This window comes from Rhodococcus sp. NPDC056960, assembly GCF_042674125.1.
GTDB lineage: Bacteria > Actinomycetota > Actinomycetes > Mycobacteriales > Mycobacteriaceae > Rhodococcus_F.
In genome coordinates this window covers 1-48,514 of sequence record NZ_JBHURF010000043.1, presented here as the reverse complement: position 1 = coordinate 48,514, position 48,514 = coordinate 1, and the positions used below count along the sequence as shown (strand labels likewise).

General features: G+C 67.8%; 47 protein-coding genes. 34 read left to right on the top strand and 13 right to left on the bottom strand.

All coding sequences use genetic code 11. The features are described from left to right. Positions 1 to 127 precede the first annotated feature (127 nt). On the bottom strand, positions 128 to 1,825 hold the full coding sequence (locus ACFTWF_RS41335) for a fumarate hydratase (protein ID WP_378466864.1): 1,698 nt from the start codon (positions 1,823 to 1,825) through the stop codon (positions 128 to 130). A gap of 166 nt (positions 1,826 to 1,991) precedes the next feature. On the opposite strand from ACFTWF_RS41335, the gene ACFTWF_RS41330 reads away from it, so the two are divergent. Then, entirely contained in the window at positions 1,992 to 2,762 is a 771-nt protein-coding gene (locus tag ACFTWF_RS41330; protein ID WP_378466863.1) for a CPBP family intramembrane glutamic endopeptidase, read from the top strand. 55 nt (positions 2,763 to 2,817) lie between these two features. Here ACFTWF_RS41330 and ACFTWF_RS41325 read toward each other — a convergent pair whose 3' ends face one another. After that, entirely contained in the window at positions 2,818 to 4,062 is a 1,245-nt protein-coding gene (locus tag ACFTWF_RS41325) for an esterase/lipase family protein (protein WP_378466862.1), read from the bottom strand. A gap of 322 nt (positions 4,063 to 4,384) precedes the next feature. Continuing rightward, positions 4,385 to 4,522, bottom strand: a complete 138-nt coding sequence (locus tag ACFTWF_RS41320) for a hypothetical protein (protein ID WP_378466861.1) — start codon at positions 4,520 to 4,522, stop codon at positions 4,385 to 4,387. Between the two features lie 300 nt (positions 4,523 to 4,822). Between ACFTWF_RS41320 and ACFTWF_RS41315 the strand changes: the two genes are divergently transcribed. Beyond that, a complete protein-coding gene (locus ACFTWF_RS41315) occupies positions 4,823 to 5,347 on the top strand; it encodes an OmpA family protein (protein ID WP_378466860.1) in 525 nt (174 codons plus the stop codon). A gap of 9 nt (positions 5,348 to 5,356) precedes the next feature. Here the strand turns inward: ACFTWF_RS41315 and ACFTWF_RS41310 are convergent, their stop codons facing one another. After that, positions 5,357 to 6,487: an NADH:flavin oxidoreductase gene (locus tag ACFTWF_RS41310; RefSeq protein ID WP_378466859.1), complete on the bottom strand. Its 1,131-nt coding sequence runs from the start codon at positions 6,485 to 6,487 to the stop codon at positions 5,357 to 5,359. A 138-nt stretch (positions 6,488 to 6,625) separates the two neighbouring features. Here ACFTWF_RS41310 and ACFTWF_RS41305 point away from each other — a divergent pair, with 138 nt between their 5' ends. From ACFTWF_RS41305 to ACFTWF_RS41210, 20 genes are all read left to right on the top strand, one after another. Then, complete coding sequence (locus tag ACFTWF_RS41305) at positions 6,626 to 8,257, top strand: amidohydrolase (protein WP_378466858.1); 1,632 nt, start codon at positions 6,626 to 6,628, stop codon at positions 8,255 to 8,257. Beyond that, positions 8,254 to 9,666: a chloride channel protein gene (locus tag ACFTWF_RS41300; RefSeq protein WP_378466857.1), complete on the top strand. Its 1,413-nt coding sequence runs from the start codon at positions 8,254 to 8,256 to the stop codon at positions 9,664 to 9,666. The genes ACFTWF_RS41305 and ACFTWF_RS41300 overlap by 4 nt, the downstream gene beginning before the upstream one ends. A gap of 72 nt (positions 9,667 to 9,738) precedes the next feature. Further along, a complete protein-coding gene (locus ACFTWF_RS41295; RefSeq protein WP_378466856.1) occupies positions 9,739 to 10,638 on the top strand; it encodes a restriction endonuclease in 900 nt (299 codons plus the stop codon). 165 nt (positions 10,639 to 10,803) lie between these two features. Continuing rightward, entirely contained in the window at positions 10,804 to 12,012 is a 1,209-nt protein-coding gene (locus ACFTWF_RS41290) for a serine hydrolase domain-containing protein (protein ID WP_378466855.1), read from the top strand. Between the two features lie 108 nt (positions 12,013 to 12,120). Next, a complete protein-coding gene (locus ACFTWF_RS41285; protein WP_378466854.1) occupies positions 12,121 to 12,543 on the top strand; it encodes a hypothetical protein in 423 nt (140 codons plus the stop codon). Positions 12,544 to 12,761: 218 nt separating this feature from the next. Then, positions 12,762 to 13,121 (top strand): NADH-quinone oxidoreductase subunit A, encoded by a 360-nt coding sequence (locus tag ACFTWF_RS41280; RefSeq protein WP_073363447.1) that lies wholly within the window; start codon positions 12,762 to 12,764, stop codon positions 13,119 to 13,121. A gap of 49 nt (positions 13,122 to 13,170) precedes the next feature. Beyond that, the gene (locus ACFTWF_RS41275; RefSeq protein WP_185728646.1) at positions 13,171 to 13,725 is read left to right on the top strand and encodes an NADH-quinone oxidoreductase subunit B family protein; all 555 of its coding nucleotides are present in this window, start codon (positions 13,171 to 13,173) and stop codon (positions 13,723 to 13,725) included. Positions 13,726 to 13,871: 146 nt separating this feature from the next. Beyond that, positions 13,872 to 14,585, top strand: coding sequence for an NADH-quinone oxidoreductase subunit C (locus tag ACFTWF_RS41270; protein ID WP_378466853.1), 714 nt, complete (start codon positions 13,872 to 13,874; stop codon positions 14,583 to 14,585). Then, positions 14,585 to 15,901, top strand: a complete 1,317-nt coding sequence (gene nuoD / locus ACFTWF_RS41265) for an NADH dehydrogenase (quinone) subunit D (RefSeq protein ID WP_378466852.1) — start codon at positions 14,585 to 14,587, stop codon at positions 15,899 to 15,901. Before ACFTWF_RS41270 ends, nuoD begins: the two co-directional genes overlap by 1 nt. Then, on the top strand, positions 15,898 to 16,800 hold the full coding sequence (gene nuoE / locus ACFTWF_RS41260; RefSeq protein WP_378466851.1) for an NADH-quinone oxidoreductase subunit NuoE: 903 nt from the start codon (positions 15,898 to 15,900) through the stop codon (positions 16,798 to 16,800). Before nuoD ends, nuoE begins: the two co-directional genes overlap by 4 nt. Before the next feature lies 1 nt (position 16,801). Continuing rightward, positions 16,802 to 18,100: an NADH-quinone oxidoreductase subunit NuoF gene (nuoF, locus tag ACFTWF_RS41255; protein ID WP_378466850.1), complete on the top strand. Its 1,299-nt coding sequence runs from the start codon at positions 16,802 to 16,804 to the stop codon at positions 18,098 to 18,100. 98 nt (positions 18,101 to 18,198) lie between these two features. Beyond that, positions 18,199 to 20,631, top strand: coding sequence for an NADH-quinone oxidoreductase subunit G (locus ACFTWF_RS41250; protein WP_378466866.1), 2,433 nt, complete (start codon positions 18,199 to 18,201; stop codon positions 20,629 to 20,631). Then, a complete protein-coding gene (gene nuoH / locus ACFTWF_RS41245; protein ID WP_378466849.1) occupies positions 20,628 to 21,977 on the top strand; it encodes an NADH-quinone oxidoreductase subunit NuoH in 1,350 nt (449 codons plus the stop codon). Before ACFTWF_RS41250 ends, nuoH begins: the two co-directional genes overlap by 4 nt. Continuing rightward, a complete protein-coding gene (nuoI, locus tag ACFTWF_RS41240) occupies positions 21,970 to 22,536 on the top strand; it encodes an NADH-quinone oxidoreductase subunit NuoI (protein ID WP_378466848.1) in 567 nt (188 codons plus the stop codon). Before nuoH ends, nuoI begins: the two co-directional genes overlap by 8 nt. Before the next feature lie 31 nt (positions 22,537 to 22,567). Beyond that, positions 22,568 to 23,377 (top strand): NADH-quinone oxidoreductase subunit J, encoded by an 810-nt coding sequence (locus ACFTWF_RS41235; protein ID WP_378466865.1) that lies wholly within the window; start codon positions 22,568 to 22,570, stop codon positions 23,375 to 23,377. Continuing rightward, the gene (gene nuoK / locus ACFTWF_RS41230) at positions 23,374 to 23,673 is read left to right on the top strand and encodes an NADH-quinone oxidoreductase subunit NuoK (protein ID WP_005239116.1); all 300 of its coding nucleotides are present in this window, start codon (positions 23,374 to 23,376) and stop codon (positions 23,671 to 23,673) included. Before ACFTWF_RS41235 ends, nuoK begins: the two co-directional genes overlap by 4 nt. A 72-nt stretch (positions 23,674 to 23,745) precedes the next feature. After that, positions 23,746 to 25,638, top strand: coding sequence for an NADH-quinone oxidoreductase subunit L (gene nuoL / locus ACFTWF_RS41225; RefSeq protein WP_378466847.1), 1,893 nt, complete (start codon positions 23,746 to 23,748; stop codon positions 25,636 to 25,638). Then, the gene (locus ACFTWF_RS41220) at positions 25,635 to 27,206 is read left to right on the top strand and encodes an NADH-quinone oxidoreductase subunit M (RefSeq protein WP_378466846.1); all 1,572 of its coding nucleotides are present in this window, start codon (positions 25,635 to 25,637) and stop codon (positions 27,204 to 27,206) included. The genes nuoL and ACFTWF_RS41220 overlap by 4 nt, the downstream gene beginning before the upstream one ends. Then, on the top strand, positions 27,203 to 28,825 hold the full coding sequence (gene nuoN / locus ACFTWF_RS41215) for an NADH-quinone oxidoreductase subunit NuoN (protein ID WP_378466845.1): 1,623 nt from the start codon (positions 27,203 to 27,205) through the stop codon (positions 28,823 to 28,825). The genes ACFTWF_RS41220 and nuoN overlap by 4 nt, the downstream gene beginning before the upstream one ends. Before the next feature lie 155 nt (positions 28,826 to 28,980). Next, positions 28,981 to 29,715, top strand: coding sequence for a DUF1906 domain-containing protein (locus ACFTWF_RS41210; protein ID WP_378466844.1), 735 nt, complete (start codon positions 28,981 to 28,983; stop codon positions 29,713 to 29,715). 4 nt (positions 29,716 to 29,719) lie between these two features. Here the strand turns inward: ACFTWF_RS41210 and ACFTWF_RS41205 are convergent, their stop codons facing one another. Beyond that, entirely contained in the window at positions 29,720 to 30,223 is a 504-nt protein-coding gene (locus tag ACFTWF_RS41205) for a nuclear transport factor 2 family protein (RefSeq protein ID WP_378466843.1), read from the bottom strand. A 337-nt stretch (positions 30,224 to 30,560) separates the two neighbouring features. Between ACFTWF_RS41205 and ACFTWF_RS41200 the strand changes: the two genes are divergently transcribed. Next, the gene (locus ACFTWF_RS41200) at positions 30,561 to 31,028 is read left to right on the top strand and encodes a MarR family winged helix-turn-helix transcriptional regulator (protein ID WP_378466842.1); all 468 of its coding nucleotides are present in this window, start codon (positions 30,561 to 30,563) and stop codon (positions 31,026 to 31,028) included. A gap of 10 nt (positions 31,029 to 31,038) precedes the next feature. Here ACFTWF_RS41200 and ACFTWF_RS41195 read toward each other — a convergent pair whose 3' ends face one another. Both ACFTWF_RS41195 and ACFTWF_RS41190 read right to left on the bottom strand, forming a co-directional pair. Beyond that, on the bottom strand, positions 31,039 to 31,389 hold the full coding sequence (locus ACFTWF_RS41195) for a hypothetical protein (protein ID WP_378466841.1): 351 nt from the start codon (positions 31,387 to 31,389) through the stop codon (positions 31,039 to 31,041). Between the two features lie 105 nt (positions 31,390 to 31,494). Then, the gene (locus ACFTWF_RS41190) at positions 31,495 to 32,277 is read right to left on the bottom strand and encodes a hypothetical protein (protein WP_378466840.1); all 783 of its coding nucleotides are present in this window, start codon (positions 32,275 to 32,277) and stop codon (positions 31,495 to 31,497) included. A 315-nt stretch (positions 32,278 to 32,592) separates the two neighbouring features. On the opposite strand from ACFTWF_RS41190, the gene ACFTWF_RS41185 reads away from it, so the two are divergent. Continuing rightward, a complete protein-coding gene (locus ACFTWF_RS41185) occupies positions 32,593 to 33,939 on the top strand; it encodes a mannosyltransferase (protein WP_378466839.1) in 1,347 nt (448 codons plus the stop codon). Here the strand turns inward: ACFTWF_RS41185 and ACFTWF_RS41180 are convergent. Next, positions 33,887 to 34,171 carry a 4a-hydroxytetrahydrobiopterin dehydratase gene (locus ACFTWF_RS41180; protein ID WP_005239148.1) on the bottom strand — a complete coding sequence of 95 codons (285 nt, stop codon included), beginning with the start codon at positions 34,169 to 34,171 and terminating at the stop codon, positions 33,887 to 33,889. The two genes, ACFTWF_RS41185 and ACFTWF_RS41180, sit on opposite strands and share 53 nt — an antisense overlap. Positions 34,172 to 34,187: 16 nt before the next feature. On the opposite strand from ACFTWF_RS41180, the gene ACFTWF_RS41175 reads away from it, so the two are divergent. Beyond that, positions 34,188 to 34,610 (top strand): (deoxy)nucleoside triphosphate pyrophosphohydrolase, encoded by a 423-nt coding sequence (locus tag ACFTWF_RS41175; RefSeq protein WP_378466838.1) that lies wholly within the window; start codon positions 34,188 to 34,190, stop codon positions 34,608 to 34,610. A gap of 2 nt (positions 34,611 to 34,612) precedes the next feature. On the opposite strand, the gene ACFTWF_RS41170 is transcribed toward ACFTWF_RS41175, so the two are convergent. Then, the gene (locus ACFTWF_RS41170; protein WP_005253649.1) at positions 34,613 to 34,789 is read right to left on the bottom strand and encodes a hypothetical protein; all 177 of its coding nucleotides are present in this window, start codon (positions 34,787 to 34,789) and stop codon (positions 34,613 to 34,615) included. Between the two features lie 334 nt (positions 34,790 to 35,123). Between ACFTWF_RS41170 and typA the strand changes: the two genes are divergently transcribed. The 6 genes from typA (at position 35,124) to ACFTWF_RS41140 (ending at position 42,093) form a co-directional block, all read left to right on the top strand. Continuing rightward, entirely contained in the window at positions 35,124 to 37,031 is a 1,908-nt protein-coding gene (gene typA / locus ACFTWF_RS41165; protein ID WP_378466837.1) for a translational GTPase TypA, read from the top strand. Between the two features lie 122 nt (positions 37,032 to 37,153). Continuing rightward, positions 37,154 to 38,968 (top strand): ABC transporter family substrate-binding protein, encoded by a 1,815-nt coding sequence (locus tag ACFTWF_RS41160; RefSeq protein ID WP_378466836.1) that lies wholly within the window; start codon positions 37,154 to 37,156, stop codon positions 38,966 to 38,968. Next, the gene (gene mshB, locus ACFTWF_RS41155) at positions 38,965 to 39,843 is read left to right on the top strand and encodes an N-acetyl-1-D-myo-inositol-2-amino-2-deoxy-alpha-D-glucopyranoside deacetylase (protein WP_378466835.1); all 879 of its coding nucleotides are present in this window, start codon (positions 38,965 to 38,967) and stop codon (positions 39,841 to 39,843) included. The genes ACFTWF_RS41160 and mshB overlap by 4 nt, the downstream gene beginning before the upstream one ends. A gap of 100 nt (positions 39,844 to 39,943) precedes the next feature. Then, on the top strand, positions 39,944 to 40,102 hold the full coding sequence (locus tag ACFTWF_RS41150) for a hypothetical protein (RefSeq protein ID WP_167344029.1): 159 nt from the start codon (positions 39,944 to 39,946) through the stop codon (positions 40,100 to 40,102). Between the two features lie 14 nt (positions 40,103 to 40,116). After that, positions 40,117 to 40,545 (top strand): hypothetical protein, encoded by a 429-nt coding sequence (locus ACFTWF_RS41145; RefSeq protein WP_378466834.1) that lies wholly within the window; start codon positions 40,117 to 40,119, stop codon positions 40,543 to 40,545. Positions 40,546 to 40,575: 30 nt separating this feature from the next. Next, positions 40,576 to 42,093: a catalase gene (locus tag ACFTWF_RS41140; RefSeq protein ID WP_378466833.1), complete on the top strand. Its 1,518-nt coding sequence runs from the start codon at positions 40,576 to 40,578 to the stop codon at positions 42,091 to 42,093. A gap of 3 nt (positions 42,094 to 42,096) precedes the next feature. Here ACFTWF_RS41140 and ACFTWF_RS41135 read toward each other — a convergent pair whose 3' ends face one another. Beyond that, positions 42,097 to 42,474: a VOC family protein gene (locus ACFTWF_RS41135; protein WP_378466832.1), complete on the bottom strand. Its 378-nt coding sequence runs from the start codon at positions 42,472 to 42,474 to the stop codon at positions 42,097 to 42,099. 39 nt (positions 42,475 to 42,513) lie between these two features. Between ACFTWF_RS41135 and ACFTWF_RS41130 the strand changes: the two genes are divergently transcribed. Next, positions 42,514 to 43,350 carry a uroporphyrinogen-III synthase gene (locus ACFTWF_RS41130; protein ID WP_378466831.1) on the top strand — a complete coding sequence of 279 codons (837 nt, stop codon included), beginning with the start codon at positions 42,514 to 42,516 and terminating at the stop codon, positions 43,348 to 43,350. A 107-nt stretch (positions 43,351 to 43,457) separates the two neighbouring features. Here ACFTWF_RS41130 and ACFTWF_RS41125 read toward each other — a convergent pair whose 3' ends face one another. From ACFTWF_RS41125 to ACFTWF_RS41115, 3 genes are read right to left on the bottom strand one after another with little or no spacing between them, the layout of a single operon-like run. Beyond that, a complete protein-coding gene (locus ACFTWF_RS41125) occupies positions 43,458 to 44,198 on the bottom strand; it encodes a uracil-DNA glycosylase (RefSeq protein WP_378466830.1) in 741 nt (246 codons plus the stop codon). After that, complete coding sequence (locus ACFTWF_RS41120) at positions 44,183 to 45,724, bottom strand: PH domain-containing protein (RefSeq protein ID WP_378466829.1); 1,542 nt, start codon at positions 45,722 to 45,724, stop codon at positions 44,183 to 44,185. The genes ACFTWF_RS41125 and ACFTWF_RS41120 overlap by 16 nt, the downstream gene beginning before the upstream one ends. After that, positions 45,721 to 46,221, bottom strand: coding sequence for a PH domain-containing protein (locus ACFTWF_RS41115; RefSeq protein ID WP_378466828.1), 501 nt, complete (start codon positions 46,219 to 46,221; stop codon positions 45,721 to 45,723). The genes ACFTWF_RS41120 and ACFTWF_RS41115 overlap by 4 nt, the downstream gene beginning before the upstream one ends. Before the next feature lie 83 nt (positions 46,222 to 46,304). Between ACFTWF_RS41115 and ACFTWF_RS41110 the strand changes: the two genes are divergently transcribed. Then, positions 46,305 to 46,490 carry a hypothetical protein gene (locus ACFTWF_RS41110; RefSeq protein WP_378466827.1) on the top strand — a complete coding sequence of 62 codons (186 nt, stop codon included), beginning with the start codon at positions 46,305 to 46,307 and terminating at the stop codon, positions 46,488 to 46,490. A 45-nt stretch (positions 46,491 to 46,535) separates the two neighbouring features. After that, on the top strand, positions 46,536 to 48,514 hold a 1,979-nt coding region (locus ACFTWF_RS41105), incomplete at its 3' end, for a bifunctional FO biosynthesis protein CofGH (protein WP_378466826.1).

The following is a 48,514-nucleotide window of genomic DNA, read 5'->3' as shown; positions in this document are numbered from 1 at the left end:
AGCCGCGCCTGCTCCGAAGCCGGCGGCCGACCGATCATCACCATCTCAAACACCCCTCATCATCAGGGATGTTGCAACGACCGGTTGAACCCGCCCAACCACAAAGGCGCACGGGCGGCGGAGCCGCCTACAGCCCGGGACGCTTGCCGATGGTGAGGGTGGGCGTGGAGACGCCGGCGAAGAAGTCCTCACCCTTGTCGTCGACGACGATGAATGCGGGGAAGTCCTCGACCTCGATCTTCCAGACCGCTTCCATGCCGAGCTCTTCGTACTCGACGATCTCGACCTTCTTGATGCAGTCGAGGGCGAGACGCGCCGCGGGACCGCCGATGGACCCGAGGTAGAAGCCGCCGTAGGACTTGCAGGCGTCGGTGACCTGCTTGGAGCGGTTGCCCTTCGCGAGCATCACCATGGAGCCGCCAGCGGCCTGGAACTGCTCGACGTAGGAGTCCATGCGACCGGCGGTGGTGGGACCGAAGGAACCGGACGCCATGCCGTCGGGGGTCTTGGCCGGCCCGGCGTAGTAAACCGGGTGGTCCTTGAGGTATTGCGGCATCTCCTCGCCGGCGTCGAGCCGTTCCTTGATCTTGGCGTGGGCGATGTCGCGGGCGACGACGAGCGGGCCGGTGAGCGACAGCCGCGTCTTCACCGGGTGCTTCGACAGCTCGGCGAGGATCTCGGGCATCGGCTTGGTGAGGTCGATCTTCACGGCCGCACCCTTGCCGGTGCCGGAGACGCCGTCGGTCTCGGCGTCGAGCTGGGCGTCGGTGACCTCGGGGAGGAATCGGCCCGGGTTGAATTCGAGCTGCTCGAGGAAGACGCCCTCGGGGGTGATCTTCGCCTTGGCCTGGCGGTCGGCCGAGCAGGACACGGCGAGCGCGACGGGCAGCGACGCGCCGTGGCGGGGGAGGCGGATGACGCGGACGTCGTGGCAGAAGTACTTGCCGCCGAACTGGGCGCCGATGCCGATCTGACGGGTCAGCTCGAGCACCTTCTCCTCGAGGTCGAGGTCGCGGAACCCGCGGCCGGTGACGGCACCCTCGTTGGGAAGTTCGTCGAGGTAGTGCGCCGACGCGTACTTCGCCGTCTTGAGGGCGAACTCCGCGGACGTGCCGCCGACGACGATCGCGAGGTGGTACGGCGGGCAGGCTGCGGTGCCGAGGGCGCGGATCTTCTCTTCGAGGAACCGCATCATGCCGTCGGGGTTCAGGATCGCCTTGGTCTCCTGGAACAGGTACGACTTGTTGGCGCTGCCGCCGCCCTTGGCCATGTACAGGAACTTGTAGGCGTTCTCGTGGCCGGCCGCCGTGTCGGCGTACAGCTCGATCTGGGCGGGGAGGTTGCTGCCGGTGTTCTTCTCGTCCCACATCGTGATCGGCGCGTTCTGCGAGTACCGCAGGTTGAGCCGCGTGTAGGCGTCGTAGACGCCCCGCGCGATGGCCTTCTCGTCGTCGCCGGGGGTGAGGACGTGCTGGCCGCGCTTGCCCATCACGATCGCGGTGCCGGTGTCCTGGCACATCGGCAGTACACCTGCCGCGGAGATGTTGGCGTTCTTGAGGAGATCCAGCGCCACGAACTTGTCGTTGTTCGAGGCTTCCGGATCGTCGAGGATGCTCGCGAGCTGCGTCAGATGATCGCTGCGCAGGTAGTGCGAGATGTCGTGCAGCGCGGTCTCGGTGAGCAGGCGCAGCGCCTCGGGCTCGACGGACAGGAAGGTGCGGCCGCCGGGTCCTTCGACAGTCGACACCCCCTCGGTGGTCAGCAGCCGATATTCGGTGGGGTCCGCACCGATCGGCAGCAAGTCCTCGTAGAGGAAGTCGGCCATTCTATCTCCTGGACAGCGGGTTGTGTGAAGTTCGTATTCAGGCTAGACGCGGCTGCGTGAGGCGGCAGAGGCCGGGGGCCGTGTTGTGGCGGCAGTCACAGGGTTTTCACAAACAAATCCGTACACTTGACTGGATGCGCGAACACGAACGAGATCGGCCGGCCGAATGACCCTCGAAGTCCAGTACGCCGGAACCGTCGACGACGAGAAGCCCGGTGCACGCGCCCAGCGGCCCGTGCTGCACGCCTACCTCGACGTCGCAATCGTGGTGGTGGTCCTCGCGGCCACGAATCTTATTGCGCACTTCACCACGGCGTGGGCCAGCATCGCGACCGTTCCCATTGCGGCCGTCGTGCTGCTCGTGCTCACGCGTCGCCGCGGTCTCGGGTGGACCGAGCTGGGCCTCTCGCCCCGGCACTGGCGACGGGGTTCGCTGTACGCCCTCGCGGCGATGGGTCTCGTCATCGGCGTCGTGGCTATCGGCGCAGCCCTGCCGATCACCCGTCCCTTCTTCATGGCCGATCGCTACGCGACCCTGTCCGGCGCGCTCATCGCGTCGATGATCGTCATCCCGTTGCAGACCGTCATCCCCGAGGAACTCGCGTTCCGCGGCGTGCTGCACGGCACCCTGGACCGCGTGTACGGCGCACGCGGCGTCTTCGCAGCCGGATCGCTGATGTTCGGTCTGTGGCACATCGCGTCCTCGCTGGGACTGACCTCGGGCAACAAGGGGTTGTCCAGCTTCCTGGGTGGCGGCGTGCTCGGGCAGGTTCTCGGCATCGTGGCGGCCGTGATCGCCACTGCGGCCGCGGGCGTCGTGTTCACGTGGCTGCGCCGGCGCAGCGGGAGCCTGATCGCCCCCATCGCGCTGCACTGGTCGCTGAACGGCGCGGGTGCACTCGCCGCAGCCCTCGTCTGGCACGCGACCATGGCCTGAGTGTCGCCCGCGACCGTGGCCTGAGTGTCGCCCGCGACCGTGGCCTGAATGCGGATCAGCCGACCTCCGGCGCACCGAACCATTCGAGCAGCTTCTCGTACACCGACTCGTGGTTGAGCATCGTGAAATGGTTCGCGGGCGCGAGGTGCATGCCGTCCTCGTCGCGGAAGCCGATCATCCGCGTCTTGTTGCGCCCCGAGGCGCTCGGGACGAGCACCATGCCGTCGCCGAACATACGACCCAGTGGGTGCTTCGGGCTTCGCGTGATGGTCGCGGAGACGAAGCAGTAGGTCACCCCGTCGAGTAGTGGGACCTCGCTGCACGCTGTGGCGCGCAGGGCATCCGGATCGCGGCCGCGCCAGTCCTCGTCGACCAGCGACCCCTGATTCAGATCCCGGATGCCCGCGCTTCTCCGGCGGAGCAGCGCGGAGATCGCCCGCGTCTCCGGCAACGCCGCCAGGCCTGCGCTCGCGTAGTGCACGGCCTGTTCGAGTGGGGCTCCGAGGTGCGGGGAGCCGAGGCTCACCACCTGCCGCACGCGTCCGACCCACGGGCGATCGTCGAGAAATGCCACCCGGCATCCGCTGCGGGCGACGAGGCCACCCATGGAATGCCCGACGAGTGCGATCGACTCCACCTCGACCGGCCAGTGCTCGGTGACCGTGTCCAGAAGGTCGGACAGGCTTTTGCCGTTGTCCGAGATGTGACGGCCGGAGTTGTAGCGGATCTGCAGCGCCGTGTATCCGAGGTCCGTTCCGAGCCGTTCACCGTAGGTGGCTCGGCCACCCAGTGCCCAGGCGCTCTCGGTCTCGACGAGTCCGTGCAGGAAGACGACGATGCGGCCGCCGGCATGCGGGAACGCCTCTGCGAGCGTTGCCGCATCCGGCGTGAGCGCGACCCCGTTCACCCGGATCGCCATGGGCTCGGCGAGCGGTGACCCCTGGGATTCCAGAACGTCGCCGATCAGCCCCTGAATCGCGGCGATGGCCTGAGCGCCGCGCCGCGTCTGCGAGGGTACGACGTTCTCGGACGACGGAAGGTCGAGAAACCGTCCCGCGAGGGAACCGCCGAGGCGCGCGGTGTCGGAGACCAGCGCGTACACGGCCCCCGAGATGCCGTCGTGGAGGGCCTTGACAGGGAGCGTGCGGGTGCCGAGTCCGAGTCGTGCGCCGGCGAAGACGCGGTCGGAGATCGCGCGGTGGATGCTGCCGATTCCGCCTGCCGCGCCCCCGATTTCCTCGAGCGCGAGTTGCGCGAGTGCCCGCACTTCCGAGCGGCGTCTGATCTGCGGGTCCGTCACGGGATTTGAGTGTACGCATGTGCACTGAGATGCGCGCGCGATACGAAAAGTAGAGGGGCGCGGGCTGTTTCCGATTATTTCGGCAATTAATTACCGATGAACGGAGGGGGTGGTCCTCCGCAAATTAGTGGAATTGGTCGATCGACCAGTCCGGAGAAAGTGCTGGTGGGGAGATAATGAACATGTTCATTTAATTAGTTATCACATTGTGATAGTCGCAGCATTGGTGCTCGCGATGGTGCAGACAAGGCCGCGACGGGGCTCGCGCGCCTGAGCGCGCGAACCCCGTCGCGGGTGTTCAAGTCTTGTACCAGCGGAAATGCTAGCCAAGCGTGGCTGCGGCCGCGGTTGCGGCGTCTGCGCCACCGCCCACTGCGTCGGCGGAACCCGAGAAGAAGTCCAGGGCGCCGGCGAGGTCAGCGAAGGCGGAGAAGAAATCGGACAGGAAGGCGAGATCCATGCTTTTAACTCCTTGCTCGGTTGTGGGCATTTGCGTTTGGCGCTGAGCGGGCGCCGGATTCATTCCTACCGTTATTGAAATGAGATCGCAATCCGAGGGATTAACTGAAATGAAACGCGGCGCGAATTGCCGGGTTCATGCCAGGTGAGAAGCCTGTGTCCGGCTTCACATCCGTCCCGCCGGATCTCACGATGTGGGAGTGCGGCAGTGCTCGAATACCGCCGTCGAGGGGTGCCGACGGGGCTATCCTCGTCCCACGACGTGTAGCGCCTTCCGGACATCCGACGTTTAGGGGAATCCATGATTCGCAAGACGATCGTCAGCAGCCTCGCGGTCGCGGCCATCGCGGTGCTCGGCGTGGCCGGCTGCTCCGACGACAGCTCGAACGAGGCTCCGATCGCGACCACGACCACCTCCTCCGCATCGGAGCGGGTGGAAGGCGCGATCAGCAGTGTTCAGGCCACGGCGTCGTCGGCCGTGAACACCGCGCGCGAGGCCACACAGAATGCGATCAACTCGGCCATCGCGGCGGTCCCGATCGGATTCGAGTCGGGCACCGCCGAGCTCAACGCCGTCTCGGACGTGACCGTCAAGGCGGTCGCCGCCGCGATGAAGGCAGGCGACAGCAAGATCAACATCGAGGCGTACGCCACCAACACGGACGAGGCGGCCGCCGAACTGCTGGCCGACCAGCGCGCCCAGGCCGTCGCGAACGCACTCGAGGCGCAGGGCGTCGACAAGAGTCGCATCTCCGTCGAAGGAACCGCGAACCCGCCCGAAGGCGTGAACGCGGATCAGGTGGAGATCACCGTCGAAGACAGCTGACCGGCACGGTCAGTGCAGGACCGACCGGTGCTCGTTGCTGTAGGGGACGTGCTCGGCGGTTCTGCCGTCGCGGAGCTTGTTCACCCACTCGGGATCGGACAGCAGCGCACGCCCGACCGCGACGAGGTCGAACTCGCCGTTCTCGTACTGCTGGAGCAGGCGGTCGATACCGGCGGTGTTCGACGCGCCGTCGGACGTGAAGGCCGTCGTGAACACCTCGTCGAGACCCACCGAGCCGACGGTGATGGTCGGAAGTCCGGTGAGCTTCTTCGTCCACCCGGCCAGACCCAGATCTCCGTCGTCGCTGGCGAGTTCGGGGAACGCCGGTTCCCAGTGCCTGCGGGTGGACGGGTGCAGGACGTCGACACCGGCGGCGAGCAACGGTGAGAGCACCGCCGCCAGGTCGTCGGGCGTCTGCGCGATACGTGAGTCGTAATGGTTCGACTTCCACTGGGAGAACCGGAACACGATGGCGAAGTCCTCGCCCACGGCCTCGCGGATCGCGGTGACCACCTCGGCGGGGAACCGGGTGCGGGCCTGCGCCGATCCGCCGTAACCGTCGGTGCGGACGTTGGTGCGGTCCCACAGGAACTGGTCGAGCAGGTAGCCGTGCGCGCCGTGCAGTTCGATGCCGTCGAAGCCCACGTCGCGTGCGTTCACGGCGGCCGCGACCCAGGCCTCGCGGAGTGCGTCGAGATCGGATTCGGTGAAAGCGCGTCCCAGTGGGGTGCCGTCGAGGGCGATTCCGGACGGGCTGGCGGTGGTCACTTCGGGATGGAGACGGGGTTGCGGGCCGCGTTCGACGCCGAGATGCCACAGCTGCGGGATGATCTGGCCACCCTCCTCGTGGACGGCGTCGACGACCGATTTCCAGCCCGCGAGACTGTCCTGTCCGTACAGGAGCGGCACCCGGGTGTGTGATCCGGCGGCCGGGTCGGGAATGTATGTGCCCTCGGTGATGACCAGACCGACCCCACCCGCCGCACGCCGGCGGTAGTACGCCGCCACATCGTCGCCGGGGACGCCGTCTGGGGAGAAAGCCCTGGTCATGGGGGCCATCGCGAAGCGATTCCGGAGCTCGAGTGATTTGACGGCAAACGGCTCGAAGAGGCCGTCGACGGGCAGCGGTGTTTCGGTCATGCCTGTCTGGAACTCGTCCGGCTTCCGCACTATTCCTGCATATGACCTGCTCTGTAGTTGTAATGTGAAGTCACAGTCGACACTCGCTGCCGGCGCATGGGCCCTCGCCCGCGCCCGGTCTGACGGGAGGGTGCACTGATGGGCACGAACGACGCACAACCTGCCGATCTGGTGCTGTTCGGTGACGTGGTCACCATGAACGACGCCGCCCCACGCGCTCGGGCCGTCGCGGTGCGTGACGGTCGCATCGCCGCCGTCGGCAACGACGCCGAGGTGTTTCCGCTGATCGGACCGGCCACGATCACGGTCGACGTGCACCGCGCCTGCATACTTCCGGGATTCATCGAGGCGCACGGTCACCCGCTGAACTCCGCGGTGCTGCTCGGCGAACCGGTCGTGGACATCAGGCCGGTCACCGTCGCCGACGCGGCGGACGTGGTCGCCGCCGTCCGCCGGGCGGTCGACGAACACCCTGACGGCGCCGTGCTCAACGGGTGGGACCCCCTGCTCCAGAAGGGGTTGCCCGAACCGACCCGGGAATGGCTCAATTCGGTCGCTCCAGATACGTCCCTGGTCATCCTCCACAACACCGGGCACGTCGCGTATTTCAACGACGTCGCCGCGCGAGAGTCCGGGCTGACGAAGGACACACCGGACCCCGAGGGCGGCAGCTTCGGCCGCGACAAGTCGGGGGAACTGGACGGTTCGGCATTCGAGGCACCGGCCGTGATGGCGGTGGCCGCAGGCATCCTCGCCGGTGCCACCGAACGGTTGCCCGAACTCCTCGCCGCCGAGTGCGCCCGGATGAACGCCGCCGGCATCACGACCGCCAGCGAGATGGCGTTCGACCCCCGGTTCCGGGGTGCCCTCACCGCGATCGCCCGATCCGGTGTGCTGACCGCCCGGCTGCGGTTGTACGAGATGTCGAACCCGCAGCGCGCCTCGGAGGTCTCGCCCGGGGTCGGGAACGACCTGCTCCGCCAGGTGGGCATCAAGATCTGGTCGGACGGCTCGCCGTGGGTGGGCAACGCGGCCACCAGTTTTCCGTACCTCGACACGGAGGTGACGCGGTCACTCGGTCTCGCGGGCACCCGCGGCAAGGCCAACTACACGGAGGACGAGGTCCTCGAGATCAGCAGGCCGTACTTCGAGAACGGCTGGCAGATCTCCTGCCACGCCAACGGTGACGCGGCGGTCACCCTGGTCCTCGACGCGTGGGCGCGAATGCTCGCCGACACCCCGCGGGAAGATCACCGACTCCGGCTCGAGCACGTCGGCGCGATGACCCCGGACCAGTTCCGTCGAGCGACGGAACTCGGTGTCACGTGCAGCTTGTTCGTCGATCACCTCTACTACTGGGGAGACGTGCTCGTCGACGACCTGTTCGGCCCCGAACGCGGAGCACGATGGGCGGCTGCCGCGTCCGCGATCGCAGCGGGGCAGCGGATCTCGTTCCACAACGACGGGCCGGTCACCCCGACCAACCCGCTGCGCAACATCGCCGACGCCGTCACCCGCCGCACGCGATCGGGACGCGTCCTCGCACCCGAGGAACGCATCTCCGTCCCGGATGCGTTGCGCGCCGAGACGATCAACTCGGCGTGGCACCTGCAGAGCGAGGATGCCATCGGGGCGATCGTCCCCGGCATGCATGCCGATCTCGTGGTGCTGTCGGCGAATCCGCTTCTGGTGGACCCCGAGGACATCGCGGACCTGGAGGTGCTCGCCACGATCCTGGAGGGTCGAACGGTCTTCGGAAAGCTGGAGTGATCCGGGTGGCGCCCGGGTCCCGGGCCCTGCGCTCGATCGGGGCGTCGGCGGGAACCTGGATTCGCAACGCGGGCTACACCCGCAAATGGCTGGTTCTCGGCGTCGTGATCGGCCTCGTCGCCGGACTCGGCGCGGTCGTGTTCTACGTCGCCCTGTCGGAGGCGACGCAACTGCTGATCGTCGACATCGGTGGCTACCACCCGCCGACCGCGGCGGGCGACGGCGGGGCGGCAGGCAGCCGCGAGTTCACGAGACCGTGGGCGATTCCCCTCGTGGTGTGCCTCGGTGGTCTGGTGTCGGGGATCATCGTGTTCACCCTGGCGCCCGAGGCGGAGGGGCACGGCACCGATGCGGCGATCGAGGCCGTTCACCGAGATCCGCGCATGATCCGCGTCCGCGTCGTCCTCGTGAAGCTGGTCGCGTCTGCGATCACCATCGGGTCCGGCGGGTCGGGCGGCCGCGAGGGACCGACCGCGCAGATCTCGGCGGGTTTCGGTTCGCTCCTCGCCCGCAGACTCGACCTGTCGCCGCGGGACGGCCGAATCGCCGTGGCGATCGGCATCGGTTCCGGCATCGGTGCGATCTTCGGTGCCCCGCTCGGCGGCGCGGTGCTGTGCTGCACCATTCCGTACAAGGAGGACTTCGATTTCGAGATCCTGGTGCCGGCGCTGGTCACGTCGATCGTCAGCTACACCGTGTTCGGCAGCTTCCTCGGGTTCGGTCCGCTGTTCGGATACGCCGCGCAGGATTACGTCTTCGACGATCCGGTCCAGTTGGTGTGGTTCGCGCTCATCGGTGTGCTGGCCGGCGTGATCGGACTGCTGTACAGCGGAACGTTCTACACCGCCGTCGATCTCACCCACCGTCTCCCCGGCAGCCGGATCGTCAAACCGGCGGTCGGCGGGCTGCTCGTGGGACTGATGGCGCTCGTGTTGCCGGAGGTGCTGGGCAGCGGGTACGGCTGGATTCAGCAATCGATGGCCCGCGGCGCCCTCACGGACATCCCGTTGTGGGTGGTGCTGCTGTTGCCGTTCGCGAAGATCCTCGCGACGTCGCTGTCCATCGGCTCGGGCGGGTCCGGCGGCATCTTCGGACCGGGGATGGTGATCGGGGCGTTCACCGGAGCCGCGGTGTGGCGTGTGCTGGAACCGATCGCTCCGGCCGTTCCCGACAATCCGGCGCCCTTCGTCATCGTCGGAATGATGGCCTGTTTCGGCAGCATCGCGCGCGCTCCCCTCGCGGTCATGCTGATGGTCGCGGAGATGACGGGAAGCGTCGGCGTCCTCGTGCCGGGAATGATCGCGGTCGGGCTCGCGTATCTCATCGTGCGCCGATCGGGGAAGACGATCTACCGCGCGCAGCTCGAGAACCGTGCGGCGGCGCGGCTCGCCCACGGTTCCCCGGGATGATCGGATCGGGGTCCATGTGTGGGTGCCCGGTGGAATCCGGGTCCCTGTGTAGAGCGCCTGGCGGATTCCGGCATGCTTGTGGCCATGACTGTTCACGTTCCTCAGTACGTCGACCTACTCTGGCCAGCGCTTCAGGCTGCCATTGCTCTCGGTGGTTCGGCGTCCAACGAGGAGCTCGACAGCGCCGTCGTTGAGCGCGAAGGGCTTTCGTCCGACGTTCAGGGTGTGCTGCACGGAGACGGCCCCAGCACGGAGATCGAGTACCGGTTGGCGTGGGCGCGCACCTACCTCAAGGGGATGGGTCTGCTCACGAACAGCCGGCGCGGGGTGTGGAGTGTGACGGAGAAAGGCCGCGAGGTCGGCGAGAGCGAGATCCGCCCTCTGCACGCCGAATTCTCCGCCGAGAATCGCAAGAAGAATGCGGCCCGCAAGTCGGCGAAGGCGGCGTCCCGCCGGACGGACGAGCCCGACGCGAACATCGCCGAGGCGGAGAACGACGCGGACTGGAAGGACCTCCTGCTCGACACGGTCCTGAAGATGTCGCCCCCGGCGTTCGAGCGCCTGACCCAGCGGCTGCTGCGGGAGGCCGGCTTCTCCAGCGCGTCCGTCACCGGGCGCGGCGGCGACGGAGACATCGAGGGCCTGGGGGTGTACCAGCTGTCGCTGCTCAGTTTCCCGGTGTTCTTCCAATGCAAGCGGTACAGCGGCAGCGTCGGCGCCGGCGCGGTGCGTGACTTCCGCGGGGCGATGGCGGGCCGCGGCGAGAAGGGTCTGCTCATCACCACCGGAACGTTCACCGGTGACGCCCGCTCGGAGTCCAAGCGGGACGGGGCGCCGCCGATCGACCTCATCGACGGCGACCGGCTCTGCGACCTGCTGAAGGAGCATTCGCTGGGTGTCCAGACCACGACACGACTCGTCGAGGACGTCGAGGTCCGGTCGGACTATTTCCACTCCCTGGAACCGAAATGATCAGCATCGAGTAACCCACCACCGCCGGGACACTCTTTCCCGTTGCGGTATGGCCACGAAGCGATCACACCGACTCTGAAGCGATGCCGCCGGCGTCCTGCCATGTGTAAAGAGGAAGTTAAATGCACATGTCATTGATGTGAAAGACGACCGAGGGAAGTCGATATGACGACCACGACGCCGTGGCCGTTGATGGGCCGCACGGTCCGGCCGCCGGCGGGAATGCTGGTGGACCGGCGGTTCGGGATGCTCGTCGACCAGTTCTTCGGACTCTTCCACGACGCCAGCCAGGGCGGCGGTGCGCTGGCCGTCTATCTGCACGGCGAACCCGTCGTCGACGTGTGGGCGGGATGGTCGAGCCGCGACACCTTCTGGCAGGCCGACACCGTCACCCTCACGTTCTCCACCGGCAAAGGCGTCGCATCCACCGTTCTGCACCGACTCGCCGGTCGCGGGATCATCGAGTACGACGAGCCGGTGGCGCGGTACTGGCCCGAGTTCGCCGCCGAGGGCAAGGACGCGATCACGGTCCGTGAGCTGTTGTCGCACCGTGCCGGGCTGCACCGGGTTCGCGGGCTCGTGCCCGGTCCGCTGAGCCTGATGGACCATTCGCTGGTCAGTGCCGCGCTGGCCGCCGCGACCCCCGACCGGCGCAGGCTGAAGGTCCCCGGCTACCACGCGGTGACGTTCGGCTCGCTCGTCGCCGAACTGACGTCCCGCGCGGCCGGCGCATCGTTCACGGACCTCGTACGGACCGAGGTCGCCGAGCCGCTCGGGGTGAAGGAGTTCTGGTACGAGGTACCGCTGACCGAACGCGACCGGATCGCCAGGACCTTCCCGCACATCAACCCGTTCGGCGTTCCGTGGGGTGCGACGTCGTTCGCGATGTCGCGGCTGCCCGGGCTCCGCAACGTGGCCGACGCCGGCATGCCCGCCGGGTTCGACGCCCTGGTTCGCAACCCCGCGATCCACGACAGCGTGATGCCGGGGTGGAACGGCGTGTTCAGTGCCCGGGCGCTCGCGCGGATGTACGGGGCGCTGGCGAACGGCGGGACCGTCGGCGGTGCGAAGTTCCTGCAGCCGGAGGTCGTCGCGCAGCTCAGCGAGGTGCAGACGACGGCCCGCGACTACGTTCTGGGTATTCCGATGAACTGGCGGCTCGGCTACCACGCGGGGATGGTGGCGCGGCGCAGGCAGCCGTCGAATACCTTCGGCCACTACGGTTTGGGTGGGTCCGGTGCGTTCGCCGACGCGGAGACCGGGCTGTCGATCGCGTTCGTCACCAATCGGCTCGGCAACATGCTGACCCCCATCGCCGATCTCCGCCTGCCGAAGCTAGGTTCGACGGCGCTGGCCCTGGCCGGGCGGCTGTAGCCGAACACGACCGGCGGCGGGCCGGACCAATTCGAGGTCGACGCGCCGCTTTTCGATCGGCCGCGTGCCGCCGGTTCCGGACGGCGGGCGACCGGTAGCATCGTGTCCGTGACCGACGCGACCGCCCACACCAGCCGTCCTGATCGGTTGCGTGTCCTCGTCTACAGCGACGACGCGAGTACCCGACAGAAGGTCGTTCAGGCCCTGGGGACGCGTCCGCACCCCGATCTGCCGGAGTTGGAATACCTCGAGGTGGCTACGGCTCCGGTCGTGTTCACGAACATGGATGCCGGCGGTATCGACCTGGCGGTTCTGGACGGGGAAGCGGTGCCCGCGGGCGGGATGGGCATCGCCAAGCAACTGAAGGACGAGGTCGACGGCTGCCCGCCGATCCTCGTCCTGACCGGACGTGCCGACGATGCCTGGCTGGCCTCCTGGTCGCGGGCCGAGGCTGCGGTGCCGCATCCGCTCGACCCGATCCGGTTGTCCGATGCGGTCATAGCGCTGCTGCGCACCCGACTCTCCGCTTAGGGTCTCCTGACTTCCTTCCCCGCTGCCCGCACGCGCATCGAGCGCCTGTGCCGCAGGGGTTTTCCGTCGTTCGAGATCGCCCGGAACTGACTCGGTCAAATCGACCGGGCCCGACGACTTCCCTTGTACGCTGTGGCATAACTCACAAGAGCGTAGCTTCGGAAACGACCGTCCGGGATTCGGGCGGGCAGGCTCGGGAAGAGGGGAGCTGAGACGGCATGAATGTCTATGTGCCGATCCTCGTGCTCGGGGCGATTGCTGTCGCGTTCGCGGTGTTCTCCGTGATCGTGGCGAGGATCGTCGGTCCGAGGCGTTACAACCGTGCGAAGCTCGACGCCTACGAGTGCGGCATCGAGCCGACACCGTCGCCTCTGGGCGCGGGACGCATCCCGGTGAAGTACTACCTGACGGCCATGCTGTTCATCATCTTCGACATCGAGATCGTGTTCCTCTATCCGTGGGCGGTGCATTTCGATGCCCTCGGCTTCTTCGGTCTCGGGGCCATGGCCCTGTTCATCTTCAACGTCTCCGTCGCCTATGCGTACGAGTGGCGGCGTGGCGGTCTCAGTTGGGACTGATCTGCCCTGTGAGCGATCCAAAAGCTAAGTCGGAAGAGAAGAGTCGGATATGGGCATCGAGGAGAAGCTGCCGAGCGGCTTCCTGCTGACCACGGTCGAAGGGCTCGCGGGGTACGTCCGCAAGGGCTCACTGTGGCCGGCGAGTTTCGGGCTCGCGTGCTGTGCGATCGAGATGATGGCCACCGCCGGCGGACGCTTCGACATTGCCCGCTTCGGTATGGAGGCGTTCCGCGCCTCACCTCGGCAGGCGGATCTGATGATCGTCGCGGGCCGGGTGAGTCAGAAGATGGCTCCGGTGCTGCGGCAGATCTACGACCAGATGGTGGAGCCGAAGTGGGTGCTGGCGATGGGCGTGTGCGCGTCGTCGGGGGGCATGTTCAACAACTACGCGATCGTGCAGGGCGTCGACCACATCGTCCCGGTCGACATCTATCTGCCCGGTTGCCCGCCGCGGCCGGAGATGTTGCTGAACGCGATCCTGACGTTGCACGAGAAGATCCAGCAGATGCCGCTCGGCGCCCACCGGGAGGAGGTGGCGCGTGCGGCGGAGCAGGCCGCCCTGGCCGCCACCCCCACCATCCAGATGAAGGGGCTCCTGCGATGAGCGCCGCGCGAACGAGGGAGCGGAGCGAACCGAGCAGTTGGCGCCGGGGCCGTGTGGTCTGGACTGAGGAACGAGGGAGCGAAGCGAGCCGAGCAGTTGGTGCCGGGGCCGTGTGGTCTGGACTGAGGAACGAGGGAGCGTAGCGAGTGAGTGACGAGGGAAGACCACACGACCAAGCCCCGGCACCCGCGAGCGAAGCGAGCCATGTGATAGCCGTACGCCGGGGGTTGTTCGGGGTGCGGGGCACGGGGGATACGTCGGGGTATGGGCGGTTGGTGCGTCCGGTGTTGTTGCCGGGGAGTACGCCGCGGCCGTATGGGGGGTATTTCGATGAGGTGGCCGATGGGCTGGCGGAGGCGTTGGGGGAGTCGGGGGTGGGTTTCGAGGCGGCGTTGGAATCGGTGGTGGTGTTCCGGGGTGAGGCGACGTTCGGAGTGCGGCGGGAGTTCTTGCCGTTGGTGGCGCGGGTGTTGCGGGATGAGCCGGATTTGCGGTTCGAGATGTGTCTGGGTGTGAGTGGGGTGCATTTTCCGCAGGATGTGGGCCGCGAGTTGCATGCGGTGTATCCGTTGTTGTCGGTTACGCACAATCGGCGGATCCGGTTGGAGGTGGCGGTGCCGGATGCGGATCCGCACGTTCCGTCGCTGTACGACGTGTATCCGACGAATGATTGGCACGAGCGGGAGACGTACGACTTCTTCGGGATCGTGTTCGACGGTCATCCGTCGTTGACGCGGATCGAGATGCCGGACGATTGGCCGGGTCATCCGCAGCGTAAGGACTATCCGCTCGGCGGCATTCCCGTCGAGTACAAGGGTGCGGAGATCGCGCCTCCCGATGAGCGGCGGGGGTACAACTGATGAGCGAGGACACGGTATTCACGGTTGCCGGTCAGGATTGGGACGAGGTTGTCGACGCGGTGAAGGCGTCGTCGGAGGGTGCGCGCTCGGAGGGTCGCGAGGAGCGGATCGTCGTCAACATGGGTCCGCAGCATCCGTCGACGCACGGGGTGTTGCGGCTCATCCTGGAGATCGAGGGTGAGACGGTGACGGAGGCCCGGTGCGGCATCGGGTATCTGCACACGGGGATCGAGAAAAACCTCGAGTACCGCAGCTGGACGCAGGGCGTGACGTTCGTGACCCGGATGGATTATCTGTCGCCGTTTTTCAACGAGACTGCGTATTGCCTGGGTGTGGAGAAGTTGCTCGACATCACGGAGCACGTTCCGGAGCGGGCCAGTGTCGTCCGGGTGATGTTGATGGAGCTCAATCGCATCTCGTCGCATCTGGTGGCTCTGGCCACGGGCGGTATGGAGTTGGGGGCCGTCACGGCGATGCTGTTCGGGTTCCGGGAGCGTGAGCTGGTTCTCGACGTGTTCGAGATGATCACGGGGCTGCGCATGAATCATGCGTACATCCGGCCGGGCGGGTTGTCGCAGGATCTTCCGCCCGGTGCGGTGGAGAAGGTGCGCGAGTTGCTGACGCTACTTCCGGAACGGTTGCGGGACATGGAGAATCTGCTGAACGACAACCGGATCTGGAAGGGGCGCACCGAGGGCATCGGGTATCTCGATCTGACGGGGTGCATGGCGCTCGGGATCACCGGTCCGATGCTGCGCGCGACGGGCCTGCCGCACGATTTGCGGAAGTCGCAGCCGTATTGCGGGTACGAGAACTACGAGTTCGAGGTGAGCACCGCCACCGGGTGTGATGCGTACGGCCGCTATCTGATTCGGGTCGACGAGATGAAGGAGTCGCTGAAGATCGTCGAGCAGTGCCTCGACAAGCTGCGGCCGGGACCGATCATGGTGGAGGACAAGAAGATCGCGTGGCCCGCCGATCTGACGCTGGGCCCGGACGGTTTGGGTAACTCGCCCGGCCATGTTCGGGAGATCATGGACTCGTCGATGGAGTCGCTGATTCACCACTTCAAGTTGGTGACGGAGGGTTTCCGGGTGCCGCCGGGGCAGGTGTACGTGGCGGTGGAGTCGCCGCGGGGCGAGCTCGGTGTGCACATGGTGAGCGACGGTGGCACGCGCCCGTACCGTGTGCACTTCCGCGATCCGTCGTTCACCAATTTGCAGTCGGTGGCCGCGACCTGTGAGGGCGGGATGGTCGCGGACGTCATTGCGGCGGTCGCGAGCATCGATCCCGTGATGGGGGGAGTGGACCGATGACCGAGCGAACAGCACCCGTCTTCATCGAGTTCGGACCGAGGCCGGAGGAGAACGGGCTGCTGGTGCGGCCGGGTGCGCGTGAGGCGTATCCGCCGGAGGTCCGGGCGAGGCTCGACGCCGATGCCGACGCCGTCATCGGGCGGTACCCGAGTGCGCGCTCGGCGCTGCTGCCGCTACTGCATCTGGTGCAGGCGGAGGACGGATGCATCACGCCGGCGGGAATCGAATTCTGTGCCGGCAGGCTCGGGTTGACCGGAGCCGAGGTGGCCGCGGTCGCGACGTTCTATTCGATGTACCGGCGCGATCCGACGGGCGACTACTACGTCGGGGTGTGTACCAACACGTTGTGCGCGATCATGGGCGGCGACGCGATCCTGGCCGCGCTGGAGGAGCACCTCGACCTTCCCCACGGTGGTACCTCTGCGGACGGCAAGATCACCCTGGAGCACATCGAATGCAACGCGGCGTGTGATTACGCCCCGGTGGTCATGGTCAATTGGGAGTTCTTCGACAACCAGACTCCGGAGTCGGCCCGTTCGCTCGTCGATGCGCTGCGATCGGGGGAGCAGGTGACGCCGAGCCGGGGTGCGAGGTTGTGCACGTTCCGGGAGACGGCGCGTGTTCTCGCGGGTTTCCCCGATGATCGCCCCGGTGTGTCGGGCGCCGGCGCGGGCGCCGCCACACTGGCCGGCCTGCGCGTCGCACGCGAATTGGGTATGACGGCACCGGATCCCGCGGAGACGTCGCTGATCCCGGAGCAGTCGGCGAACACCGAGTCGGTGGCGGCGGAGTCCGCCAAGGACGAGCCGGCACCAGCGCCGTCCGCGACGGTGCCTCCGGACCGCGCCACGTCCGAGACGGATCCGGCTGCCACCGACCCCGGACGAAAGGGAGACTGACATGCCGTTGACCCCGGTCCTCAGCCGCTACTGGGACGAGCCCGAGTCCTGGACCCTCGACACCTACCGGCGTCATGACGGGTACGAGGGTCTGCAGAAGGCGCTGCGCACCGACCCGGACGCCGTCATCTCGACGATCAAGGAGGCCGGACTGCGCGGGCGCGGCGGTGCCGGATTCCCGACGGGCATGAAGTGGTCGTTCATCCCGCAGGGCGACGACAAGCCGCACTACCTCGTGGTCAACGCCGACGAGTCGGAGCCGGGCACGTGCAAGGACATGCCGCTCCTGCTGGCCACGCCGCACGCGCTCGTCGAGGGCGTCATCATCGCGGCGTACGCGATCCGCGCCGGACACGCGTTCATCTACGTCCGCGGTGAGGTGGTGCCGGTTCTGCGCCGGCTGCAGGCCGCGGTCGCGGAGGCGTACGCGGCGGGCTATCTCGGGAAGAACATCCTGGGCACCGGGTTCGACCTGGAACTGGTGGTCCACGCGGGTGCCGGCGCGTACATCTGCGGGGAGGAGACGGCGCTGCTCGACTCGCTGGAGGGGCGCCGCGGTCAGCCCAGGTTGCGTCCGCCGTTCCCCGCGGTGGCGGGTCTCTACGCGTCACCGACCGTCGTCAACAACGTCGAGTCGATCGCGAGTGTTCCGCCGATCATCGTGAACGGCATCGAGTGGTTCCGGTCGATGGGCAGCGAGAAGTCGCCCGGTTTCACCCTCTACTCGCTGTCCGGGCACGTGACCACACCCGGGCAGTACGAGGCGCCGCTCGGGATCACCCTGCGGGAGCTGCTCGAGTACGCGGGAGGAGTGCGCGCCGGGCACCGGTTGAAGTTCTGGACCCCGGGTGGCTCGTCGACGCCGATCTTCACCGACGAGCACCTCGACGTCGCTCTCGACTACGAAGGTGTCGGCGCCGCCGGATCGATGCTGGGCACCAAGGCGCTGCAGATCTTCGACGAGACGACATGCGTGGTGCGAGCGGTGCTCCGCTGGACCGAGTTCTACGCGCACGAGTCGTGTGGCAAGTGCACGCCGTGCCGGGAGGGCACCTATTGGCTGGTGCAGATCCTGGAGCGCCTCGAGCGTGGGGAGGGGACCGACGCCGATCTGGAGAAGCTCCTCGACATCGCCGACAACATTCTCGGCAAGTCGTTCTGCGCTCTCGGTGACGGAGCGGCGAGCCCGATCATGTCCTCCATCAAGTACTTCCGCGACGAGTATCTCGCGCACTTCGAGCAGGGCGGCTGCCCGTTCGACCCGCACGAGTCCACGCTGATGGCGGGGGTGCACGCATGATGCTTGCCATGACCCGGCGCGGGGCCGCGCGTTCTGGACCGAGGAGCGAGGGAGCGTAGCGAGTGAGTGACGAGGGAAGGGCGGGCGTCAAAGCCCCGGTGCCCGCGAGCGAAGTGAGCCGTGAAACAACAGTGAGCGTCGTCATCGACGGTGTCGAGGTGAGTGTTCCCAAGGGCACGTTGGTGATTCGCGCGGCGGAGATGATCGGCATTCAGATCCCGCGGTTCTGTGACCACCCGTTGCTCGATCCGGTCGGCGCGTGTCGTCAGTGCCTCGTCGATGTGGAGGGTCAGCGCAAGCCGCTGGCGTCGTGCACGACGACGGTCACGGACGGCATGGTGGTGCACACGCAGCTCACGTCACCGGTCGCCGACAAGGCGCAGAAGGGTGTGATGGAGTTGTTGTTGATCAACCATCCGCTGGACTGCCCGGTGTGTGACAAGGGCGGCGAGTGCCCGCTGCAGAATCAGGCGATGTCGAACGGGCGTGCGGAGTCGCGGTTCGGGGAGGTCAAGCGCACGTTCCCGAAGCCGATTCCGTTGTCGACGGAGGTTCTGCTGGACCGTGAGCGGTGTGTGCTGTGCGCGCGGTGCACCCGGTTCTCCCAGCAGGTTGCTGGTGACCCGTTCGTCGAACTCATGGAGCGGGGTGCGCTGCAGCAGGTCGGGATCTACGCGAAGGAACCGTTCGAGTCGTACTTCTCCGGCAACACGGTCCAGATCTGCCCGGTGGGTGCGCTGACCGGCACGGCGTATCGGTTCCGTGCCCGGCCGTTCGACCTGATCTCCAGCCCCAGTGTGTGCGAGCACTGCGCCAGCGGTTGTGCGCAGCGCACCGATCATCGCCGGGGCACTGTGCTGCGCCGGTTGGCGGGCGACGACCCCGAGGTCAACGAGGAATGGAACTGCGACAAGGGCCGGTGGGCGTTCGCGTACGCCACGCAGCGTGACCGGATCGGCACACCACTGGTCCGCGGCGCCGACGGCCGACTGGCACCCGCCTCCTGGTCGGAGGCGCTGGCCGCTGCGGCGCGGGGGCTGACAGCCGCACGGGGCAGTGTGGGTGTTCTCGTCGGGGGTCGGTCCACGTGGGAGGACGCCTACGCCTACGCGAAGTTCGCGCGAACGGCGCTCGGCACCAACGACATCGACTTCCGCGCTCGTGCGCATTCCGCGGAGGAAGCCGAATTCCTGGCCGCCCGGGTGGCGGGGCAGCGTCTTGCCGTCACCTACGAAGATCTGGATGCCGCACCGGTCGTCCTCCTCGTCGGATTCGAGCCGGAGGAGGAGTCGCCGATCGTGTTCCTGCGGCTGCGCAAGGCCGCCCGCGCGAAGTCCGTTCCGGTGTACTCGGTGGCCCCGTACGCGTCCCGTGGCCTGGCGAAGATGACGGGCACGCTGCTCCGCGCCGCACCGAATGCGGAGCCGGAGGTCCTCGATGGACTCCGTACCGGTGATCGGGAGTCGGCCGTCACCGCACTCCTGCGTCGACCGGGCGCGGTGATCATGGTCGGCGAGAGGCTCGCCGCGGTGCCGGGGGCGCTGTCCGCGGCGGTCCGGCTGGCCGACGACACCGGGGCCCGCCTGGCCTGGGTGCCGCGGCGGGCCGGTGAACGCGCTGCACTGGAGGCGGGTGCGCTGCCCGGACTGCTGGCGGGTGGCCGCCCGGTCGGCGATCCTGTGGCACGGCGGCAGGTCGCGTCCGTGTGGAACGTCGCGGATCTGCCGGACACCGTGGGTCGCGACACCGCGGGCATTCTCGCGGCGGCCGCAGCGAAAACGCTCGGTGCGCTGCTGATCGGCGGGGTGGAGGCCGACGACCTTCCCGACCCGGAGGCGGCATTGGCCGCCGTCGACGCGGCCGGATTCGTGGTCAGCCTGGAACTGCGTCACAGTGCGATCACCGACCGTGCGGACGTGGTGTTTCCCGTTGCGCCCGTCATGGAGAAGCCCGGTGCGTTTCTCGACTGGGAGGGCCGCATTCGCGATTTCGACACCGCGCTCCGCAACACCGGTGCGATGCCCGACCAGCGGGTGCTGCACGCCATCGCCGGAGAAATGGGTGCCCCGCTCGCACTTCCCGATGCCGCGACCGCACGTCGTGAACTCGAGCGGCTCGGCGCCTGGGACGGTGACTTCCCCGCTCCGCCGGACCACCGGCAACCGCCGCGACCGGAACCCGGGCCGGGGGAGGCAGTGCTGGCGACCTGGCGGATGCTGCTCGACTCGGGACGGCTGCAGGACGGGGAACCGCACCTGGCGGGCACGGCCCGCACCCCGGTGGTGAGGATGTCCGCCGCCACGGCGGCCGAAACCGGTGCCGGTGACGGAGATCCGATTACGGTGTCGACGGAACGGGGCGCCGTCACCCTGCCGCTGACGATCACCGACATGCCGGACCGGGTGGTGTGGTTGCCGCTGAACTCGCCCGGCTCCGCGGTCTACCGGCAACTGGCCGCGGTCGCGGGGAGCGTCGTCCACGTCCGCCGTGCGGCCGACACCGACGGCGCCGTCCCGGGAGGTGCGCTGTGACGATCGACGCCGTCTACCCCGACCCGGCGCTCTTCGGTCACGACCCGTGGTGGCTGGTGGTCGGCAAGGCCCTGGCGATCTTCGTGTTCCTCGTCCTCACACCGCTTCTGACGATCCTCGCCGAACGCAAGGTGATGGCCTGGATGCAGATGCGCGTCGGCCCGAACCGCGTGGGCCCGCGGGGCATGCTGCAGAGCCTCGCCGACGGCATCAAGCTCGCCCTGAAGGAGGGGATCGTCCCCAAGGGTGTCGACAAGCCGATCTACATCCTCGCCCCGATCATCGCCGCGGTGCCAGCGTTCATGGCGTTCGCCGTGATCCCGTTCGGACCCGAGGTCTCGATCTTCGGGCACCACACGGCCCTGCAACTGACCGACCTCCCGGTGGCCGTCCTCTACGTTCTCGCGGCCACGTCGATCGGCGTCTACGGCATCGTGCTCGCCGGTTGGGCGTCCGGCTCCACGTACCCGTTGCTGGGCGGTCTGCGCTCGACGGCGCAGGTGATCTCGTACGAGATCGCGATGGCACTGTCGTTCGCGGCCGTCTTCCTGGACGCCGGAACCATGTCCACGTCCGGCATCGTCGCCGCCCAGGAAAGCACCTGGTACGTCTTCCTGCTGCTGCCGTCGTTCCTCATCTACGTCACGTCGATGGTCGGTGAGACCAACCGCGCGCCGTTCGACCTGCCCGAGGCCGAGGGTGAACTGGTCGGCGGCTTCCACACCGAGTACTCCTCGCTGAGCTTCGCGATGTTCATGCTCGCCGAGTACGTCAACATGGTGACGGTGTCGGCCCTCGCCACCACGTTGTTCCTCGGCGGCTGGCACGCACCGTTCCCGATCAGCCTGTGGGACGGCGCGAACTCCGGCTGGTGGCCGGTGCTGTGGTTCACACTCAAGGTCTGGTGCTTCCTGTTCGTCTTCGTCTGGTTGCGCGCCACCCTGCCCCGGCTGCGGTACGACCAGTTCATGGGTCTCGGCTGGAAGATCCTGATCCCGATCTCGCTGGTGTGGGTCATGATCGTCGCCACCGTCCGCGCGTTCCGCAACGACGGACACGACGTCCGAACGATCGCCCTCGCCGTCGCGGGCCTGGTGGTGGCAGTGGTCGTGGTGGCGCTGCTGTGGAACCGCCTGCGTCCGGGCCGCGTCCGTGCACCCGAGGAACCGCCGGCACGGGGACGCGCCGAGCTCTCCCCGGAGACGCTCGAACCGTTCGACCCCATGGCCGGTGGGTACCCGGTGCCGCCCATGCCGGGGCAGACGCTGCCTGCGTTCCGGCGCACGCCCGTCTCCGTCACCGGCGCGCAGTCCAGCGGATCGACCCAGGAGAACAGTGATGACTAAATTCCTCGGCCCCATAGCCGGATTCGGCGTGACCTTCTCGACGATGTTCAAGAAATCGAACACCGAGTTCTACCCCGAGGAGAAGACGCCGACGGCGCCCCGCTATCACGGCAGGCACCAGCTCAACCGGTACGCGGACGGGCTGGAGAAGTGCATCGGGTGCGAACTGTGCGCCTGGGCGTGCCCCGCCGACGCCATCTTCGTGGAGGGCGCCGACAACACCGACGAGGAACGCTTCTCGCCGGGTGAACGGTACGGCCGCGTCTACCAGATCAACTACCTGCGGTGCATCGGGTGCGGGCTGTGCATCGAGGCGTGCCCGACGCGGGCGCTGACCATGACCAACGAATACGAGATGGCCGACGACAACCGGGCCGGCCTGATCTACGAGAAGGACCGGCTGCTGGCGCCGCTCGAACCCGGCATGGCAGATTCGCCGCATCCGATGGCCCCAGGCACCACGGCCGAGGACTACTACCGCGGCACGGTGACCGGGGGAGCGGCGGCTGCGTCGCAGGATGCGTCCGCGGCCGACGACGAGGCGGGGGACAGGCCGTGATCGAGGGAGGAGAGCCGACGTGGTGAACACGATGCCGTCCGCGGTCCACTTGGTCGCGGAACCCTTCACCCAGACCTCGACGGGTGAGGGGGTGCAGTTCTGGATCCTCGGGACCCTGGCCGTGATCGGTGCGCTGGGAGTGGTCAGCGCAACCAAAGCCGTCTACTCGGCGATCTTCCTCGCCACCACGATGATCATCCTGGCCGTCTTCTACATCGCGCAGGGCGCGCTGTTCCTCGGCGTCGTGCAGATCGTCGTCTACACCGGTGCGGTCATGATGCTGTTCCTGTTCGTGCTCATGCTCATCGGCGTCGACTCCTCCGAATCCCTCGTCGAGAACCTGCGCGGTCAGCGGGTGGCCGCGATCGTCGCGGGACTGGGCTTCGGACTGCTCCTGATCGGTGGCCTCGGGAGTGCGTCCGTGTCCGCGTTCACCGGTCTCGACGAGGCCAACGCGGCGGGCAACGTCGAGGGCCTGGCGGAGCTCGTGTTCGTCCGGTACGTGTGGGCGTTCGAACTCACCGGTGCGTTGCTGATCACCGCGACAATCGGCGCCATGGTGCTCGCCCACCGCGAACGTTTCGAGCGCCGGAAGGACCAGCGTGAGCTGTCCCAGGACCGTGTCCGGGAGGGCGCCCGAGTCACACCGTTGCCCAGCCCGGGCGTCTACGCGCGGCACAACGCGGTCGACATACCGGCGTTGCTTCCCGACGGCACGTTCTCCGAGCTGTCCGTGAGCCGGTCGCTCGAACGGCGGGCGAGCCTGCCTGCGCGGGCACTGGGCACCGCGGACGTCGCGACCCCCGAACCCGGTGGGTCCGAGGAAGGGGGCCGGCGATGAACCCGGAGAACTACCTCTACCTGTCCGCGCTGCTGTTCACGATCGGCGCGGCGGGAGTGCTGATCCGGCGCAACGCGATCATCGTGTTCATGTGCATCGAACTGATGCTCAACGCCTCGAACCTGGCGTTCGTGACGTTCGCCCGCATGCACGGCAACCTCGACGGTCAGGTCTTCGCGTTCTTCACCATGGTCGTCGCGGCCGCCGAGGTGGTCGTCGGTCTGGCGATCATCATGACCATCTTCCGTTCCCGCCGTTCGGCTTCCGTCGACGACGCCAACCTCCTCAAGAACTGACGGGTCCACGATGACGCACATCCTCGAGAAGGTGACTTTGCCCGACGACGACACCCCGATCGGCGGTGCGGCATGAGCGGAACGCTCTCGTCGGCCGTGTGGCTCCTCCCGGTTCTGCCGCTCCTCGGTGCCGCCGTGCTCCTGCTGACCGGCAGGCACAGCGATTCGTGGGGTCACCTCCTCGGCTGTGTGACGGCGCTGGCCTCCTTCGCGCTCGGCGTCGCGTTCTTCGTTGACATGCTGGGCCGGGACACGGCCGACCGCACGGTGCACCAGGTTCTGTTCAGCTGGGTGCCGGTCGGCGCACTGCAGGTGGACTTCGGACTCCAACTCGACCAGCTGTCCATGTGTTTCGTGCTGCTGATCACCGGCGTCGGTTCGCTGATCCACATCTACTCGGTCGGGTACATGGCGCACGACCCGGAGCGCCGGAAGTTCTTCGCCTATCTGAACCTGTTCCTCGCCGCGATGCTGCTGCTGGTCCTCGCCGACAACTTTCTGGGCCTGTACGTCGGTTGGGAGGGTGTGGGTCTCGCCTCGTACCTGCTCATCGGCTTCTGGCAGTACAAGCCGACCGCGGCGGCGGCCGCGAAGAAGGCGTTCGTGGTCAACCGCGTCGGCGACATGGGCCTTGTCTTCGCCATGATGATGATGTTCTCGACGTTCGGTTCGGTCGAATTCGCCGACGTGTTCACGGGCGCCGAGGCCGCGAGCGAGGGGATACTCACCGCGATCGGGCTGGCGCTTCTGCTCGCCGCCTGCGGCAAATCGGCGCAGGTTCCGTTGCAGTCCTGGCTCGGTGACGCGATGGAGGGCCCCACACCGGTGTCGGCGCTCATCCACGCCGCGACCATGGTGACCGCGGGTGTCTACCTCATCGTCCGTTCGGGCGCGATCTTCGACCTGGCCCCGAATGCCCAACTGGCCGTGGTGATCGTCGGCGCGGTGACGCTGCTGTTCGGCGCGATCATCGGCTGCGCGAAGGACGACATCAAGAAGGCACTGGCGGCGTCGACGATGAGTCAGATCGGGTACATGGTGCTCGCGGCCGGCCTGGGACCGGCGGGGTATGCGTTCGCGATCATGCTCCTGCTGACCCACGGCTTCTTCAAGGCCGGTCTGTTCCTCGGTGCCGGCTCGGTGATGCACGGGATGAACGACGAGGTGAATATGCGGCACTACGGCGGACTACGGACCTTCATGCCGATCACGTTCGTCACGTTCGGGCTGGGATACCTGGCGATCATCGGGATTCCGCCCTTCTCCGGTTTCTTCTCCAAGGACAAGATCATCGAAGCGGCGTTCGCCGCCGAGGGCGCCGAGGGCATCGTCCTCGGAACCGTGACGCTGCTCGGTGCGGGACTCACCGCCTTCTACATGACCAGGGTGATGCTGATGACCTTCTTCGGACAACGGCGCTGGGAACCCGAGGCCGACCCCCACGAGTCGCCGGGGGTGATGACGGTGCCGATGATTCTGCTCGCGGTCGGCTCGGTGGCCGCGGGTGCGCTGCTCGCCGTCGGTTCCTCGCTGCAGCACTGGCTGGAACCTGTCGTCGGGGCCCATCACGGCGAGCCCGCGCTCCCGGTCTGGGCGATCACGGGTCTCACCCTGGTGGTGGTGCTCGCCGGGGTGGCGGTGGCCTACCGGCAGTACGCCCGGCAGCCGGTCCCCGACGTCGCGCCGGCGAAGGTCACCGCGCTCACCGTCGCGGCCCGGAGGGATCTGTACGGCGACGCGTTCAACGAAGCGGTGTTGATGCGGCCCGGGCAGGAGTTGACGCGAACGCTGGTGACCGTCGACGACCAGGGGGTCGACGGGGCCGTCAACGGGTTCGCCGCGCTGGTCGGCGGGACGTCGATGCGGTTCCGGCGCCTGCAGACCGGGTTCGTCCGGTCGTACGCCCTGTTCATGTTCGCGGGCGCGGCGCTTCTCGTCGCCACGATGCTGGTGAGGCTGTGGTGAGCGGGTTCCCGTGGCTGACCGCCCTGTGGGTGCTGCCACTCGTCGGCGCCGGTGTCGTCCTCGCCCTGCCCGTCGACCGGCGCGCGCTCGCGAAGTCGACAGCGGTGGGCGTGTCCGTGGTGGTGCTGTGCCTGGCGGTCGTGCTCGCGATCCGATTCGATCCGACCGGCGAGCAGTACCAGTTCGTCGAATCGCACGCCTGGATCCCGGCGTTCGGCACCCGGTACATCCTCGGCCTGGACGGCATCGCGCTCGTCCTCGTGCTCCTCACCGCCGTTCTCGTGCCACTGCTGTTGCTGGCGGGGTGGAACGACGGTGACTCCGCTCCGGACTACACGCGGCGGCGGATGGCCCACACGTACGTGGCGCTGACGCTGGTGGTCGAGGCGATGGTGATGGTGTCGTTCACCGCCCTCGACGTCCTGCTCTTCTACATCTTCTTCGAGGCGATGCTCATCCCGATGTACTTCCTGATCGGTGGATTCGGTGGGGTGGGGAAGTCGTACGCCGCGGTGAAGTTCTTGCTCTACAACCTGTTCGGCGGCCTCATCATGCTCGCGGCGGTCATCGGGGTGTATGTGGTGACGGCCCGTCAGGACGCCTTCGGGGGCGGTACGTTCGACTTCCGGGTGATCGTCGCCGAAGGGCTGGACGCGGACCCCGGCGTGCTGAAGGCGCTGTTCCTCGGATTCATGTTCGCGTTCGCCGTCAAGGCGCCGCTGTGGCCGTTCCACACCTGGCTGCCGGGCGCCGCGGTGGAGGCCACGCCGGCCAGCGCGGTGCTCATGATGGCCGTCGTCGACAAGGTCGGCACATTCGGCATGCTGCGCTTCTGCCTGCAGATGTTCCCGGACGCATCCGCGTACTTCGCGCCGTTCGTCACGGTGCTGGCGGTGATCGGCATCATCTACGGCGCGGTCCTGGCGATCGGGCAGACCGACGTGATGCGGCTGATCGCGTACACGTCGATCTCCCACTTCGGGTTCATCATCCTCGGCATCTTCGTCATGACGAGCCAGGGGCAGGCCGGGTCGACGCTCTACATGGTCAATCACGGCATCTCGACTGCGGCCCTGTTCCTGATCGCGGGATTCCTGGTGTCGCGGCGCGGCACGCGCGTCATCGCCGACTACGGCGGCGTGCAGAAGGTCGCCCCGGTGATGGCCGGGACGTTCCTCGTGGCGGGTCTCGCCACGCTGTCGCTGCCGGGGCTGGCGCCCTTCGTCAGTGAGTTCCTCGTCCTGATCGGCACGTTCTCTCGCTACCAGATCGCCGCCGTGGTGGCGACTTTCGCGCTCGTCCTCGCCGCGATCTACGTGCTGTGGCTCTACCAGCGGATGATGACCGGGCCGGTGAAGGAGGGCAACGAGTCGGTACGCGACCTCGTGCGCCGCGAGATCGCAGTGGTGGCGCCGCTGATCGCGCTGCTGCTCGTCCTCGGCGTCTACCCGAAACCCGTACTCGACGTCATCACGCCCGCGGTGAGCCACGTCCTCGTCACCGTCGGTGAGCACGATCCCGCACCCACCGTCGCCGAGCAGGACCCCCAGGGAGGTACGCACCGATGAGTCCCTCCGAACTCGTCCTCGCCCAGTCCGCGATGCTGCCGGCGCCGGACATCGAATACAGCCGGCTGGCGCCCATGCTGATCGTGTTCGGAGTGGCTGTCGCGGGTGTACTCGTCGAGGCGTTCCTGCCGCGGCGTGTCCGCTACTCGAGCCACCTCGTTCTCGGACTCGGAGGTCTCACCGCCGCATTCGTGGCCGTCGTCCTGCTCGCCGGGACCCGCGCCTCGGTGGTCGTGGGCGCGGTGGCCGTCGACGGCCCGACGTTGTTCCTGCAGGGCACCATCCTGCTCATCTCGATCCCCGCGATCCTGCTCATCGCGGAGCGCGGGGTCGACAGCGGGGTCGCGGCGGCGACCGCGGAGGTCACCGCGACGGCGGGGGCGGAGTCGGAAGGGGGAACCGATGCCTTCACCCCGCAGGCGTTCGCCGTCCCCGGCAGTGTCGCCGAACGGGAGGCCACCCGGTCCGCCCCGGGGCATACCGAGGTCTTCCCGCTCACGCTGTTCGCGGTCGGCGGGATGCTCCTGTTTCCGGCGTCCAACGACCTTCTCACCATGTTCGTCGCCCTGGAGGTGCTCTCGCTGCCGCTGTACCTGTTGTGCGGGCTGGCGCGGCGTCGCCGCCTCCTGTCGCAGGAGGCGGCCCTCAAATACTTTCTGCTGGGTGCGTTCTCGTCCGCGTTCTTCCTGTTCGGTGTCGCATTGCTGTACGGCTACGCGGGCACGGTCGAGTTGCCCCGGATCGCGGACGCGCTGGCTCGCGGCACCGACGACAAGGCGCTGGCACTGATCGGTACCGCGCTCCTGTCGGTGGGTCTGCTGTTCAAGATCGGCGCCGTGCCGTTCCACTCCTGGATTCCGGACGTCTACCAGGGCGCGCCGACGCCGATCACCGCCTTCATGGCCGCGGCCACCAAGGTCGCCGCGGTCGGTGCGATGCTGCGCATCTTCTACGTGGCACTACCGGACCTGCGCGCCGACTGGCGGCCCGTGATGTGGGGAGTCGCCATCCTGACCATGGTGGTCGGCGCCGTCCTGGCGGTCACGCAGAGCGACGTCAAACGCATGCTCGCCTACTCGTCCGTCGCGCACGCCGGGTTCATCCTCACCGGTCTGATCGCGGCCAACCGGGCGGGTCTGTCGTCCACGATGTTCTATCTGCTGGCCTACGGATTCAGCACGCTCGGCGCGTTCGCGGTCGTCACCCTGGTGCGCGACAGCCGGGGTGAGGCAACGGACCTGTCCCGCTGGGCGGGGCTGGGGCGGCGGTCGCCGCTCGTGGGCGGGGTCTTCGCCCTGTTCCTGCTCGCGTTCGCCGGAATCCCGTTGACGAGTGGGTTCGTCAGCAAGTTCGCGGTCTTCCAGGCTGCCGTCGAGGGCGGCGCCGCTCCGCTCGTTCTCGTCGGTGTCGTCAGCAGCGCGATCGCGGCGTTCTTCTATGTCCGTGTCATCGTGCTGATGTTCTTCTCGGAACCGCAGAGCGACGCCCCGACGATCGTGGTGCCCAGCATGTTCACCGCCGCCGCCATCGCCGTCGGAGTGGTGGTGACCGTGGTGCTCGGAATCCTGCCGCAGGGCGCCCTGGATCTGGCGGACCAGGCCGCGGTGTTCTTCCGCTGACCTGAGGGTGCCTGCGGGTCGCGAGTGCCCGATGTGACGGATGTAGTGCAAGTGGCTGGCGGGACCGGTGTGAGTGTGGTGGAATGCAAACCGGACAAGATACCGACTGCACGAGAGTGAGTGTCGGAGACACGCCGGAGCGCGACCGATCGGATATGGGGGCCACAGTGCAGATTTCTCGACGAGACCTGTTCCGGTACGCGGCGGCGGGATCTGCCGTGGCCGGAATCGCGGCGCTCACGTCCACCACGTCCTCGGTCGCCGTCGCGAAGGCGGACGGTCTGGGCACCCTGATCGACTACGCGGGTGGCGTCCCCTCGGCGGACGCCATTCTCGAGGCGGGGTACGACGGCGCCATCCGCTACGTGTCCGATCGGCGTCCCGGCGCCGAGTGGATGGAGGGTAAGCCGATGCTCGCCGACGAGGCGCAGGCGCTGCTCGATGCCGGACTGTCGGTCGTGTCGTGCTACCAGTTCGGCAAGGGGCCGACGGCCGACTGGCGCGGCGGGCTCGAGGCGGGTAAGCGCCACGCCGAACGCGGCCTCGAATTGCACCTCGCCGCAGGCGGTTCCGAGGACCGGCCCATCTATGCGTCCATCGACGACAATCCCTCGCCCACCGATTTCCTCACCATGATCGGCCCGTACCTCGCGGGGTGGGAGTCGGTCGTCGGCAAGGGCAATACCGGCATCTACGCCAACTCGAAGACGCTGGATCTGGCGATCCTCGCCGGGTTCGGTTCGTTCTACTGGCAGCACGATTGGGGCACGCCGGAGGGGTACGTCCACCCGTCGGCGCACCTGCACCAGTACGAGATCGATGCGAGCAACGTCGACGGGGTCGGCATCGATCTCAACGACATCCTGAAGCCCGACTACGGGCAGTGGTGACTGGTCACGCGGCCGGTTGTCCGCCGATTCTCGTCAGCCACTCCCGGGCGTCGTCGGGCAGGTTCCCGGCGGCTTCCGCTGCGCGACACCACTTCTTGGCCGTCGCGAGAAAGTTCATCGGGTTGTACGCGTCCTCCTCGCGCGACCACAGGTTGTCGCCGGCGTAGTGCAGGATGGTGATGTTGGCGGTCGCGTGCTCCGAACCGTCTCCGGGATCCTCCATCGGGTTGTCGATCTCGCAGATCACCCATCCCCGGTCTTCGTCGATCACGTACCAGTTGGCCGGGAACTCGGTCATCCGGCTTCCGGGGAACGCCGACATGGTGCGGGTGACCCAGCGGCGAATGGCTTCGCGTCCGTCGAATTGTCCGAAGGCGTGCTCGACATACGTGGCGTCCTCCGTGAAGAGGTCGGCGAAGCCGTTCCAGTCGCCGAGTTCGACGCAGCGACCGACGCTTCGCTGATAGTGGGCGAATGCGTCTTCCAGTTCGGCACGGCTCCACGGCATGCATGCATCCCTTCTCTCGTCCGGCACTCCCCGAAGAATGAGAACACGTTTCAGTTCGAGTGTGCGGCGTTTTCCGGTGGATGGGACTGTGAAACGCTGACCGTGGAAACCCCGATTACCCTCTCGTCACTCCTGTCACTCCGAAACCGGAGGTCCCCATGGATCTGCTCCTCAACTTCGTGTACACCGTCGCGTCGGTCCTCTTCACTGCGCTGTTCGTCAACGGGTCCTGATTTGTCGTCTCGCCACGGGTAATGTGCATGATACACATTATGTGTAGGATGCATATTTGATCCCGGGCAGAATGGGACGCGCAGAACCAGGGCGACGAGTGGAGGTGGCGGTGTCCGATCGCGACGTGGTGGCAGCTGTCGAGAACGAATTGACGTTGTTGTCGCGGTATCACGCCCACGCCCAGCGCGCGGGATTCCAACTCGACCGTTCCGCCTACCTGATCCTCGGCCGCCTGGAGCTGGAGCATCCGCTCAGCCTGAAGCAGCTCGCCGAGGCCTTCCGGCTCGACATCTCGACGATCAACCGGCAGATCGGCGCGCTGCTCAAGCGCGGGCTCGTCGACCGAGTCCCCGACCCGGACGGCGGAATGGCCCGTAAGGTCGAGGCGACACCTCGGGGCATCGAACAACTGCACGCCGACCGGACGTTGGGTCGCAACGGCGTCGAGCGCATCATCGCCGGATGGAGTGCCCACGATCGGGACGAGCTGCGCCGGCTGCTGACCAAGTTCAACGGCGAGATCGAGAAGGTCGAGGGCAATTCCTGGCCGCGCCGCGGAAGGACGTCCTGAGCCGGGAGCGTCAGGACTGGACGTGCGCGGTCGCGTCGCGCGCGAGGTCCGGCTCGTCGGCGATGACCGTCAGGTGAGGGTGTTCCGGTGGCGCGTCGTGCCACCCCTTCCACGACATCAGCGACCACCGGGACAGCCCCGACAGGGCGGATCCGAGGCTCGCGAATGAGGCGGTGCTCAGGACCGACCCGGCCGACCCGACCGACCCGATCGAGAGCACCGAGCCGACACTGCCGACCGACAGGATCGAATAGGCGGAACCGATCGACAGGATCGATCCCTCCGAGCGGATCGAGAGGATCGAACGCCGGGCGTGTCGCGATCGCAGTGAATGGTCCGAGGTGTGGTGCATCGAGGGCATTCCTCGGTCTACCACGGCGGCACCGTCGGCAAACAGGGGTGCGGTGCACGAAGGGCCCCTCCGGAAATATCCGGAGGGGCCCTTCGTGTATCGGTGTCGAGGGTCCTACGCGACCTGGAACATGCCGACGGTGGGGAGGAAGCTGCACGTGATCGGCGCGGCGCCCTCCTTCTGCGTCGTCAGTCCACCCGAGACGACGGCGAGGACGCGGCCCGGGCCGGTGTCCGCGATGGCCGACAGCGTGGCCGGTCCGTCCGGGTTGATCTTGGCCTCGTTGGTGAGGTTCTGGGTGGCGCGGCGCTGGTTGTCCAGGTTGATCCACGTCACAGTCAGTGGATTGGGCTGTTCGGGGGCAACGGAACTGGTTCCGAGAGCCGTGAACACGAAACCGGCCTGACCTGCCTTCGGTCCGGGCGGGGGCAGGACGGCCGGACCGGGAACCGCGAGTGCGGTGCCCACCGAGTCGGCGCCCTCTCCGATGCAGCCCTTACCGATGGTCGGGTAGAGGAACTGCGCGATGACGGGTGCGTTCTCCTTGGGGATCTCGGGACCGCCGCCGCCGCTGCCGTCGAGGAACGTGATGACGCGCTCGAGAGTGGACTTGAGCTCCGGCGGGATGCCGGGGGATTCGAGGAGGTTACGGGCCTGATCCAGGATCGCGTCCTGCGGGCCTGCGGCGATGTCTTCGGTACCTGCGGCTGCTCCGATGATCGCAGGTGCGAACGACGCGAGCATCTCCACGGGGATGCCTTCGGGCACGGGCGGCGGCGTCGGCTGCGCGATCGCCTGGGCCGGCACCGCCATCGCGGCTGCTGCGGCCAGAGCGAGAGCAGTCACTGCTCTGCGCATACCTCGGGTTCGAAGCACAGTCTCCCCATCCTTAGTCATAACAGCGTGGACGACAACTCAATCCGCGCTGACGGCTCGGGGGGTCACTCTATGTACAGCGCCCCCGGGTTGTACAGCTCACGAGTTCGTTCACCGGTAGCTGTGGCACCCCGGTGGGGAGTGTATGGCATACAGACCCCGACGGTGATCCTCTGGTGACGATAGCGTGTGGTCGATGTGGTCCGTGTGATTGGTGATGCAACTGTTACGCACTGCTACGGACACCTCGGGGCCCGCGGGCGCCGCCGTCTACGCTGTGCGGGACCGTTTCGGGATCGGCTGAGACGTCTACACCTCACAGGAGAGCACCACACTGTGTCCGACCATGCAGCGTCCGACCATGCAGCGTCCGACGACGGAGCATCCTCCGACCACCCGTCCGAGCGTTCTCCCACGTCGTCGTGGGGAACGTCGGCCCTGCACACCCTGTTGCGGTGCGCGCCTGTGCTTCTCGTGCTCTCGGTGCTCGGGCGAATGGCGTGGACGCTGCTGAGTCCCAACGGGATGAACCTCGTCGACCTGCACGTCTACGTCGACGGGTCCGAGGCGCTGCACGGGGGCAGTCTCTACGACTTCACCTATTCGGAAGTGACACCGGACTTTCCGCTGCCGTTCACGTATCCGCCGTTCGCCGCGCTCGTCTTCTTTCCCCTGCACTACCTGCCGTTCCCGCTGGTCGGGGTCGGCTGGCAGCTGCTCACCATCCTCGCCCTCTACGCCCTGGCCCGCATGAGTCTGGGACTCGTCCTCGGCGACACCGCACGCACGCCGCACTGGCGTGCGGTCGCGGTGCTGTGGACCACGGTGGGCGTGTGGGTGGAACCGGTGCGCACCACCCTGGACTACGGCCAGATCAACGTCTTCCTCGCGCTGCTGGTGATGACCGCCGTCCGCGGTTCGCGGTGGTGGCTGTCGGGTGCGCTCGTCGGTATCGCCGCCGGGATCAAACTGACCCCGGCGATCACGGGCCTCTATTTCCTCCTGCAGCGCCGATGGAAGGCCGCCGTGTTCTCGGGGATCGCCTTCGCCGCGACCGTGGGACTCAGTTACCTGCTGATCGGCTCGGAGGCGCGGGAGTACTTCACCCACCTGCTCGGCGACGCGGATCGGATCGGCCCGGTCGGCTCGGTATGGAATCAGTCGCTGCGCGGCGCGCTGTCGCGGCTGCTGGGGTACGACGTCGAGACCGGCGCGGTCTGGCTGCTGGCCGTGGCGGTCACCCTCGTCCTCGCCGTCCTGGCCTGGCGGGCGATCGCCCGCGACGATCGGCTCGGCACCCTCGTCATCGTCGAGTTGCTGGGCCTGCTCATCTCCCCGATCTCATGGTCACACCATTGGGTGTGGGTGATCCCGATGCTGATCTGGCTGCTGCACGGCCCGTACGGGTCGATGCTCGGCACCCGGATCCTCGCCGCCTACTGGCTCGTCACGACACTCATCGGCGTGCCGTGGGTGCTCAGTTTCTTCCAGGACTCGATCTGGCTGATCTCCCGCCCCGCGATCCTCGCGTGGCTGGGTACCGTCGACGTCGTGGGTGCGTTCGGTGTCTACGCCTGGGTGGCCTACGCGGGGCGCCGCGCGACGCGGGCCGCCGCGGCCCCGCCTACGGTCAGCCCGCCAGTGAGTCGATCTGCGCAGCAAGATCCAGATCCAGCTGCGTGAGCCCGCCTGCGGAATGCGTCGACAGCGTGTAGGTGACCTTCCGCCACCTGATGTCGATGTCCGGATGGTGGTTGGCGGCCTCCGCCGCCTCCGCGACCTTCCGGACCAGCTCCACCGCTTCGGGGAAACTCGGCGACTCCACGGTGCGGACAAGCGAATCGCCGGCTCGCCGCCACCCGGGCAGTTCCGCGAGCGCGGTGTCGATCTCTCCGTCTGACAGCAACTCGGCCATACCCCATGATGGTGCGGTGCCAGCGGAACGTGCAAGACCTGTCGACCACACCGGAGAGGTCGTGGCGGCCGCGATCATCGTCGACGGCCGGCTGTTGCTGGCGCAGCGGACGCGGCCCCCGGAACTCGCGGGGCAGTGGGAGCTGCCCGGCGGCAAGGCGGAGGCGGGGGAGAGCGCCGAGGACGCGCTGCGCCGCGAACTGCGGGAGGAACTCGGCGTCGAGGTGTCGGGCGGCGACCGGATCGGTGACGACGTGCCGCTGCCCGATGGCCGGGTGCTGCGCGCATACCGCGTTCACCTGGTGTCGGGAACCCCCGCCGCGCTCGATCACGCGGAGTTGCGGTGGGTGGACGGACGGGAACTGGGCGAGATCGACCTTGTCGACAACGACCGCGGATGGGTGCCGGACCTGCGGCTGCACCTGAACGGGTGGGGCTGACCTCAGGCTGCGCGGGCCTTCTTGAGCCCCTTCTTCAGTTCCTTCTTGGACGCGCCCTCGTTCTCGAGCTTCTTCATGCGCATGATCACGACCGGGCACTTGATGCACCGCGTCTTGCTGCGGCAGCACTTCTTCTTCGGTTTGAGACCCGAGACCTTGCTGGCCTTCACCTTGCCCATACCCGGCTCGGCCTTCCTACTCCGGTGAACGCCGGTATCCGCCGGCTCCGCTCAGGTTAGCGTCCCCTCAGCTTTAGGCCCCGCCGCACACGCGAGACAGGCAGAATTCGACGTGGCGCAGATCACTTTACGCTGGTCGGGCATGCCCCGCGAAGCCGGCGATGCGCGAAGTAGCCGTTCGGGCGGGTAGTATTCACGTGGCCGCGATGCCTGTACTGGGCGATTTACCATCGCCTCGACGAGGATTCTGAATCGAGATGACAAGGCGGCCGCCAGAAAGCCGTGCGAGGGAACTTTCGCGTGGCCGAATCAACTCAGCCAGGAGAGCCACCGCGTGACCATCACCAGCTTCCGTAACGTTGCCATCGTCGCACACGTCGACCACGGCAAGACCACTCTCGTCGACGCCATGTTGCGTCAGTCGGGGGCATTCGAGGAGCGCGCCGAACTGGTCGATCGCGTCATGGACTCCGGCGACCTCGAACGCGAGAAGGGCATCACGATCCTCGCGAAGAACACCGCCGTCCACAAGCATCACGGCGACGGCAGTGTCACGGTCATCAACGTCATCGACACCCCCGGTCACGCCGACTTCGGCGGCGAGGTCGAGCGCGGCCTGTCCATGGTCGACGGTGTCGTCCTGCTCGTCGACGCCTCCGAGGGCCCGCTGCCGCAGACCCGCTTCGTCCTGCGCAAGGCGCTCGCCGCGTCGCTGCCCGTCATCCTCGTGGTCAACAAGACCGACCGCCCCGACGCCCGCATCGAAGAGGTCGTCTCCGAGAGCCACGACCTGCTGCTCGACCTGGCCTCCGACCTCGACGACGAGGCCGCCGAAGCCGCCGAGCTCGCCCTCGACCTTCCCGTTCTGTACGCCTCCGGCCGTGAGGGCAAGGCGTCCAAGGTTCAGCCCGAGAACGGTCACGCGCCGGACGCCGAGAACCTCGACGCCCTGTTCGAGGTCCTCCTCAACTACGTGCCCGCGCCCAAGGGCAACGTCGACGCCCCGCTGCAGGCTCACGTCACCAACCTCGACGCGTCCGCGTTCCTGGGCCGCCTCGCGCTGGTCCGCATCCACAACGGCGAGCTGACCAAGGGTCAGACCGTCTCCTGGTGCCGCGAGGTCGACGGCGAGCCCGTGGTCACCAAGGCCAAGATCACCGAACTGCTTGCCACCGTCGGCGTCGAGCGTCAGCCCGCCGAGAAGGCCGTCGCCGGTGACATCGTCGCCGTCGCCGGGTTCGCCGACATCATGATCGGCGACACCCTCGCCGACCTGGAGAACCCGGTCGCGCTGCCCCGAATCACCGTCGACCAGCCCGCCATCTCGGTGACCATCGGCACCAACACCTCGCCGCTCGTCGGCCGGGTCAGCGGACACAAGCTGACCGCCCGCATGGTGAAGTCCCGCCTCGACCAGGAACTGGTCGGCAACGTCTCCCTCAAGGTCCTCGACATCGGCCGCCCCGACGCCTGGGAGGTCCAGGGCCGTGGTGAGCTCGCGCTCGCCATCCTCGTCGAGCAGATGCGCCGCGAAGGCTTCGAGCTGACCGTCGGCAAGCCGCAGGTGGTCACCCGTCAGGTCGACGGCAAGGTGCACGAGCCCTTCGAAGAGCTCACCATCGACAGCCCCGAGGAATACCTCGGCGCCATCACCCAGCTCCTCGCCAACCGCAAGGGCAAGATGGTGCAGATGGCCAACCACGGCGCGGGCTGGGTCCGGATGGAGTTCATCGTCCCGTCGCGCGGCCTGATCGGCTTCCGCACCGACTTCCTCACCGAGACCCGCGGCACCGGCATCGCCAACGCCGTCTTCCACGGCTACGCGCCGTGGGCCGGCGAGATCCGTGCCCGCCACACCGGCTCGCTCGTCTCGGACCGCACCGGTTCGGTCACCCCGTTCGCGATGATCCAGCTCGCCGATCGCGGAACCTTCTTCGTCGAGCCCGGCGCCGACACCTACGAGGGCATGGTCGTGGGCATCAACCCGCGCCAGGAGGACCTCGACATCAACGTCACCCGCGAGAAGAAGCTGACCAACATGCGTCAGTCCTCCGCCGACGTGATGGAGACCCTCGCCAAGCCCATCAAGCTCGAGCTCGAAGGCGCGATGGAGTTCTGCGCCGGCGACGAGTGCGTCGAGGTCACCCCCGAGGTCGTGCGCGTGCGCAAGGTGCACCTGTCGGCCACCGACCGTGCCCGTGAGCGTTCGCGCTCCAAGGCCCGTGACAAGGCGGCCCTGTAGTCGGCACGTCCGACCACGTCATACACAACCGGGCGAATGTACCTTCGGTCGATAGGCGACCGAAGGTACATTCGCTCGTGGGTTTCCGGAGCCTTCCGGTATCTCTGAGGAAAGGCGGCGCGGTGGGTGCTGGGGGTCGACTCGCGAGTGGTCGAGGACTGTGGGGACGAAGGCGGGGGACGGCAGTGGCCGCGCTCCTGCTGGCCGTGACGACGACGGTACTCACGTCGTGCACCGCTGATCCGCCCCCGCCCGTCGAAAGCACCGACAGCCCCAAGCCGACGGTGTCGCCCACCGAGAAGCAGCCCGTCGTCGTCGCGATCGACGACGTGGGCAGCGGATTCAACCCGCACCTGCTGTCGGACCAGTCGCCGGCGAACTCCGCGGTCAGCGCGCTCGTGCTGCCGAGCCCGTTCCGTCCGGTACCCGACCCCGCCCGCCCCGGCGGCAGCAACTGGATTCCCGACTCGTCGCTCGTGATCTCCGCGGACGTCACGTCGCAGGAGCCGTTCACCGTCACATACCAGCTGCGGAACGAGGCGCAGTGGTCCGACGGCGCGCCCATCGCCGCCGAGGACTTCCGCTACCTGTGGCAGCAGATGATCAGTGCGCCCGGAGTCGTCGACCCGGCCGGGTACCGGCTCATCGAGGACGTCAGGTCGTCCGGCGGCGGCAAGACGGTGACCGTCGTGATGAAGGCCGCGTACCCCGCGTGGCGTGAACTGTTCACCGACCTGCTGCCCTCACACCTCATCAAGGATTCCCCGGGCGGCTTCGCGACCGGGCTGTCCGAGAACATCCCGGTGTCGGGCGCGCACTTCCACATCAAGTCGATCGATCGCGGTCGCGACGAGATCCTGCTCGAACGCAACGACCGGTTCTGGGACAAGCCGGCGACCCCCGACCAGATCCTGATGCGCCGTGACGGATCGCCCTCCCAGCTCGCCGACTCGATGCGCAACAACGACACCCAGGTCGTGCAGATCCACGGCGGCACAGCCACTTCGGCGCAGCTCGCGGCGATCCCGACGGTGCGCACCGGGTCGTCGTATCAGCCTCGTGGCCTCGACCTGACGCTGAACGGCCGGGTGCCCGAACTCGCCGACGTCCGGGTGCGGAAGAGTCTCATGGACCTCCTGGACACCGACCTGCTCGCCGTCGTCGGCGCGGGCAGCGAAGCGTCCGCTGTTCCCGCGCGGTCGCAGGTCTACGCCCCGTCCGACCCCGGTTACGTCGCGACCGCACCCGCGCGGCCGAGCCGCGAGCAGGTGCTGGCGCAACTGGCCGAGTACGGCTACGTCGCCGAAACGCCCACGGCGACCGCCGTTCCCGCGGGCACTGCGCCGACGACCCGGCTCGTCCGCAACGGTGTGCCGCTGACCCTCGTCATCGGGACACCCGAGGGGGACGACACCGCCAGTGCGGTCGCGAACACGGCAGCCGACCAGTTGCGCGGCGCCGGCATCGACGCCACCGTGACGGCACTCCCCGCCGAGGAGCTGTACGGAGAGTCGCTGAGCAAGGGCGACATCGGAGCGGTCGTGGGATGGTCGCGCGCGGGATCCGACCCGGCGACGGCACTGGCCTCCCGGCACAGCTGCCCGCCCGCGGCGGTTGCGGCGACGCAGGCGAACACCGGAACGTCCGGCCCTGCAGGTGATTCGGTGGTGGAGGCCGAGGCTCCGTCGAACCTGTCCGGAGTCTGCGATCCCACGCTGCAACCATCCATCGATGCCGCGCTGCGGGGAACGGGTGACGTGCCGCAGGCTCTCGCCGACGCCGATCGCAGGCTCTGGGATCTCGCCGCGGTGCTGCCGATCATGCAGGACCGCACGCTGGTCGCGGCAGGACCGGGCGTCGAGGGTGTGTCGCTGTCGGGCGCCGTGCCGGTCGGAATATTCAGCGACGCAGCAGACTGGAGCAGGATCAAGGAATGAGTGAGCGGCGACTTCTGCTGGTCCATGCCCATCCCGACGACGAGACCCTCACTACCGGTGGCACCATCGCGCGCTACGCCGCCGACGGTGCCGACGTCCACGTCCTGACGTGCACGCTCGGCGAGGAAGGTGAGGTGATCGGCGACGAGTGGGCGCACCTGGTCGCGGACGCCGCCGATCAACTCGGCGGGTTCCGGATCGGCGAGCTGGCCTCCGCGCTCTCGCATCTGGGTGCGGGGCGGCCACGATTCCTCCTGGGGGCGGGACGTTTCCGTGACTCCGGGATGGCGGGCACGGCGTCGGCGGCGAACCCGCGCGCCTTCGTCAACGCCGACCGGGCCTCGGTGACCGCGGCGATCGTGGCGGTCATTCGCGAGGTGCGGCCGCACGTCGTCGTCACGTACGACCCGGACGGCGGATACGGGCACCCCGACCACATCCAGGCGCACCGGATCGTCACGGCGGCCGTCGAGGCAGCGGGAACCGAACAGTTCCCTGAGGCGGGCGTCCCCTGGGAGGTCGCGAAGCTGTATTGGACGGTGACCGAGGCGACCGCGCTCGAGTCGGGTCTCTGCCGGATCGGGGACGTGCCCGACGGCTGGCGCCTGCCGGAGCCCGGCGAACTGCCGAGTGTCCCGGACGCCGACGTGACGACGGTCATCGACGTGCGGGGCGTGTTCGACGCCAAGCGGGCGGCGCTCTCGGCGCACGCCACACAGGTGACGGTGGCACCGAGTGGCACCGAGTACGCGCTCTCCAACGACATCGCGCAGCCGATCCTGACCGAGGAACACTTCGTGCTGGTGCGAGGGGCACTCGGCGACACGGGCCCCGACGGCCGGGAGCGCGACCTCTTCGCCGGCGTCGGTCACTGACCGCAGGTACCTGTGACCGACGTTACGTATTACACTGTGGCGCACGTCACGCAGCGGTTCTCGGACGAGGCCGTGTGACACCCGTCAGGAGAGGCGCTAGATGTACAACTGGGATGTTCAGAACGCCATCGTCGCGTTCGTCGATACGCTTCGGCCGTCGTGGCCGGCCCAGCACGACCTGTATTACGGCGTGCTGTACGGATTCGCCGACATGCAGAGCCACTTGCTGACCCTGCTGGGTTACCCGCCCGTCGCGTGATCCACTATTGACACATGACCGTCGGCACCGCAGCGAAACCCGGGCACCTCGATGCTTTGGGGAGGATCACCCTCGCGCTGCTGGTGTTCGACGGCTTCCTGTGCGCCGTGCTGTCGGTGCTCTTCCTGCCCTCCTACATCGGGGCGACACCCTTCCCGATCAGCATCCTCGTTGCCGCGGTCGTCAACCTGGCGCTGGTGATCGCTGCCCGGTCGACCACCGGCCGGATCGGCGCGGGGGTGCTTCCGCTCGCCGGGTGGGGAGCCGGCTTCCTGCTCTGCATGGTCGGCGGCCCCGGCGGCGACGTCCTCGTGCTCGCCTCCGTATCGACCCTGCTGCTTCTGTTCGGCGCGCTGGTTCCCGCGGCCGTCTACTTGTGGAAGGTCAGTGCCAAGGCGGCTTTCCGATCTGTTTCACCGTCTGAGCGCGAGGGTACGCGATAGCGACCAGCAGTCTGCTGAAGGAGCATCGCGATGACAGATCAGAACTTCACGACCGACGACGCCGGCATCCCCGTGACGAGTGACGAGCACTCGCTCACGATCGGAACGGACGGGCCCATACTCCTCCAGGACCATTACCTGATCGAGAAGATGGCCCAATTCAACCGCGAACGCGTGGCGGAGCGCCAACCGCACGCGAAGGGCGGCGGGGCGTTCGGACGGTTCGAAGTTACCGAGGACGTCTCCGCCTACACGAAAGCCGACCTCTTTCAACCCGGCAAGAAGACCGATCTGCTGATCAGATTCTCGTCCGTCGCCGGCGAGCGCGGCAGCCCGGACACGTGGCGCGACCCGCGTGGATTCGCGATCAAGTTCTACACCGACCAGGGCAACTACGACATGGTCGGCAACAACACGCCCGTCTTCTTCATGCGCGACCCCATGAAGTTCCAGGACTTCATCCGCTCGCAGAAACGGCGTGCCGACAACAACCTTCGCGACCACGACATGCAGTGGGACTTCTGGACGCTGTCCCCGGAATCGGCGCACCAGGTCACCTGGCTCATGGGCGACCGCGGCATCCCGCGCACGTGGCGGCACATGAACGGGTACTCGAGCCACACCTACATGTGGGTGAACGCCGCGGGCGACAAGTTCTGGGTGAAGTACCACTTCAAGACCGACCAGGGCATCGAGTTCTTCACGCAGCACGAGGGTGACCAGATGGCGGCCATGGACACCGACTATCACACCCGGGACCTGTGGGAGCACATCGAAGGCGGCGAGTACCCGAGCTGGACCCTGAACATGCAGATCATGCCGTTCAAGGATGCCGACGACTACCGGTTCAACCCGTTCGACCTCACCAAGGTGTGGCCGCACAGCGACTACCCGCTCATTCCCGTCGGCAAGATGACTCTCGACCGCAACCCCACCGACTACCACTGCGAGATCGAGCAGGCCGCGTTCGAACCCAGCAACCTCGTGCCCGGCATCGGCCCGAGCCCCGACAAGATGCTCGTCGGCCGGCTGTTCTCCTACCCGGACGCCCACCGCTACCGCATCGGCGCCAACTACAAGGAACTACCCGTCAACCGCCCGCACGTCCCCGTCCGCTCGTACTCGAAAGACGGCAACATGCGGCACCACAACCCCGGTGATCCGGTGTACGTGCCGAACTCCAAAGGCGGTCCGCACGCTGACCCGTCACAGGTCGGGGAGACTGCAACCTGGTACGCCGCCGGCGACATGGTGCGCTCGCCCTACGCGCTCCACCGGGACGACGACGACTGGGGTCAGGCCGGGACGATGGTCCGGGAAGTACTCGACGACGCCGCACGGGACCGCTTGGTGGACAACATCGTCGGCCACCTGCTGAACCGCGTCAGCGAACCGGTCCTGGCGAAGGCGCTCGAATACTGGCGCAATGTCGACAAGCCCCTCGGCGACCGGATCGCAGACGGTGTGGCGGAGAAGCAGTCGGAGACCGACCCGAAGGCGGGGGAGCAGGCCAATGCGGCGCGCAGCAGCGCGCAGGCGAAGGCCTAGGCCCTAACCGTCGTACGCCACCGGGTGCCGGGGCTGGTACAGGATCATCTCGCCCGCTCCCGGGATCCTCAGGGCGGTGGTGAGGCCGTATCCGTCGTCGCGGATTCCGCGGGTGAACTCGGCGCCCTTGGCTTCGAGTTCCGCGACGGTCGACTCGATGTCGTCGCACATCAGCGAGATCTCGTGGTGCGGTCTCGTCGACCACGGTTCACCACCCCGATCGTCCGAGGTGGGGTGCACACCCATCTCGGACGGCCCGGTGCCGAAGATCAGCCACCCGCCCCCGGCGTCGACGTGGGACCAGCCGAGCACGTCGCGGAAGAAGGCGCGGGCGGCGTCGGGGTCGTCTGCGTAGACCAATGTGTGAACCGCGGTGATCATGGGGGCAGCCTAGTGCGATTCGTCCGTCACACTGGGTGAATGTCGAACGACGAACTTTCCGGACTGACCATCGCCGTCACCGCCGAACGGCGGGCCGCCGAGTTCATCACGCTTCTCGAACGGCACGGGGCCGCGATCACCCACACTTCCGCCATCCACGTGTTACCGCTCGCCGACGACTCCGACCTACGGTCCCGCACCGCCGAGGTCATCGCGACGCCACCGGACCTCCTGGTCGTCAGCACCGCCGTCGGATTCCGGGGATGGCTGGACGCGGCACGGGCCTGGGGCGAGGAGGACGCGCTACTCGGCGCCCTCCAGTCGGCCCGGATCATCACCCGCGGTCCCAAGGCGAAGGGCGCCGTCCGCGGTGCCGGGTTGCGTGAGGAGTGGTCGCCGGAGACGGAGTCGTCCGAGGAAGTGCACGAGCACCTCGTCGCCGAGGGCGTGTGCGGGCTGCGCGTGGCGGTCCAGTTGCACGGCACCATCACCGAATGGGAACCGATGACCGACCTGAGCGTCTCCCTCGCCGGCGCCGGGGCCGAGACGACGGCCGTGTCCGTGTACCGGTGGATCAGACCCGAGAACCAGCAACCGCTGCGGACGCTGCTCGACCAGATCATCCGAGCCGAGGTCGACGCCGTCACCTTCACCAGCGCACCCGCCGTGTCGTCCCTCCTGAGCACCGCGAAGGATACCGACCGCGTCGACGCTCTCCTCCATGCATTCCGCGGTCCCGTCGCCCCGGTCTGCGTCGGCTCCGTCACGGCCTCGCCCCTCACCGCCCTCGGCGTCGACACCATGCAACCCGCCCGGCCCCGGCTCGGCAGCATGGCCAAATACATCATCGAGGAACTCCCGAACCGGCGGCAGTAGGGGCGCACCGATTGGACCGATGGGACGGTCGTTGCGTCAGATCGAACGGGCGTCCCGTTCGTGCGGTGGTTGTAGGGCCGGGGTGAACGGCACGTTCGGCGCCTCGGTCAGGTCGGATGTACCGTTCGCCCGGGCCACCCGCTCAGCCCGGCCGCGCGTGCGGCGTCGGACAGTACGGATTCGAGCATGGCGGGGGTGAGCCGACCGGTGAAGGTGTTCTGCTGGCTGACGTGGTAGCAGCCGAACAGGTGCAGCGACTGTTCGGCGCCGGCCAGTTCGACATGCGCCCCGTGCCCGAACTTGGGTCGTGGCCGCGGAACGGCCCAGCCGGCGTCGTCGAGGACGGGTAGCAGCGACTGCCAGCCGAAACCGCCGAGCACGATCACCGACCGCAGGTGTGGGCGGAGGATCCGCAGTTCGGAGTCGAGCCAGTGGCGGCAGTGGTCGCGTTCGGCCGGGGTCGGCTTGTTCGCGGGCGGTGCACAATGCACCGGGGCCGTGATGCGGACGCCGAACAGTTCGAGGCCGTCGCCGATGTGGGTGGCGGTGGGCTGACTCGCCAGACCCACGGCGTGGAGTGCGGCGTAGAGGAAGTCGCCGCTGCGGTCGCCGGTGAACATGCGACCGGTGCGGTTCGCGCCGTGCGCGGCGGGGGCCAGACCGACGATCAGCAGGGGCGCGTCGGGTGGACCGAAACCGGGAACCGGCCGGCCCCAATAGGTTTCGTCGCGGAACGAGGCGCGTTTGTCGCGCGCGACCTGCTCTCGCCACTCGACGAGGCGGGGGCAGGCCCGGCATTCGATCAGCTGCGCGTCGAGTCCGGCGATGTCGGTCACCGCCGCGCCCATACGTCGCCTCCGCCGGGTGTCACCGACTCGACGAGCGACCACGCCTGATCGGCGGGAAGGTCGATCACCAGGTATTTGCCGGTGCCCGCGGGGGTGGCGGCAATGACGGTCGCGACGCCGGCGCGCCGCTGGAAGAACGTCTGACGGACGGTCCACCCGATGATGCCGGCGGCCTCGAGACTGTGCCTTGCGCGGTCGAGGGAGCCGCTGCTGGTGATCAACCATCCGGGCAGCACCGCATGTCCGAGTCCCCGGTACCGATCCCACGCCAGCGCGACGCCACCGACGGCGAGCGCGACGATCCCGGCCCAGGCTGCCCAGAACACCGGCCGGTCGAGGATCAGGAACACCAGTGCGACGGCGAGGGCGACCTCGGCGGGGATCAGCGCCCGCGTGTAGCGCCGGCGTGCGGCGACCGGGCCGTGTGCCGTGAGCGTGACCGCGGCCTGCCGGTGGTCGCCGATCACGGTGGCCATCACCCGTTCGGATTCCGCGCGCGGACCCTGGGGGAGCAGCAGCGAGGACTCCCGCCGCTCGGCGCTGACGCCGGTCATGACGGCGTCCAGACGCGCGCCGCCGGCGAGCCGCAGCAGGAGCGGTTCCCCGAGCGTCGTACCGCGGAGGCGGGCGCGGTCGAGTGTGGTCTGGCGGGTCTTCAACAGCCCGTGGCTGACGTGCAGGGTGCGGCCGTTGTCCGTCAGCCTCATGTTCCCGTAGGTCAGCAGGTACCGAACGCAGGCGAGGGCGCTGGCGACGATCAGGAGGACAACGCTGCCGACGACCACGGCGAGGACGATCCCGACGCGCTCGGCGGATTCGATGCCCGCGGCCACCGTCGACGAGCGGGCGATCTTCGCGCCGATTCCGTACTGGAATGCGAGTCCGACGATCGCCGCAATGGTCACCACCCCGGTCACCGAGAACGGGGCGTAACGCACCCAGGCCGGTGTCCAGTGGCCGATCTCGGTCACCGCAGGCTCCTGCGCGACCGCGGTGTGCTCGGTTCCCGCAGCGGCCTGGCGGTTGAGCAGTGCGGCCCGAAGATCGGGAACCAGCCCAGCGGAGAGCGCGTTGAGTTCGAACTTCGCCGCATCCGGCTTGGACCCGACCTGCTTACCGGTGCCGATGCGCACGATCGACAGGCCCAGCAGGCGATGCAGGACCCCCGCCTCCACGTCGACGGATCGGATGCGGTTGCGCGGAACCGACAGCAGGCGTTTGCGGAACAGGCCTTGCCGCAGCTGTACGTGCACCGGGCCGATCCGGTAGCTCGTCGTGAACCAGCGTGAGATTCCGAACACGACGAACACGGCGATTGCGACGAGGCTCCACACGTGGTTGCCGCTCTGTGTGCCGATCACCAGCGAAATCAGCAACACCGGCAGCAGTTTCACGATCTCGTTGACCGGGTGGACCAGCAGCATCCGGCGATCGAGCCGCAACCAGGGCTGTTCCTCCTCGGCGGCGACCGCGGCCTCGCCCTGCGCGATGGGGGGAGCGATTCCCGGTTCCGGTGCCGCACTCACGTGGCGTCACCGGCATTGGTGCCCGCGACCTCGGTGAGCCGCGCGACGGTGCGGTCGGCGGTGGCCTGATCGAGGGCGGAGATCTTGACGGCACCGGCGGACGACGCCGTCGTGACGGTGACGGTCGCCAGACCCAGCATGCGGTCGATGGGACCGCGTTCGGTGTCGACGGTCTGGATGCGGGAGATGGGTGCGATGCGACGTTCCTGGGTGAACCATCCGCTGCGGGTGTACACCGCGGTGTCGCTGATCTCCCAGCGGTGCACCCGGTACCGCCAGATCGGGACGACGGCGACGTGGAGAATCGCGAGCACGACGGTGATCGCGAGGGCCGTGACGTGCACCCACACGGGCCACCAGTGGAAGACGAGCGCGACGGCTTGCACGACGAAGACGGGAAACCAGAGAAGGGCGGCGTTGATCGCCCACAGTTGCCTGGCCTTGGGACTGGGCCGCCACAGTGGATCCGCCATCGTGACGGTGGTGGGCACACTCATGCCCCTACTTTGGCCGTGCCCCGCCATTCTGTCGAGAAGCGACCTATCGTGGGAGGACCCCCCGAAGTGAAAGGAGCGCAGACATGACGTCATTCGATGCGGCCGATTCTCCGGAGGTTCCCGAGGCAGACCGGCTGGAGCAGGAAATCGCCGTCGACGACGACAACTCCGACGAGGTCGAAGAAGTGTCGTCGCTGGAGGTGAACGAGGCGGACGTGGCCGAGCAGAGCCGGTCGGTTCCGGTCGACGAGGACTACCCACGGGGGTAGCGATCCGCATGCTCCCGGGAGTCTGGGTGGCAGCGTCCATCGTCGATGGCGCATGATCGCTGGGTGACCCATTCAGGTGAAGAATCCGGCCGGCCCACGATGCTTCCCATGCCCGGTGTTCCGGCACCGGCCCCGTCCGGCGCATCCGCGCAGGAAGTGGCACCGTCCGCCTCCGCCATGCGGCGGGTGTTGCGGCGTGCGCGGGACGGCGCCACTCTGAACGTGGACGAGGCGACGGTGCTGTTGCAGGCGCGCGGCGACGATTTGGCGGATCTGTGTTCGTCGGCGGCGAAGGTCCGCGATGCCGGGTTGCTGGCGGCGGGCCGGCCGGGGGCGGTGACGTACTCGCGGAAGGTGTTCATCCCGTTGACCCGGTTGTGCCGGGACCGGTGCCATTACTGCACGTTCGTCACGGTGCCGGGCAGGTTGCGGGCCGAGGGGCGGGGGGCGTATCTGGAACCGGACGAGGTGCTGGAGATCGCCCGGCAGGGCGCCGAATTGGGCTGCAAGGAAGCGTTGTTCACGCTCGGTGACCGGCCGGAGGATCGGTGGCCGGAGGCGAAGCAGTGGCTGGATGAGCGGGGCTACGATTCGACGCTGGATTATCTGCGGGCGATGTCGATCCGGGTGCTCGAGGAGACCGGGTTGCTGCCGCACCTGAACCCGGGGGTGCTGAGCTGGGAGGAGATCTCCCGGCTCAAGCCGGTGGCCCCGTCGATGGGGATGATGCTCGAGACCACGTCGACCCGGTTGTTCACCGACAAGGGGCAGTGCCATTACGGCAGCCCGGACAAGGATCCGGCGGTGCGGCTGCGGACGCTGACCGACGCGGGCCGGTTGAGTGTGCCGTTCACCACCGGGATTTTGGTGGGGATCGGCGAGACGGTCCGGGAGCGGGCCGAGTCGATCATGGCGATCCGGAAGTCGCACAAGGCGTTCGGGCACGTGCAGGAGGTGATCGTGCAGAACTTCCTGGCCAAGCCGGACACCGCGATGCGCGACACCCCGGACGCGGGTTTGGAGGAATTCGCCGCGACGATCGCGGTGTCGAGGTTGCTGCTGGGGCCGGGGATGCGGATTCAGTCGCCGCCGAATCTGGTGTCGACCACCGAGTGCGCCGCGCTGCTGGGGGCGGGGGTCGACGACTGGGGTGGGGTGTCGCCGCTGACCCCGGATCATGTGAACCCGGAGCGGCCGTGGCCGAACCTGGACACCCTGGCGGAGATCACCGCGGCGGCCGGGTTCGTGCTGACCGAGCGGACGGCGGCGCAGCCGCAGTTCGTGCTGGCCGGGGCGCCGTGGATCGATCCGCGGATCACCGGGCACGTGCAGGCCCTCGCGGACCCGACCACCGGGCTGGCGCGGCACGATGTCACGCCGGTGGGGTTGCCGTGGCAGGAGCCGGACGAGTCGTGGGAGTCGGCGGGCCGGGTGGATCTGCACACCGAGATCGACACCGCCGGCCGCAACACCGACACCCGCAGCGATGTGGGCAGTGCGTTCGGGGACTGGGAGACCGTCCGCGAGCAGGTGCTGGAGTTGTCCGGTCCGGTGCGGGTGGACACCGATGTGCTGGCGGCGCTGCGGGCCGCGGAACGGGATCCGGCGGGGTTGTCGGACGATGCGTATCTGGCGTTGGCGACGGCGGACGGTGCGGGGTTGGAGGCGGTGGTGGCGTTGGCGGATGCGCTGCGCCGGGATGCGGTCGGCGAGGAGGTGACGTATGTGGTGAACCGGAACATCAACTTCACCAACATCTGCTACACCGGGTGCCGGTTCTGTGCGTTCGCGCAGCGCAAGGGGGATGCGGATGCGTTCACGCTGTCCACCTCGGAGGTCGCGGACCGGGCCTGGGAGGCGCACGTCGCGGGCGCGACGGAGGTGTGCATGCAGGGCGGGATCGACCCGGAGTTGCCGGTCACCGGGTACGCGGATCTGGTGCGGGCGGTGAAGGAGCGGGTGCCGTCGATGCATGTGCACGCGTTCTCCCCGATGGAGATCGTCAACGGGGCCTCGCGGGGTGG

Coding starts and splice junctions, on each gene's coding strand:
- ACFTWF_RS41180 (WP_005239148.1), bottom strand. CDS start 34,171: ATGGCCGAGTTGCTGTCAGACGGAGAGATCGACACCGCGCTCGCGGAA.
- ACFTWF_RS41315 (WP_378466860.1), top strand. CDS start 4,823: ATGATTCGCAAGACGATCGTCAGCAGCCTCGCGGTCGCGGCCATCGCG.
- ACFTWF_RS41170 (WP_005253649.1), bottom strand. CDS start 34,789: ATGGGCAAGGTGAAGGCCAGCAAGGTCTCGGGTCTCAAACCGAAGAAG.
- ACFTWF_RS41305 (WP_378466858.1), top strand. CDS start 6,626: ATGGGCACGAACGACGCACAACCTGCCGATCTGGTGCTGTTCGGTGAC.
- ACFTWF_RS41330 (WP_378466863.1), top strand. CDS start 1,992: ATGACCCTCGAAGTCCAGTACGCCGGAACCGTCGACGACGAGAAGCCC.
- ACFTWF_RS41145 (WP_378466834.1), top strand. CDS start 40,117: ATGACCGTCGGCACCGCAGCGAAACCCGGGCACCTCGATGCTTTGGGG.
- ACFTWF_RS41275 (WP_185728646.1), top strand. CDS start 13,171: ATGGGCATCGAGGAGAAGCTGCCGAGCGGCTTCCTGCTGACCACGGTC.
- ACFTWF_RS41210 (WP_378466844.1), top strand. CDS start 28,981: ATGGGGGCCACAGTGCAGATTTCTCGACGAGACCTGTTCCGGTACGCG.
- ACFTWF_RS41125 (WP_378466830.1), bottom strand. CDS start 44,198: ATGGGCGCGGCGGTGACCGACATCGCCGGACTCGACGCGCAGCTGATC.
- ACFTWF_RS41295 (WP_378466856.1), top strand. CDS start 9,739: ATGCTTGTGGCCATGACTGTTCACGTTCCTCAGTACGTCGACCTACTC.
- ACFTWF_RS41135 (WP_378466832.1), bottom strand. CDS start 42,474: ATGATCACCGCGGTTCACACATTGGTCTACGCAGACGACCCCGACGCC.
- ACFTWF_RS41310 (WP_378466859.1), bottom strand. CDS start 6,487: ATGACCGAAACACCGCTGCCCGTCGACGGCCTCTTCGAGCCGTTTGCC.
- ACFTWF_RS41115 (WP_378466828.1), bottom strand. CDS start 46,221: ATGAGTGTGCCCACCACCGTCACGATGGCGGATCCACTGTGGCGGCCC.
- nuoI (WP_378466848.1), top strand. CDS start 21,970: ATGACTAAATTCCTCGGCCCCATAGCCGGATTCGGCGTGACCTTCTCG.
- nuoD (WP_378466852.1), top strand. CDS start 14,585: ATGAGCGAGGACACGGTATTCACGGTTGCCGGTCAGGATTGGGACGAG.
- nuoF (WP_378466850.1), top strand. CDS start 16,802: ATGCCGTTGACCCCGGTCCTCAGCCGCTACTGGGACGAGCCCGAGTCC.
- ACFTWF_RS41235 (WP_378466865.1), top strand. CDS start 22,568: ATGCCGTCCGCGGTCCACTTGGTCGCGGAACCCTTCACCCAGACCTCG.
- ACFTWF_RS41130 (WP_378466831.1), top strand. CDS start 42,514: ATGTCGAACGACGAACTTTCCGGACTGACCATCGCCGTCACCGCCGAA.
- ACFTWF_RS41110 (WP_378466827.1), top strand. CDS start 46,305: ATGACGTCATTCGATGCGGCCGATTCTCCGGAGGTTCCCGAGGCAGAC.
- ACFTWF_RS41140 (WP_378466833.1), top strand. CDS start 40,576: ATGACAGATCAGAACTTCACGACCGACGACGCCGGCATCCCCGTGACG.
- nuoL (WP_378466847.1), top strand. CDS start 23,746: ATGAGCGGAACGCTCTCGTCGGCCGTGTGGCTCCTCCCGGTTCTGCCG.
- ACFTWF_RS41280 (WP_073363447.1), top strand. CDS start 12,762: ATGAATGTCTATGTGCCGATCCTCGTGCTCGGGGCGATTGCTGTCGCG.
- mshB (WP_378466835.1), top strand. CDS start 38,965: ATGAGTGAGCGGCGACTTCTGCTGGTCCATGCCCATCCCGACGACGAG.
- nuoE (WP_378466851.1), top strand. CDS start 15,898: ATGACCGAGCGAACAGCACCCGTCTTCATCGAGTTCGGACCGAGGCCG.
- ACFTWF_RS41320 (WP_378466861.1), bottom strand. CDS start 4,522: ATGGATCTCGCCTTCCTGTCCGATTTCTTCTCCGCCTTCGCTGACCTC.
- ACFTWF_RS41190 (WP_378466840.1), bottom strand. CDS start 32,277: ATGACTAAGGATGGGGAGACTGTGCTTCGAACCCGAGGTATGCGCAGA.
- nuoK (WP_005239116.1), top strand. CDS start 23,374: ATGAACCCGGAGAACTACCTCTACCTGTCCGCGCTGCTGTTCACGATC.
- ACFTWF_RS41195 (WP_378466841.1), bottom strand. CDS start 31,389: ATGCCCTCGATGCACCACACCTCGGACCATTCACTGCGATCGCGACAC.
- ACFTWF_RS41205 (WP_378466843.1), bottom strand. CDS start 30,223: ATGCCGTGGAGCCGTGCCGAACTGGAAGACGCATTCGCCCACTATCAG.
- ACFTWF_RS41335 (WP_378466864.1), bottom strand. CDS start 1,825: ATGGCCGACTTCCTCTACGAGGACTTGCTGCCGATCGGTGCGGACCCC.
- nuoN (WP_378466845.1), top strand. CDS start 27,203: ATGAGTCCCTCCGAACTCGTCCTCGCCCAGTCCGCGATGCTGCCGGCG.
- ACFTWF_RS41150 (WP_167344029.1), top strand. CDS start 39,944: ATGTACAACTGGGATGTTCAGAACGCCATCGTCGCGTTCGTCGATACG.
- ACFTWF_RS41290 (WP_378466855.1), top strand. CDS start 10,804: ATGACGACCACGACGCCGTGGCCGTTGATGGGCCGCACGGTCCGGCCG.